We start from the raw sequence: 55,165 nt of genomic DNA, 5'->3' as shown, positions 1-55,165 counted from the left end.
GCGCGGAGAACCGGCCTCTTCGTCGTCGCTACCTTCTTGCTCGTTCCTCGCTTCGGCGGTGGCTCCTCCTGCAGAGACCGGTGCGCCCCTCGCGCCTTCTGCGGCCTCACGGGTCGGCCGGTGCCCCGCGACGGAGCACCGGCCCCACCACCGCTAGTCCGCGGGCGGGAACACCGTGTCCACGAGGGCGCGCTGCTCCGCCTCGTGCCGCTTGGCCGAACCGGCGGCCGGTGCCGAGGACGCCGGACGCGAGATCCGGGTGAACGGACGGTCGAGCTGCTCGGAGAAGACCAGCGCCACGAACGGCCACGGGCCCATGTTCGCGGGCTCCTCCTGGACCCACAGGACCTCGCCCGCCTTCGGGTAGGCCTTGAGCTGCTCGCGGATCTCCTCGATCGGCAGCGGGTAGAGCCGCTCCGTGCGGATGATCGCGGTGTGCTTGTCCCCGCTCTTGCGGCGTGCCGCGTCCAGGTCGTAGTAGATCTTGCCCGAGCACAGCACCACCCGGCGGACCTTCTCCGGAGCGATGGAATCGTCGGTGATCAGCGGACGGAAGTGGCCCGTGGTGAAGTCCTCGGCCGCCGAGACCGCGGCCTTCAGCCGCAGCAGCGACTTGGGTGTGAACACCACCAGGGGGCGCTCTAGCGGCGACTTCGCCTGCCAGCGCAGCAGGTGGAAGTAGCTCGCCGGGGTGGTCGGCATCGCCACGGTCATGTTCTCCTGCGCGCACAGTTGAAGGAACCGCTCGATACGGGCCGAGGAGTGGTCCGGCCCCTGGCCCTCGTAGCCGTGCGGCAGCAGCATGGTCACGCTGGAGCGCTGGCCCCACTTCTGCTCGCCCGCGCTGATGTACTCGTCGATGACGCTCTGGGCGCCGTTGACGAAGTCGCCGAACTGGGCCTCCCACATGACCAGCGCCTCGGGTCGGGTCAGCGAGTACCCGTACTCGAAGCCCAGGGCCGCGTACTCGCTCAGCAGGGAGTCGTGCACGTGGAACCGGGTGGTGCCCGAGTCGAACCGCTTGAGCGGCGTGTACGACGCGCCGGTCTCGCGGTCCATCAGCGTGGCGTGGCGCTGCCCGAAAGTGCCGCGCCGGCTGTCCTGGCCGACCAGGCGGACCGGGTGGTCGTCCAGCAGCAGCGACCCGAAGGCCAGCAGCTCACCGGTCGCCCAGTCGACCGTGTCGCTCTCCACGGCCTGGGCGCGCCGCTGGAGCTGCGGTGCCAGCCTGGGGTGCGCGGTGAAGTCCTCGGGCAGGTTGACCTGCGTGTCGATGACCCGCTTCACCGTCTCGGCGCTGATCGCGGTCTCGACCGCGGAGTGGTCCAAGCGGCCCTCGGTGAACACCTCGGGCTTGACCACGGCACCGGGTTCGACCGGCCGCTTCTCGACCTCGCGGGTCTCGCTGAAGGCGCGCTCCAGTTCGCTCTGGAAGTCGCGCAGTGCCGACTCGGCCTCCTCCACCGTGATGTCGCCGCGGCCGATCAGGGCCTCGGTGTACAGCTTGCGGGTGGAGCGCTTGGAGTCGATGACGTCGTACATCAGCGGCTGCGTGAACGCGGGGTTGTCACCCTCGTTGTGGCCGCGGCGCCGGTAGCAGACCAGGTCGATGACGACGTCCTTGTTGAACGCCTGCCGGTAGGCGAAGGCCAGGTGCGCGACCCGGACCACGGCCTCGGGGTCGTCCCCGTTGACGTGGAAGATCGGTGCCTGCACCATGCGCGCCACGTCCGTGGCGTACACGCTGGAGCGGCTGTCGGACGGCGAGGTGGTGAAGCCCACCTGGTTGTTCACGATGACGTGCACCGTGCCGCCGGTGCGGTAGCCGCGCAACTGCGACAGGTTCAGGGTCTCGGCGACCACGCCCTGTCCGGCGAACGCCGCGTCGCCGTGGATGAGGATGGGCAGCACCGTGAAGCCGTGCGGACCCTTGTTCAGCAGGTCCTGCTTGGCGCGGACGATGCCCTCGGCGACCGGGTCGACCGTCTCCAGGTGGGAGGGGTTGGCGGCCAGGGAGATGGCGATGCGCTCGCCGTCCTTGGTCTCGAAGACGCCCTCGGTGCCCAGGTGGTACTTCACGTCGCCGGAGCCGTGCGCGCTGCGCGGGTCGAGGTTGCCCTCGAACTCGCCGAAGATCTGCCCGTAGGACTTGCCGCAGATGTTGGCGAGCACGTTGAGGCGGCCGCGGTGGGCCATGCCGATGACGGCCTCGTCCAGCTCGGCGCGGGCCGCACGGGCGATCACCCCGTCCAGCAGGGGGATCAGCGACTCCCCACCTTCGAGGGAGAAGCGCTTCTGGCCCACGTACTTGGTCTGGAGGAAGGTCTCGAACGCCTCGGCGCTGTTGAGCCGGTGCAGGATGTGCAGTTGCTCGTCGCGGTCGAGCTTCTCGTGCTCGCGCTCGACGTGCGACTGGATCCACTCCCGCTCCTCCGGGCTCTGGATGTGCATGTACTCGATACCCACCGTGCGGCAGTAGGTGTCGCGCAGCACGCCCAGCATGTCGCGGAGCTTCATGACCTGCTTGCCGCCGAAGCCCCCGGTGGGGAAGGAGCGGTCCAGGTCCCACAGGGTGAGCCCGTGCTGGAGGACGTCCAGGTCGGGGTGGCGCCGCTGCTCGTGGTCGAGCGGGTTGGTGTCGGCCATGAGGTGGCCGCGCACGCGGTAGGCGTGGATCAGCTCCTGGACCCGGGTGGCCTTGTCGAGCTGGGTGGCCGTGTTGACGTGGATGTCCTGCACCCAGCGGACCGGCTCGTAGGGGATGTGCAGGGAGCGGAAGATCTCGTCGTAGAAACCCTCCTCGCCCAGCAGGAGCTGGTGGATCCGGCGCAGGAACTCGCCGGACTGCGCGCCCTGGATGATCCGGTGGTCGTAGGTGGACGTCAGCGTCATGACCTTGCTGATGCCCAGCTCGCTCAGGGTGTCCTGGGAGGCGCCCTGGAACTCGGCGGGGTACTCCATCGCGCCCACGCCGAGGATGGTGCCCTGCCCGGGCATCAGGCGCGGCACCGAGTGCACGGTGCCGATGCCGCCCGGGTTGGTGAGGCTGATGGTGGTGCCCTGGAAGTCGGGCACGCCCAGCTTGTTGTTGCGGGCCTTGCGGACCAGGTCCTCGTAGCCGCTCCAGAACTCCGCGAAGTCCATCTCGTCGGCGCCCTTGATGGAGGGGACGACGAGCTGGCGGGAGCCGTCGGACTTCTGGAGGTCGATGGCCAGGCCGAAGTTGACGTGGTCGGGCTTGGCCACACCGGGCTTGCCGTCGACCTCGACGTAGGAGTGGTTCATCTCCGGCATCGACTCCAGCGCCCTGACCATGGCGAAGCCGATGAGGTGCGTGAAGGAGACCTTCCCGCCGCGTGCGCGCCGGAGATGGTTGTTGATGACGATGCGGTTGTCGAACAGGAGCTTGACCGGGACCGCGCGCACACTGGTGGCGGTCGGCAGTGCCAGGCTCGACTCCATGTTGGTCGCGGTCCGAGCGGGAGCACCGCGCAGCCGCTCCCGCTTGACTTCGTCGCTCTCGGGTTCGGTGGTCTTGGCGGTCTTCTTCGGTGCCGGAGCCGCGGGGGCCTTGCTCTTCTTCGCCTTCGCGGCCTTGGCTGCCCCTCCGCCCTGCGCACCGGTATCCGCGGGCTTGTAGTCCGCGAAGAAGTTCCACCAGGCCTTGTCAACGGAGTCGGGGTCGGTCAGGTACTTCTGATAAAGCTCCTCGACCAACCACTCGTTGGGGCCGAAATCTGTCAGGGGTTGAGACGCCTCAGACGACACGGCGGAGATCGCCCACTTCCGCAGCTCGCTAGTGAATGTGTACGGACGGGTGGCTGCTGGTGGACCCGGCTCAATGAAGACATGGAACGTTCCCCGCCGTAGCGGGAGGACCTGGGTCCGGCCAGCACTCGTCCTCGTACCAGGCTACTTGTACCCGCTTCCCGGCGGCGACCTTGAGTGGTGTTGAAACCAGGAGGTAGGTAACAATCTTTCACATGTTCATTGCCTCTTCGTAGCGGAGTCTGTACTCAGGGTCCTTGAATTGTCGTAAATGTACATTTTTGTGGTGTTTTTGGAGTGTGAACGGGCAAGCCACTGCCAACCGTCGGGAATGTGGTGTGTCACACCCGCGCCCCCTCTGGACAGGGTCCGGTGACGGGGATCGGAACCGGGGCTCCGAGTGCCCCTTTTCCAGCCGGAGACGGCGGTGCGCGACCGTGAAACGCCGGTCTTCCGCTTCCTGGTGTGCGTATCCGCGTGCTTTCCGGCGTTCCGCCCCACGAACACCTCCAGTCCCTCTACGATCTCCGTACGGAAATCGGGGACGTGAGAAGCCGTACGGCAGGGAGGCGGGCGCGGTGAGGGGGCTCGGAGAACTCGAAGCGGCCATCATGGACGCGCTGTGGCGGTCCGAGGAGCCTCTGTCGGTGCGCCGCGTCCGCGAGAGCATGGTCTACGACCGCGAGGTCGCCTACACCACCGTCATGACGGTCGCCAACATCCTCTTCCACAAGGGCCTGCTCGACCGCGAGAAGTCCGGGCGCGCCTGGGTCTACTGGCCGCGTGAGACGCACGCCGAGTACACCGCCCGGGTCATGGACGAGGTCCTCAACGCCGGCCCCGACCCCGGGGCCACCCTGGTCAGCTTCGTTGAGCGCTTCAGCGACGAGGACATGGCCCGTTTCCACCATCTGCTTGCCCAGGCCCGCGACCGGCGGGGCATCGCCAGCTAGCCCAGGACCCAGCCCCGACCCTCCGCGGAGAGCTTCTCCACCAGGGCCGCGCTGTCGTGCTCCTTGGCGAACAGGTGCTCCGGGCGGGTGATCGGTACGATCCACAGCCACCGCACCGGGTCGCCCTGGAAGGTCAGGCCCGACAGGTCGGGCGGGGCCTGCCCGGTCCCCGCGGCGGCCAGCGGCACGGGATCCTCCAACAGGAGCACCGCGCCCGCCTCGCCGCGCATCGCCCGGTCCTCGGGGTTGTCCAGCCACTTCACGGTGTGGCCGGTCCCGAACCAGGTCACCGCGCGCCAGGGAAACGCACCGATCCACCGGAAGATCCGCGCCGCCCGGTGCGCGGGCATCGTGGTGGCCAGGGCCAGCTCCACCCGCGCATGCCGCGAGGTGTCGGCCATGTACCGGTCCAGCGTGGGCATCCGCTGCCCGCACATCCCCACCGTGGACAGCACCGTGAACGGCCGCTCCGCAGTCGGCGGCCGTTCCGACAGCCGCAGCAGGGGCGGGTGCCCGTCGGAGACGTCCCAGTAGTGGCCGGGCTCGCCCACACGGCGGTTCAGGTGGCCCAGCACCGTGCGCTGGACACCGCGCCAGGCTCCCGCGGCCCGGCGCCAGTCCCAGTACGCCTCGGCGTGCACCACACGCGGCCACAGGTGCCCCCGGACCGAGTCCAGTTCCCAGGCGTAGGCGCTGCGCCCGACCGCCTCGCGCGCGTAGCCGGGCAGTCCGCTGTCGGCCTCCGCCCACCCCGGGATGACCGCCAGCAGCCCTTGCTCGTCTACCAGGGCCACGCCGTCGCCCTCCTCGAACCAGACGGCGCGCAGCGCCGAGGGGTCGAAGCGGGGCAGGCCCTGCGGGTGCTTGGTGTAGGCCTCCGGCATCAGCGGTGCCCGGCCCTCGAACGACCCGCCCTCCTCGTCTGAGGCGGGGGCGGGCTCGTGGTTGGCCAGCCAGACCGGCACCCGGATGCGCCCGCGCGCGTCCAGGAGGTAGGCGGCCGTGGTGCGGGAATCGCACTCGACGACGACACGGCGGCTCTGATAGGGGCTGATCTCGTCGAGAAGGACGTTGATCCCTGACACCGGCCCTCCCACGTGCCGATCCGTGTTGTCGTCCGCGTCGCGGGCGAACCCGCCCGGCCCGTGCCGGACAGTGCGTAGAATCGACCGTAGTGCCCTCGCAGGCGGAGCCGCACCGCAGCCGCGTATAGGTCGTATAACGACCCGGCCGCGCCGCCGGGCCCAGACCACCGACACCGTCTCTTACGGATACCTATGCCCGCCGAGCTCACCTTCGTCGCCCCCCGCCGCGCCCAGCCGCCGCGGCACCTCGCCGACCTCACCCCGGACGAACGGGCCGAGGTCGTCACGGGGCTGGGGGAGAAGCCCTTCCGCGCCAAGCAGTTGGCCCAGCACTACTTCGGCCACCTGGAGTCGGACACCTCGGCGATGACCGACCTGCCCGAGTCCTCCAGGGAGCGCCTGGGCGAGGCCCTGCTGCCGACCCTGCTCACACCCGTCCGCCACATCACCTGCGACAACGGGATGACCCGCAAGACCCTGTGGAAGGCCTTCGACGGGGTGCTGTTCGAGTCGGTGCTCATGCGCTATCCCGATCGCGTCACCCTGTGCATCTCCTCCCAGGCCGGGTGCGGCATGAACTGCCCCTTCTGCGCCACCGGCCAGGCCGGGCTGACCCGCAACCTCTCCACCGGCGAGATCGTCGACCAGGTCGTGGCCAGCGCCCGCGACCTGGCGCGCGGAGAGGTCGCCGGAGGGCCCGGGCGGATCAGCAACATCGTGTTCATGGGCATGGGCGAACCCATGGCCAACTACAAGCGGGTGCTCCAGACAGTGCGCCACATCACCGACCCCGTACCCCGCGGCCTGGGCATCTCCCAACGCGGTGTGACCGTGTCCACGGTCGGCCTGGTCCCCGCCATCGACAAGCTCATCGCCGAGCGGATGCAGGTGCGCCTGGCGATCTCCCTGCACGCCCCCGACGACGAGCTGCGCGACGAGCTGGTGCCGATCAACACGCGCTGGAAGGTCCAGGAGGTGCTGGACGCCGCCTGGCGCTACGCCGGCACGACCGGACGCCGCGTCTCCATCGAGTACGCGCTCATCAAGGACATCAACGACCAGGCCTGGCGGGCCGACCTGCTCGGTAGGCTTCTCAAGGGCCACCTGGTCCACGTCAACCTCATCCCGCTCAACCCCACCCCGGGGTCCAAGTGGACGGCGTCGCGGCCCGAGGACGAACGCGAGTTCGTCCGGCGCCTGGAGTCGCACGGCGTCTCGGTCACCGTCCGCGACACCCGCGGCCAGGAGATCGACGGCGCGTGCGGCCAGCTCGCGGCGGCGGAGAACTGACCGGCTGAGCGACGGAGGCCGAGACCATGGTCGAGACCGCGCTGGCCTTCGCCGTCGCCCTCCTCTCCGGGCTGGTCCCGGTGCTCAACATCGAGGTCTACCTCGTGGGCGCGGCCGTCGCCGTGGACAGCGGCCCCCTGCTCGGCACCGCCATGGCGGTCGCGGCGGGGGCGGGCCAGACCCTGGGCAAACTGCCCTACTACTACGCGGGCCGGGGCACGCTCTCCCTGCGGTGGATGCACCGCAGGAAGAACGACCCCGGCCGCTGGTCGGAGCGGGTGGCCCGCTGGCGCCGGTCGGCGGAGGCGCGGCCGCTGTGGGGCGCCGGGCTGGTCGCGCTCAGCTCGTTCGCCAGCGTGCCGCCCTTCATGGCGGTCTGCGTGCTGGCGGGGACGGTGCGGATGAACGTCGTGGTGTTCTCGGCGATCACCATGGTCACCCGCACCGCCCGCTTCCTCCTCCTGGTGCTGGCCCCCGGCTGGGCGATGGACCTCCTGCCGGGCTGAGCGGCCCCCTCAGACGGAGGGGATCAGCCTTGGAACAACTCCTTGACCCGAGAAGGCCCTTCGAACTCCTCGGGAAGCGCGTCCATCAGCACCTCGTTGACCCGCTGGCCGAGCCACACGTTCGAATTGCGCCGAATGCCCTGCCGTTTGAAACCCGCCTTCTCGTAAGCCCGGATCGCTCCGGTGTTGGGTTCGAGCACGGTCAGCCAGACGCACGCCATGTTCGCGACGTGGAAGGCGTAGTCCAGCACGAGCTTCGTCGCCTCGGTGCCTACGCCCTTGCCCCGGGATTCCCCCATGGCGGCGATGTACTCGCCGTTGCCGCGCGGCTGATCGGTCATCACCTGGGCGATGCCGACGGGCACGGGTTCTGAGCCTGCCAGGTCGTAGACCGTGAACCGGATCTCTCGGTCCGAGGCCCGGTCATAGCCTTCGATGAGGATCAGTCGGGTGGTCTCGATGGGCTGAGGGGTGCGCCGGTTGTAGCCGACGATGGTGGGGATGGTCTGTTCCCACCGCCAGTACTCCTCGACGAGGTCTGCGCGGAGCGGGCCGATACCGGCTTTCTCACCGCGTAGCCAGATCAGGGGATCGCTCACGTGTTCTCCTTCGCGGGTAGTGCCAGCAGTACGGCACACTTGCGGGTACTGTCCGGCTCGGCGACGGCGTCCCCGTCCACCTCGATCCATGCGTGCAACAGGATGGGGTCGGCCATGACGCCGTGGCACCAGCGCACGCTGTGGCCGGTCAGCGCGAGGGCGATGGTGCCGGCAACGGATTCTTCCAGGCAGGAGTGCCAGGGGAGCGGGCCGCGCGTCAGTGTGTCCGGTCCAGGACGGCGGTACGTGCGGCCCAGGCCAGGGCGCTTTGTGCTCGCGGCCTGAGCCCGAGCCGGTTCCAGTGGAAGATCACGTGGTAGGCGAGTACCTGGCGCAGTCCCCGTTGGAGGCTTCCGTCCCGAGCGGCCTTGCCGAGGACGCGGCCGGTGGTGTGGAAGGCTTCGGCCCACGACGCGGCCACCGCAGCCGCTCCGCCTGCTGCGAACAGGGGACCGCCGCTACTGACATCGGCCTGCAGGAGTGCGTGTACATCCCCGGCCATGGCCCGGATGCGTTCCTCGGCGATGTCCTCGGGCAGGGGCCGCTCCTGGGCCACGCGGTGCCACACCTCGCCCTGCTCGTACCACTCCAGCCCCGCGCCGCGGATCAGTGCCGAGCACAGCAGCACGGACAGCTCACGGCGTCCCAGCCCTGGATGGTCCTGTTCCTGCACGGTGAGCACAGCGCGGCTGTCGGCGTGGAAGAGCTCGTGCGCGGCCTCCATGCCCTCGGGTCCGCCGAAGACGATGCTCTCCGGTTCGTAGACCCCCGTCCACCACCGTCGCAGGTGCCCGGCCCGGACAAGAGTGTTCAGCACGGTCTCGATCCGCACCCTCATCCGTTCCTCTCGGTCGGGGGTGCGCAACCGGAGCCGCCAACAGGGGTGCTTGCGGATGTACCACCACGACAGGCCCGCCTCGGACTCCAGCAACCGCAGGGTCGGCACCAGGCGCTCGGCCGCGACCCCGTCGGCCCGGTGCCAGTCGGCGAACTCCAGGTAGAGCTGCCACCACGGATCGCGCGCCTCCAACGCCTGGTGCCCGGCCCGGCAGAACAGCGCGACGTCGGCCGCCACCGCGACCGGGTCGGCACCGGACGCGGCGGCGGCCTCCGCCACGGGCGTTCCCCGCAGCACCGCCAGAACGGCCTCACCGCTACGGGACACCTTCCCTGCCGGGGCTGTCAGTCGATCAGCAGACACGAGTCCCACCCCGATTCCGGATCCGTACCGCGCTCCGCGGTCATCAGCGCCAGCGCGGCCCCCGCGTCCCCTTCCAGGAAGTCGTCCGTACCCGGGCGCCGGTCGACGTGCTCGACCAGACGGTCGGCCAAGCCCGCCAGGTGACGGTCCAGACCGGGGGTGGCGGCGTCGCGGGCGGTCCGCCACACGGTCTGGTACACCCCCGCCCACCCGTGGCACAGGCCGGCGTCGGTGACACGGCTCATCTGCTCCGGGTCGGACAGGCACAGGTCCAAGGCGTTCTCGAAGAACGCCTGCCGGTCCCGATCGCCGAGGGCCGCAGCCGCGAGCTGTCCGGCGCGGGCGATCCCGGGGGTGCCGTAGCACCAGGAGGGCCGCGCCGGACCCGGCTGCCGTGGAACGCCTTCCCCCAGGTCGTGGACGGTCAGGTGCTCGGGCCACCAGGGGCCCCGTTCCCCGGGCTGGCACCACCGCTCCAGGTGGCCGCAGACGGTCTCGATGGCCTCGGCCTGCCCGTCGACGGTGACGCCGCGCCGTTGGGCCTGGCTGAGCAGCAGCAGCGGTCCGGTGATGCCGTGGGCGACCCCGAGATTGCCGTGCCCCTGCGCGAAATGGGCCGAGGAGCCCCGGTGCGGGTCGTGGGAGACCCACCAGCCCGGCCGCCCCTCAAACTCGCCGGGCATGGGACGGGTGAGCGCGACCAGGTAGCGCAGCACACTCTCCAGAGCGTTTCCCTCCGGGGCGCTGCGCAGCAGGTACGCCCCGATGCCGGTGAGCCCGTAGAACACGTCGTATTCACCGAACGTGGACAGTTCGCCCCGGCCGATGCGCGCCATCGCGGCCCGGGAGCGGCGGTGCGCCAGTTCGGCCACGTGCTCGTCGAGAGCGGCTAGGGCCTCGGCGTAGCGGTCGGAACCGGAGGCCGCGCGCAGCACGAACGCGACGGCCGGTGCTCCCAGGAACAGCCCGGTGGTGTCGGCGGCACTGATCTGTGTGGCGGCGACGGCGGTGACCCACCGGTGGGCGTGCTGCCACGTGCCCCGTCCGGTGTGGGCGCGTTCGATGTGCAGCAGGGCCGTTCCCGCCGCGCCTTGGGCTAGGGACTGGTCCATCCACGGATCCGTCGCAGGGCGCGGCACGTCCAGACGCGCGGCGATACGTTCGGCGGCCTCGGCCGCGGGAGCGGCCGGACTCGGTACGGGCACCTTCATGGGGACCTCCACTCGGTGTGGAACAGGGCGATCGCCCGCGCTGTGCGGATCGTGGCCGCTTCGCTGTCGGGACCGATCTCCAGTGCGCGCACGTGGTGCAGGTGCACCAGGGAACGCAGGACGCTGTGGGGGTCGCGCTCGGCGGCCAGGCGTTTGCGGTAGCCGGACAGTGCTGAGGCCCGCTCGGCCCAGGCCTCCGCCACCCCGTCGAGCCGCAGCAGCGACTCCCCGGCAGGGGAGGCCAGGTCCAGGGCTCGGCTGCGGACGGCGCGGTCGACCGGGCCGGGGGTATGGGCCAGGTCCTGGGTCAGCCACACCAGTCCCGTCTCGGGGGTGTCGGTGAAGCCGGTGGCGAGATCGACGATGCTGGCCGCGGTCAGGGCCAGCGGATCGACCCCCTGCCCTTGGGCGGCGCGGATCTGGGCCAGGGCCGCGGCAGAGTCGGCCGCGAACACGGCCTCGGCCGCCTCCATCGCCTCCCCGTGGCCGAAACGCCCGGTCTGCGGTTCGTAGGCGGCCAGTTCCAGGTGCGCCAGCAGGCGCTGGTGCCGCAGGTCCCGTGCCCAGGCGTGCACCTGCTCGACGGCGGATCCCCCGGAGTGTTCTGGACCGAGGCGCAGGTACAGCTCCAGGTACCGGTCGGCGTCCGGCCGGGACAGGTCGCGGTGTCGCCGGAACCACCACAGCGCCGAATCCGGAAGGAGCGAGGTCAACGCGGGCAGGTGGCCGGTGAGGATCTCGTCGAAGCGGTCGGGGTGGGCGTACAGGTGGGCCCTGGTGACGGAACTTCCGGGCAGGTGCGCCGCGTCGACGCAGACCGGGCGCACCGGACCGGTGCGGTGCACAGAGCCGGACCCGCTGGCACGCAGCGGGAAGAGGAGTTCGTGGGAGCGGCCCAGCCATGCCACCTGCTCACGGGTGGCGGTCTCGCGCAGTTCCACCTGGCCGTGGGCGGCCAGCCGTTGGCGGAGCAGGTGGCGGTGCACTGGGTGGGACAGGTCCAGGGGAAGGTGCCGGTCGTGTTCGACCAGTGCCGCCCGGTCCGGGACGTGCCACCGCGCGCGCCAGCGGTCGAACCCCTCGTCCCACACGGGCCGGTGCTGATCGAATCGGGGGAGGTCGCGTGCGTCCAGCCGCCACCGGGCCGGGGAGAGCACGATGTTCCCGTACCGCACGCGCGGCAGGAACGGCATCTGCGCGGCGGCGCCGAAGTCGAAGCCCCCGTAGACCGCGTGGCGCGCGTTGGCGACCTCGGCCAGGAAGCGGGCCAGCGGCGGGGTGTGGGTGCCCGCCTCCAGGGCGTGGGGCACACGGAGTTCGAGACGCTGCCCGGTGGACAGGCGCAGCAGGTGGAACCGGTGGGCGTCGGCGCTCACCGCGATGTCGTCGACCCCGATCACGTCCGGGCCGGGCGGGTGGTGCTCGGCCAAGGGGACGATGTGCGGGAGGAGCCGAGAGGTGCGGGTGATGTTCTCGTTGCGCCGTTTGCGCGGAGGGAACGTCAACTGCGCCGTGACCGTCCCGGCTTCGGGAGACCGGAAACCGTGGGCGAGCGCCTCGTGGTCCTCCTCCGGGAGCAGGTGGGCGAAACGGCCGGCCATGCTGCTTGCCGGGCGCGGCGCCCCGGTCACGGCCACCGTGTACGCCCCCTTCTCGATCGCCCGTGGTGTGGGGGCGTGGATCTGGACGCACACCTCCACCCGTGGCGGGGGAAGGACCTCCTCTCCCGAACCGGGCCCCAGGGCGGTGACCGTGGAATCGGTCAGGACGATCTCCCCCTCTTCGGCGGCCTGGGCCTGCTGCACCAGACGCAGGACGGTGTGGTCGCGTTCGGACAGCATGCGGGGAGGGCGGCCACGGGAGGCCCCCAGGTATCCGGCGGGCCACCCCAGCCCGCTGTCGGCCACCAGTTCCAGCACGGGCACCACCGCTCCCGCGCCGTAGCGTGCGCGGAAACGCGCGTGGTAGTCGCGCCACTGGGCCGACCCGAACGGCTCGGGGGTGAGGCGGGTCAGGACGTCGGCCGCCTCCTCCACGGTGCGCACCACCCGTTCGGGCAGAGCGAGGCGGCAGTCGAGCACGGTGTCCGCGATGACGGGGACCGGTGCCACGTCGGAGAGTTCCCGCATCCGCTCCAGGACCGGAACCCGTTCAGACCAGGCCGTGTGCCGCACCGGGTGGGCGAGGCGGCTCCGGACGGTGTGGAGGTCGGCCACCAGGTCGGCGATCTCGTCGATGTTCTCGGCCCGTACGGCGGCGAGTGTGTCGCACAGATGGGCGAGCGCGTCAGTGCAGGACATGGGCGCCCACAGGTCGGTCAGCAGCAGGTGCTGGTCGATGAGGCCCTCCAGCAGCGCGGTGATCTGCTCCCCGGCCACGTGGGGGAAGCCGAGGGTGAGGTGTTCGCGCACACGTTCGTAGCGCACCGGGGTGCGGGCGATCTCCAGCGCCAGTGCCACGGGTGGGCTGTGGCGTACCGACACTTCGACCGGGGCCGCGCGCAGGGAGTGTCCGTCGGCCGATTGGCCGGGAACGACGTACCGTGCTCCGCGCACCTGCCCGGTGTTGTTGGCGGCCACGTGCAGCCGCTCCACCAGGGCGGGGCACCGGTGCAGACGGGCGATGATGTCGGACAGCCATTCGGAGTCGGCCCGCAGGGCGACCCGGTGGCCGTCGCCCCAGACCGTGTGGGCCGCTGCACCGATGGAGACCGGCGCGGTTCCCGCGAACAGGCCGAACGGGGTCGGACGCTCCCAGCGCGCCAGGTACGACACCACCGACAGCAGTGTCTTGCGCACCCTCCGGTCGTCGAGGCGGCGGCCGGACAGGGCGCCGGTGATCTGGGAGCACAGCCCCGGGTTGGCCGCGGACAGCGCATCGCGCACCTCCCGGCGCTCCCACAGTCGCGCCAGCCACTCCAGCCCGCGCGCGGGTGAGTGTTCCGACACCAGGTCCTCGGGGACGTCCAGGTCTTCGGGGCTCGTACTGGCACGCAGCAGCGCCCCGCCCGACCACTCGTAGGCACGGGGGGATCGTTTGGCCATGGTGCAACCTCGCGTCCTCGGCACGGGCAAAAGGGGGAGAGGGCGGCGGGCAGTCGGCGAAGAGGGCGTCGACCGCCCGCCGCGCTGGGTCGGTCAGACCGGGTCGGAGACGTAGGAATTGCAGGCCGACGCCGTCCCCTGGCACGTGTTGCCGCAACCGTCGCCGGTGTTGCACATCAGCTTGCCGACGGGGTGGGTGGCCACGACCACGCGCACGTCCAGCGCGAAGTCGTCCTCGGACACGGCGGGCCGTTCGGCCAGGGCCGCCGAGCCGCCGGCGGTGGAACCGATCATGCGGGTCACTCTCCTTGTGTTGAGGTCGGAGGGAACACCTGGCCCCGGCCCTGGTCGGACGCCGGAGGCCAGGAGAACGTGATGCGGCAGTGCCGCTTGGTGATGACCGCCTCGCCGGTCAGCCGCTCGGCGGGCGTCGAGGCAGGGAAGACTTCGATACGCGGCCCCGGCCCTCCGCGCTGGTCGCGGTGCCATGCGCGCACGTGCTCGGCCACGGTCTCGGCGAACGCCTCGCTGCCGGGGCCGAAGGCGTGCACCCCGTATTCGACCGAGGTGTCGTCCGGTGTGCGGCGGGTGGCGAGGTAGGCGAAGTCGCCGCCCGCGACAGCTGCCATGGAGGAACGGCGGTTGCTCGGGGCGACCAGCCCGGTGTCCAGTTCCGGGTCCACAGCCATGGTGCAAAAGCCCGGCAGGTGGGTGGCCAGATACAACTGCAGGACACCGATCGGTTCCTGCAGCAGGGCCGTCGCCCCGGTCCACGTCTCGGCGCGCGGTGTGCGCACCGCGTTGTCGAGCCTTTGTGGGTCGGCAGGCGTCTCGTCGTCGAAACGCAGCCCGATCTCCTCGGTTCCGTTGACCAGCAGCAGGGTCTCCCTGTGCTCCCCGGCCCCCTGCATGGGAACGAAACCGCACACGTGGGCGGAGTCGCCGACCAGGCGGTCCTCGGCCTTGGCGAAGCCGATCGAGCGCGTGAGGTTGCGCATGCGCAGTGGAACGACGAGGCGTCCCTCCTCGGCCAGGTTCTCCACCCAGCCCGGAGGGATGTCCCACGTTCCGACGGTGACGATGATCCGGTCGTAGGGGCCGTGTTCGGGAATCCCGCTCTCGGCGTCGGCGGTGATCACCCGGACCCGGTCGTAGCCGTTCTCCGGCAGCAGGGACCGGGTCCGATCGGTGACCTCGGGGTCGATGTCGACCGTGGTGACCTCACCGGAGGGGCCGACGATCTCCGCGATGAGGGCCGCGTTGTAGCCGCCCGAGCCGATCTCCAGGACACGGTGTCCCGGCCGGAGCCGGGCCTGTTCCAGCATCATCGCCTGGATCTGGGGCGCTGACACCGAACTCAACTGGACACCGCTGCCGTCCGTCTTGGTGATGACCGCGTTGTAGGGGTGGTAGACCTCCTCCAGTGGTGTCCCGGGGGCGAACCGTTCCCGAGGTACCGCGAGCATCGCCTCCTCGACGCCGGGGGAGACGATCGTTTTGTCGTCGACGAGCCGGGCGACGAGTTCTTCGCGCAGATGCGCGGCCTGGGCGGAATCGACGGTCGCGGCGTCTTTCATGGAATGGCTCCCGGGTCGTTGTCGGTACGGTCCTGCGGCCGGTACAAAAGCCGGAGGAGCGGGCGTCTCACGTCTGACGCACCGCAGGTCCTCACACGGTGTCGTGGGAAGTATCGTCGACCACGGAAGAGGGCACCATGCGATGACGCATATGCGCCTTCACGGGTATCCGATGTGTTCGATTCACCGCACTTCAACAGCGAGGACGCGACCGTGATCCTGGCACCCCTCAAAGATCACGAAAACGACAAAACTGGCAAATAGCTCTCTTTTGCGAAAGGCCGCCATGATCTGCGGGAACTGCGGAAAAGAACGCCGCACCCGGCACCGCCCGTGCACCTGCATCCCCGAACACCTCTGGCGGCTTCCGGAGATGGTGCAGGCCGTCGACGCCCGCGACGCCCGACAGGTCCTACGCCTGCTCAGCCGCCACGCACCCGACCTCACCCACGAGGCACTGGCCAACATGTGCCAGGTGTCCCAGAGCACCATCACCCGCGCCATCAGCGGCCAGGGACTCACCCGCGCCAGCACGGTCCACACCGTCCTCACCAGCCTGGGCGCCCCCATACCCCGACCCCCTGCAGCGCCGAGGAACCCCACCCGAACGGAGCGGGGCGCACCCCGCTCAGAGGAGGGCGAACTCGACCGCACACTCGCCCGGGACGCGCACCGAACCCTGCGCCAGACCCGGGCCGTCCTCGCCAAAGCCATGCACGAGCCCGCCCTGGACCTGCTCGAAGCCGACATCGGCCGCCTCGCCCGCCACTACGTCTCCCACCCCCTGGCCGACCTGTACACCGAGATCAAAAGCCTGCGCGACGACACCTTCGCGCTGGTGGAGACCACCTCCCACCCCGACCAGATCCGGCGGCTGCACATCGCGGCCGCACGCCTGGCGGGCCTGCAGGCCCACGTCTGCCTGGACCTGGGCCAGTACGCCCACGCCGACACCAACGCCGACGCCGCGTGGGCCCTCGCCACCAGCGTCCACGAACCCGGCCTCCGCGCCTGGGTGCGCTCCCTGCACAGCCTCATCGCCTACTGGGACGGCCGCTACCGCGACGCCCGACACGCGGCCGAAGACGGCCTCACCCACCGCGTGACCGACAGCAACCTGGCCCGCCTCCACGCCCTGCGCGCCCGCGCCTGCGCGGCCCAGGGCGACCACCGGCAGGCCCTCGCGGCGATCGGCGCCGCCCACGAGCACAGCCGCCAGCACCTCCTCCCCGGGGTGTTCGGCTTCCCCGAGGCCAAGGTCCACGCCTACGCCAGCAGCAGCCTGCTCATGTTCGCCACCCCCCGCGACCGCCACCGCAGCGTCGAACACGCCCACCGGGCGATCCGGCTCTACACCGAGGCATCAGCACTCGACCGCTCCTTCGGAGACCTGCTGGCCGCCCGCCTGGACCTGGCCAGCGCCCACATCCACGCACGCGAGCCCGACGCCGCCCTGGAACAGGTCCAGGTCATCACCGCCGCCCCGCCCCAGCACCGCACCGCCAGCATCACCCAGCGCGCCCAGCGTCTGGCCCGTCTCGTCACCGCCACCACCGACGCCGAAGCGGCCCGCCGGATCCACGCGCACGTGACCGAGTTCTGCCGCCACCCGGGACCGCTGGCCGCACGCGCACCCGTTGCGGCACGATGACCCCTATGGAGTCCGCTCACCCCTCCGCCCGGGCCACCACCGACCACCGCGTCCTGGCCGACAGCGCCTACCGCGACGACCGTGACCTGGGCGCCCGCCAGCGCCTGTACGACTACCAGCGCCCCGTCTTCGACCTGCCCGGCCTGGCCCTGGACCGCCTCGCGGACCGGGGCGGAGTGTGGGCGGACGTGGGCTGCGGCAACGGCCGCTACCTGCACCGCGTCCGCACCGACAGGCCCGACGTCCGGGCCGTGGGCCTGGACGTGTCCGCCTCCCTGCTGGGCGCGCTCCAGGCCCCGGTGGTGTGCGCGGACGCCGCCCGTCTGCCCCTGGGCGAGCGGAGCGTGGACGCGGTGCTGGCGATGCACATGCTCTACCACCTGCCCGACCCCGCCCGAGGGATCGCCGAGTTCGCGCGCGTGCTCGGGCCCGGCGGCCGGGTGGTGGCCTCCACCAACTCCCGGGCGGACAAGCACGAGATCGACCGACTGTGGTCTGCGGCGGCGGGCACCGTGCTGGGCACCGGGCGGGGGCCGCGCCGGATCAAGCTGTCCGAGCACTTCCCGCTGGAGGACGCAGGGGAGGCGTTCGGTGCCCACTTTGCGCGGGTGCGGGTGGAGGAGCTGTCGGGGGTGATCGAGGTGGACACCCCCGAGCCGGTGCTGGCGCACCTGGGGTCCTACCGGGCGTGGGCCGACCAGGCCGGGGTCCCCTTCGAGGCGGCGTTGGAGCAGGCCGCAAGGGATCTGGAGGAACGGCTCCGGCGGGGACCCTTCACGGTCACCACCCGCCAGGGGCTGGTCATCGCGGACCGGTGAGGGGCCGCGCCCGGCCGGATCCGCCCGCCCCCTCCACTCGCCCTCGTGAGTGCGTTCTGAGCACGCTCTGAGCATCCGTTGAGAACGCGGGGGCGCCGGGTGCCCCGTCACATCGAGACCCCCGTGATGAAGCCCGTCCACGCGTCGGCGGGGAAGAACAGGGCGCCGTGGTCGGGGTGCTGGCTGTCGCGGACGCCGGTCACCGGGCCTTGGGCGACCTCGACGCAGGTGCCGGCCTCGTTGCTGTGGCTCGACACGTGCCAACCGTGCGGAGCGGGGGAGTAGCCGTTGCCGGGGGTGGTGTTCATCGCGAGGCCTCGCATCAGGGGTTGAGTTCGGTGATCCTTCGGCGGATCAGCTCGCGGGAGTGGTCCAAGGGTAGGGCGGCCGCCTGCAGGTGGTGGAACCTGAGCACGTGGTGCTCGATGTCGTCGGGGGCGTCGAACAGCAGACCCTGGGGCGGGACGTCGACGTGCCCGACGCGGTCGTCGCCCAGGCGGAGCAGGCAGAACCCGTAGTTGAGGCTCATGCCCTGTGACTGGGGCAGCACCTGGAGGTCGATGCGGGGGTGCTCGCTCAGCTCCAGGACGTGCTCCAACTGCGTGCGCATCACGTCCGGGCCGCCGACCTGGCAGGTCAGGACCGGCTCGTCGATGATCCACCACATCTGGGGCGGGTTCGGGCGGTCCAGGATGTTGCGGGTGCGCTCCAGACGGACCTGCACGCGGCGTTCGCGCTCGCTCTCGTCGGGGACCACGCCGCGGGCCATGAGCGCGCGGATGTAGTCGGGGTGCTGGGCGAGCCCGCCGAACAGGCCGATGGTGTACTCCAGGATCTGGTCGGCCTCGTACTCCAGGGGGTAGTAGGCGCCGCCCGGGACGTCCTCGTAGGCGTTCCACCAGGCGGCACGGCTGCGGCTGGCGGCTTTGGCGATACGGGTGAGTTCCTCGCGCAGGTCGTCGGGGGCTTGGTAGAAGCGGCACAGGGCGTCGATCTCCGGGCCGCTCAGGCGCTTCCACTTGCCGTTCTCCATGCGCGAGACCTTGGACTTGTGCCAGCCCATCTCCTCGGCGGCCTCCTCCTGCGACAGGCCTGTCCGGGTGCGTAGCCGTTTGAGCTGGCTGATCAGGTAGTGCCGTCGGGCCGGGGAGCCGTGCACCGGAGTGCCCTCGGGCATCTCCACCTCCTGGGATCGCTGCTGTGCCGCTGCCATCTTCCCATTCCCACCGTATTCACATCGCTACATAATATTCGCCTATCGGAATGCGTCGCTTGTAATTTGCGTCGTTGCAAATCATGATGGACGCACGATCGCCGCACGGGCCATGGCCCTGTGGAACGCGGCGGTTCAACGCTGATGGCACAGAACGGGTGAGGTGGATGTGACGTGAGGGAAGTCGTGTGTTCGTGGAAGGAACCGGGGCCGGTCGCCGTAGGGCTGGCCAGGGCGATAACCGACCAGGCGCTGCCGGGGTTGGGGTGCGCGGGTGCGGTGGGTGCTCGGGGCGGTGCTGGCCGCGGTGTTGTGCAGCCCGGTGGGCCGCCCGGCCGTGCCGGTGCGGCCGGGGGAGGTGCCTCGGCCCCGTCCGCGTCTGGGGCAGGGGCGGGAGGTGTGGGCGGGTCTGGAGGCCGCTCCCGCCCCGGAGCCTCCGGTGGGTGTGGGTGCGCGTGCCTGTGTCGAGAGCGGCGTGTTCGAGGGAGTGGTTGAGGTGCGGCGTGTGCGGAACCCGTATCTGGGGCGGCTCGGGTGGTGTGTGGACGATGACGGGGTGCGCGGGGTGCGTCCTTATCTGGTGCGTGCGGAGGAGCGCTTCCGCTACCCCGGAACCGGAGCCGGGGGTACGAGGCCGGGGCGTTTGGGGCCTGCGGGGCTTGGCGGCGGTGATCTCCTTGCCGCCGCCGACGCTTCTGTGCCCGCTCGGGTGTCTTCTCCGACCCCTGGTGGCGGGGGTGAGTTCGCTGAGTTGGCCCATCTGGTGCGCCAGTGGCAGGCGATGAGGGCCTGACCGGAGAGCAGGCGCGCTCTTGGGGTGGTACCGGCACGGGCCGGTACCACCCCCGGTTTGTTGTGCGCGGTGCGGTGTCGAGTCCAGCGGAGGGAGGGACTTGTGGGGGGTGCCGAGTGAGCACGATGTGCGTCAGGGCCAACGGGTGGGCCCACACGGGGGCCAGCGGGTAGGTGTGCCCTGCGGCCACCCCTCCGCGCCTATCAGTGCAGTTCAGGGTCTATTCAGGTGGGCCATCGCGTGTCCGGGCTGGTAACGGTTGGGTGGTCCTCTGCGCGTAGAGGGCGGGCGACGCCCGGCGAGACGCTGCTGATCGCGATGAACGGAGCGATGAAGGTCGGCTGACCCGGCCTTTAGGACCGCCGTTCCAGGGGCAGACCTGTGTCCGTAGCAGCCGTTCCCACCTCATGTCATGGTGAGTGATTCGGGAACCTCTTCGTGACGAAGGTGCCGACTCCAGTTCTGCGTGCTGGCGGGGACGGTGCGGATGAACGTCGTGGTGTTCTCGGCGATCACCATGGTCACCCGCACCGCCCGCTTCCTCCTCCTGGTGCTGGCCCCCGGCTGGGCGATGGACCTCCTGCCGGGCTGAGCGGCCCCCTCAGGCGGTGACCAGGTCTCGGCGGCGGAACCCGGCCAGGCCCACCGCGGCGGCGGCCCCCGCCCCCGCGAGGACGGCGAGGTAGGGCACCGGCGCGAACTCCTCGGTGGGCAGCAGCGCCACGATCTCGAACGGGCCGACGTGCACCATCCAGTCGGGCAAGTCCATCAGCAGGCCGAAGATCGTGACGAACAGCCCGTAGGCGAACCACGCCCACACCAGGCCCACCAGGCGCGGAGCCGCACCCAAGAACAGGGTGGTGAGCCCGGCGAACATCAGCACCACCGGGATCTGGGCGGCCCCGGCCTCAGCCACCACCCGGATCCACGCGGTGTCCCCGGTGGCCGAGGCCGCGCCGACCCCCATCGCCAGCCCGCCCAGGAACATCATGACCATCCCGGACAGGGCGCTGACCAGCACGGTCGATCCCATCCACCGGAGGCGGCCCACCGCCGACGACAGCACCAGTTCCGCACGCCCGGAGTCCTCCTCGGCGCGGGCTCGCAGGACGGACAGGACGGCGAAGGCCGCGGTCGGCATCACGATGTAGAGCGTCAGCACGCCGAGGAACGCCTCGATCATGCCCTCGCCGGTCAGGCCCATCCGCGCCATGATCTCCGGGTTCTGCTCGGCCATCCCGTCGATCTCCGTGACCAGGGTGCCGAACGCGAACGCGAACAGCGCCACGGCGACGGTCCAGGCGATGATCGACGCGCGCTGTTGGCGCAGGTGCAGCGCCAGCACCCCGTTCAGCAGGGGACCCGCCCCGGCGGGACCCGGGCGCGCGGCCACCAGGCCCGCCCCCAGGTCGCGCCGGTCGGCCAGGACGTAGGCGACGGCGAACAGTATCGCGATGACCAGCACATACAGCGCCAGGGGCCACCAGCGCAGGTCGTCGAAGGCCCGGGTCTGCTGCACCCACGCGAAGGGCGAGAACCACGATGGCGCGCTGCCGCCGCGTTCGGCGATGTCGCCCACCACGCGGAGCATGAACAGGACGCCGATGACGAGGAAGGCCAGGCCGCTGGCGCCGCGCGCGTACCCCGACACCTGGGCGCACACCGCCGCGACCGCTCCGAACACGACACCGGCCAGGGCCAGCCCCGCGCCGTAGGCGGCGGAGTCCGCCAGGGGCAGGCCGTTCACCACCATACTGACCGTGATCAGGGCACCGATGGCCCCGCTGACCAGGGCGTTGGTGACCAGCGCGGCTGTGATCTGGGCGCTGGAGCCGAGCACGTTCGCGCGTAGCAGTTCGGCGCGTCCGCTCTCCTCCTCAGCCCTGGTGTGGCGGACCACGTGCAGGATTCCCATGACGGCCAGTGCCACCAGCAGGCTCTGCGTCATCTCGTTGGCGACCATCGCGCCGAGCCCGTACTCCTCCAGCCCGTAGCCGGGGCCGCCGAAGACGATGCCGGTCGGGGTCTCCATGATCGTGGCGCGGGCCATCCGCTGCTCGGGTGTGGCGAACATGTCCGCGAGCGTGGGGATGACCATGAACATCGAGCCGACCAGGGAGAGTGTCCAGACGGTCATCCGGATGCGGTCGCGGAGCAGGATGAACAGGATCAGCCGTCCCGTACCAGTGAAGGTGCTCACTTCGCGGCCCCCTCGCCGTTCAGCGCGGCGAGCTCGTCGCCGTAGTGGCGCATGAAGAGCTCCTCCAGGGAGGGCGGGTTGCTGACCAGGGACCGCAGCCCGAGGTCGGCCAGTGCGCGGAAGGCCTGGTCCATGTGATCGTTGTCGACGTCGAAGGTGACATCGGCGCCCTCGACGTTGAGGCCGTGCACACCGGTCAGGCCGGCGAGCGCGCTCGGGTCGCCCTCGGTGGTGGCGCGGACGGTGGAGCGGGTCAGGTGGCGCAGGTCGTTCAGGGTGCCCGACTCCACGGTCCGGCCCTTGCGGATGATGGTGACCGTGTCGCACAGCTTCTCGACCTCGGCCAGGATGTGGCTGGACAGCAGCACGGAGCGGCCCTGGCGCTTGGCCTCGTGCACGCAGTCGGTGAACACCGACTCCATGAGCGGGTCGAGCCCGGAGGTGGGCTCGTCGAGGATGAGCAGTTCGGCGTCGGAGGCCAGAGCGGCCACCAGGGCGACCTTCTGGCGGTTGCCCTTGGAATAGGTGCGCGCCTTCTTGGTGGGGTCGAGCTCGAACCGCTCCAGCAGCGCCTTCCGGCGCGTGCGGTCGGCCCTGCCGTGGAGCCGCCCGAGGAGGTCGACGGCCTGGCCGCCGGTGAGGTTCGGCCACAGGGACACGTCGCCGGGCACGTAGGCCAGGCGGCGGTGCAGCGTGACGGCGTCCTTCCACGGATCACCGCCGAGCAGGCGGGCGGTGCCGCCGTCGGACCTGAGCAGGCCCAGCAGGACGCGGATGGTGGTGGACTTGCCCGAGCCGTTGGGGCCCAGGAACCCGGCGACCTGGCCGGGCTCCACGGTGAGGTCGAGGCCGTCGAGGGCCTTGAACTGGCCGAAGTACTTGTCGAGGCCGCTGACCTCGATGGCGGGTGCGGACATGTCTCTCTCCTGGGGGTGATCGTGTACGCGGGCGAGGGAGGATCAGGACTCCTCCTCGGGGGGGTCCCCCACGTACAGCAGGTAGGCGTCGAGCATCGCGCGGTTGGTGAACAGGCCCTCGGAGTAGATCTCCAGCGTGGGCAGGGTGATCCGCTCCGACCAGGCCCGCATGACCTCTCTGAAGTCGATGTCGGGGCCGGGGAAGTGCATGGTGAGGAACATCTGGAGCGAGCCGATGTGGCCCATGGCGAGGAAGCGGGCGCGCGCGGCCGGGTCCCGGCTGGGGCGGACCGTGCCCGCCTCCTCGCCCGCGGCCAGGTAGTTCTCGATGTCCTCCACCATGTGCTCGAAGAGCGCGTGGGCGATGTCCCCGCCGGCCTGGAACGACCGGACGAAGTAGGCGACGTAGGGGGCGTACTCGTCCATGCCGGCGAACCGGTCCAGGAACGTCCGCTGGTCGGCGGTGGTGACCGAGTCCTTCTTGATCTCGTAGACCAAGTTCCGGACGTGCTCGTCGCAGGCCCGGCGCAGCCCGGCCTTGGAACCGAAGTGGTGCATGACCAGGGCGGGGGAGACGCCCGCGCGCTCGGCGATCGTGCGCACCGGGACGCCGAATCCCTTCTGCCCGAAGCATGCGATGGCGGCGCCGCGGATGCGGGCCCGCGCGGTGAGGTCCTCCTCCGGCTCCGGAGGCCTCCTGGGAGCTGAACACATGTTCAGCATGCTAAATGCTTGTTCAGTGCCTTGGCAAGGGGTAGGGCGGGTCCTGTCGGACGAACGCCGGGCGGGGGGTACGCGCGGGCCCGTACACTCGGTGGACGCACGCCGCGGGGCACCCCGGCCCCCGGCGGCTACGAGGGAGGACAGCCCATGGTGCGGGTCGCGGTCGCTCAGTTCGCCCCCGGGCAGGACAAGGCGGAGAACGCGCGCTCGGTGGCCGAACTCGCCGCCAGGGGCGCGGCCCAGGGAGCCGACGTGGTTCTGCTCCCCGAGTACGCGATGTTCACCGCAGGGCGCACCGACCACCGCTACGTCGAGGCGGCCGAGCCGCTCAACGGCCCCTTCCTGTCGGCCGCCGCCGACGCCGCCCGCGCCGAGGGCGTGCACCTGGTGCTGGGCGCCAACGAGGCGGAGGAGGGTGAGGGGGCGAGCCGCTTCACCAACACGCTGGCCGCGTTCTCGCCCAAGGGCAAGCGGATCGCGCTCTACCGCAAGATCCACCTCTACGACGCCTTCGGGGTCAGGGAGTCGGACGTGGTCCGCCCCGGGCCGATCGAGGAACCGGAGACCTTCGCGGTCGACGGCGTCGTCTTCGGGTTGCAGACCTGTTATGACCTGCGCTTCCCCGAGGTGACGCGGAGAATCGCCGGCGCGGGGGCGCACGTGGTGCTGCTGGCCGCGCAGTGGGTGCCGGGCCCGCTGAAGGAGGAGCACTGGCGGACGCTGGTCCGGGCGCGTGCGCTGGAGAACACCGTCTACGTCGCCGCGGCCGGGCAGGCCGCTCCCAGCGGCGCGGGCAACAGCATGGTCGTCGATCCGATGGGTACTCCGGTGGCCGCGCTGGGGGAGCAGGCGTTCGCGGTCGCCTCCGCTGAGGTTTCGGTCACGCGGATTGAGGAGGTGCGCGTGACGAACCCGTCGCTCTCCCTGCGCCGATTCGAGGTCGTACCACGCCCGGAGTACTGATACCCCGTATCGCTGCGAGAGCATAGGCACCGGGCATATCGCTGTAATGCCTACGAATGGACGAGGGTCTTCCCAGAGTTAGTTACTTAGGGTTATGATCAACGTGCGCCGAGTGATTTGATTCGGTCCGAGTGCTTCTGGGTATCGAGAGCCTCTAATTCGGTAAAGAGCCGGTAAAAATCGGCCCGCCAGACTGTCCTAAACCACGGGGGGAGCAAGGACATTGCGCGGAATGAGCACGGTGTGTGCGGCGGGTGCGCGGCCCGACGGCGCGTCGGAGATCCACGTCTACGATCCTGAGACGCTGACCACGGAGCAGCGCGCGGGAGACGCCTGCGCGGTATGCCACGTGAAGTGGCCCCGCCCCCGGCGCGTCATCGGCGTACTCCCGGACGGCGGGCGCGTACGCGGCTGCCGGGACTGCGCCGACCTCGTCAGCGCCGGCACGGCTGCGAGACAGCCCGCCTTCGCGGCACACTAGCCGCCCGGCCGCGCCCGGGACCGGATTCGGGGGAAGCCGGTCCCGGGCTGTGTTTTCGCGTCCTCGCGGGCTCGGACGGTGCTCGGGCGCCCAGGAGGCCGGCGTGTTCGCCCTGTTCCAGCCGTCGCCTGGAGCCAGGCGAGCGGGCCCACCCGTCGCCCGCCACCGCCCTCAACGGACGCCTGCGGCGCGGTCTTTTGCTGTGTGTCGCCCTCCACCGCCCTCAGCCGCACGTCGGCCGGACGGGTGTGCTCAGGCGGCGACGGCGTGCACGGCCTCCAGCAGGAGGTCGCGGCCCTCGGCGGCGTCCTCGGTCGACAGCGTCAGCGGCGGCGCCATGCGCAGGACGTTGCCGTGCACACCGCCCTTGCCCACGAGCAGCCCGCGTCCACGGGCCTCCTCCAGGACCCGTCCGGCCAGGGCGGCCGAGGGCGCTCCGGTCACCGGGTCGGCCATCTCCACCGCGAACATCAGGCCACGGCCGCGCACGTCCTTCACGCTCGGCAGCGCGGTCAGCGCGCGCAGGCCGCTCATGATCAGCGAACCCTGGCGCAGCGCGTTGCCCTGGAGGTCGTGCTCCAGCACGTAGTCCAGGACCGCACCGGCCGCCGCCATCGCCACCGGGTTGCCGCCGAAGGTGGCCACACCCAGCGCGGGCAGGCGGTCCATGAGGTCGCCGCGCGCCACCACGCCCCCCACCGCGAAACCGTTGCCCAGGCCCTTGGCGAAGGTCATGGCGTCCGGCGTGACCCCGTGGGCGCCGATCCCGAAGAAACTCGACCCCGTGCGGCCCCACCCGGTCTGGACCTCGTCGGAGACGAACAGGATCCCGTGCTCGTCCAGGACCTCCTTGTAGGCGGCGTACAGGCCGTCCGGGGGCATCTGGAAGCCGCCCACCCCCTGCACCGGCTCGGCGATCAGGCACGCCACGTTGGGGGCCGCCGTGTCCAGGACGTCGCGCAGGTCGGCCACACAGGCCCCGATGTACTCCTGGTCCGTCATACCGCGGAACGCCCGCGCCGCGTGGTCGGTGCCGTGCAGGTAGTGCACGTTCAGCGGCGACAGGGAGGAGTTCTTCCAGACCCGGTTCCCGGTCACCGCGACCGTGCCGAACGAGCGGCCGTGGTAGCTGCCGCGCAGGGCCAGGACCTCATCGCTGCCGCGCGCGTGGGTGGCCAGCAGCAGGGCGGTCTCGTTGGCCTCGGTCCCGGAGTTGGTGAAGAACACCTTGGCCTCCGGTATGCCCGACAGCCGGGCGATCCGCTCGGCCAGCTCGACCTGGCCGCGGATGAGATAGAGGGTGGAGGTGTGCACCACGCCCCTGGCGATCTGGCGCTCAACGGCCTCGCGGACCTCGGCCACGTCGTAGCCGAGCATGTTGGTGGCGATGCCGGTGAAGAAGTCCAGGTACGTGCGGCCCTCGGCGTCGGTGACACGGGAGCCCGACCCGCTGACGATCTCCAGCGGGGACTCGTAGTACAGCGGCATCCATGAGGGCATGACCGCGCGGTGGCGTGTGAGAAGTTCCGACATGTCCTCAGTGTCCCCGGGCTCCGGCGGGAGGGCCAACACCGGCAGGGCAGTACTGGGACGATCGGGTTCGGACCGTATACGGGATGTAACGCACGGCACCCACCGGCGTCACACCCCGTCCTAGAATGAGGGGATGCTTCCGACCCTCGCCGAGGTCCTCCGGCTGCCGCCCCTCCAACGCGCCCGGCCCAGGGTCGTCGCGGGGGCCGACCGCCTGGACGTGCCCGTCCGGTGGGTCCACATCGCCGACGTCACCGACCTCGCCCACCTGCTGTACGGTCGTGAACTGGTGCTCAGCACCGGCATCGCGATGCCCGACGACCCCGACGCCCTGCGCCGCTACATGGACGACCTCGCCGAGGCCGGGGTGAGTGGAGTCGCCGTCGAACTCGGGCGCAAGTACCACACCGAACTCCCGCCCGCCTTCCTCGACGCCGCCCGCGCCGCCGGGGTGCCCCTCGTCCAGCTCGACCACGGTGCCCGGTTCGTCGAGATCACCGAGGCCGTGCACGTCCGGGTGGTCAACGAGCAGCTGGAGGAGCTGCGCGACTCCGAACAGATGCACTCGGTGTTCACCCGCCTGTCAGTGGAGGGCGCCGACACCGCCCAGGTCCTGCGCGAGGTCGCCCGCATGTCCGGCCGCCCCGCCGTGCTGGAGAACCTCACCCACCAGGTCCTGGCCTGCGACCTCAACGGCGCGGACCCCGCGGCGGTCCTCGCCTCGTGGGAGAACCGCTCGCGCGCGGTCCGCTCCGGTAGCCGCACCGTGTACGACCCCGACACCGGATGGCTGGTCACCGGTGTCGGCGCGCCCGGCCAGGACTGGGGCCGCCTGGTCCTCGTCGCGGGCGCGTCCCCCGCCCCCCGCCAGCGGATGCTCGTCGAACGCGCCGCCACCACGCTGGCCCTGGGACGGCTGATCGAGCACCAGCAGGAGAGCCTGGAGCGCCAGACGCACCGGACGATCATCTCCGGGATCATCGACCGCTCCTACACCGATCCCGAGGAGGCACTGGTCCGGGCGCGGGCTGTCGGGGTCCCCCTCCAGGGCCGCCAGCTCCTGGGCCTGGTGCTGCGCCTGAGAGAGAGCGGCGGCGGACTGGCCGGGCAGGCCCTGCTCTCCGACACCGCCGAGGCCGCCGCGCGGGCCTGCCGCGAGCTGCGCCTTCCCGCGCTCGTGGGATCGCTGGACGACCTCAGGGTGGGCATCCTGCTCCCCGTGCCGGAGCAGCGGAGCGCGGACCCGGTGCTGCGCGGGCTCGCCGACCGGGTCGCCGCCATGGTCGGGGACGCCGCGGTCCTGGCCGTGGGATCGTCGGCCGACGGTGTCCGAGAGGTGCGCCGTTCGTTCCTGGAAGCCCGCCAGGTGGGGGACGCGGCCGTCCGCCAGAGCGAGCGCCGGCCGTTCTACCGGCTGACCGACCTGCACCTGCGCGGGCTGCTGCACCTGCTGCGCGACGACGAGCGGGTGCAGACCTACGTGGAGCGCGAACTGGGCGCCCTGCTCGACCACGACGCGCGCCACGGCGGCGACCTCACCGAGATGCTCCGCCACTACCTGGAGGCCGGGCGCAACAAGGCCCTGGCGGCCGGCCGTGCGCACCTGTCCCGCCCGGCCTTCTACGATCGGCTGCGCCGGATCGCGCGCATCCTCGACACCGACCTCGACTCGGTGGAGGCCTGCCTGTCGCTGCACGTGGCCCTGCTCTCCCTCGACTCGGTGCGCGACGACCGCTGACCGACGCTCACCGGCGGCCGCGGTGGAGCGCCTCCACCTCGGCCCCCACCCGCTCGAAGGAGCGTAGGACCCGCCGCACGGCCAGCCGCTCGGCCCGGTCGGGCCGCAGGGCGGCGGAGACGTGCCGCGTGGACGCAGTGCCAGTGAGCTCGCGCAGCACCAGCCCCGCACCGGTCGGTGTGGTGAAGCGCGGCAGGACGGCGATCCGGCCGCTGGAGGCCACCAGCGACTCCACCAGCCGGTTGTCCCTGAGCCGCTGGGCGACCGCCAACGGCCGTCCCACCGCCTGCTGGACCGACCTCAGCACCGTGTCGAAGGGGTAGCCCTCCGGTACGCCGATCCACTCCTGGCCCTCCAGATCGGCGGGGGACACCCGGGGCAGCGCGGCCAGCGGATGGTCGGCGGCCATCGCGATGTCCAGCGGCTCACGCGCCAGCGGGACGACGGTCAGCCCCTCGGTTCCGGCAGGACGGGCGCCGGTGAGGCTGTGGGCGATGACCACGTCGTTGTCCGTGGCCAGGTGCGCGAACTCCGCCTCGGCGAGATCGAAGTCGCCGCACCGCAGCGTGATCGCGGTGCCGGAGATCTCGCGCAGTACCCCGGGGAACAGGAACGCCGCCGCGCTCGGCAGCGCGGCGACGGAGACCGTGCCCGTCGGCTCGCCGTGGAAGGCGTCCCAGCGCGCCCGTACCCGCTCGACGGCGGTCGCCACGGACGTGCCGCCCTCGGCGAGCAGGCGGCCCGCCTCGGTCAGGCGCAGGCCACGCCCCGACGGCTCCACCAGTGCCGTGCCGAACTCCCGCTGCGCCGTCTTGAGCTGCTGCGACACCGCCGAAGGGGTCCGGTACGTCGCCTGCGCGACCGCGGTGACACTGCCGTGCTCGGCGAGTTCGCGCAGGAGTTCCAGGTGCCGGACGTTCATGCAGGCAGTCTAAAGAGTCGGTGTAGCAATTATTGATTGTGCTTAACTGAGAATTCTGTTGGCCTGGGACGTATGCCGCTCGGACACCGCCTGCTCGCCCTCTCCGTCGCCCTCATATGGGGGCTCAACTTCATCGCCATCGACGCCTCCCTCACGCACTTCCCGCCGTTCTTCCTGGTGGCCCTGCGCTTCACGCTCATCGCCCTGCCGACGGTGCTGCTCGTCCCCCGGCCGAAGGTGCCGGTACGCTGGCTCGTCGGCTACGGGATCGGCTTCGGAACCCTTCAGTTCCTCTTCCTGTACTGGGCCATGGCCGCCGGGATGCCCGCGGGCCTGGCCTCGCTGGTCCTCCAGGCCTCCGCGCCGTTCACCGTCCTGCTCGGCGCGGTGCTCCTGCGCGAACGCCTCAGCGCACGTCAGGCCGTCGGCATTGCGGTGGCCGTGTGCGGGATGGCGCTGGTGGGCTGGCAGCGCGCCGAACACGCTGCCGTCCTGCCGTTCCTGCTCACCCTGGCGGGCGCGTTCGGATGGGCGATCGGCAATACCTGCAACCGGTTGGCCAGGCCCGCGAACCCGCTGCACCTGGCCCTGTGGATGTCCGTGGTCCCGCCGCTGCCGATACTCGCCCTGGCGTTCGCGGTCGAGGGACCCGGGCCCATCGCGGCCTCCCTGGCCTCCGTCGGCACCGCCGCCGCGCTCCCCGCCGTGGCCGGACTCGCCTACACCGTGGTGATCGGCACCGTGCTCGGATCCGGCGTGTGGACCTGGCTCATGGCACGCCACCCGGCGGGCGTCGTCGCTCCGTTCTCCATGCTGGTCCCCGTGGTGGGGATGGCGGCCGCCTGGATGGTCCTGCGCGAGAGCGCGACCCCCGGCGAGCTGGTCGGCAGCGCCCTGGTCGTCGGCGGGGTCCTGCTGGGCTCGTCCCAAACCCGCCGCCCGCCACGTGCCGAGGAGCCGCCCCCGGAGCCGCTGCCAAGGGACCCCGGCCTGGAGGAGGCCCCGGCCGCACGGTGACCGGCCTCGGGAATCGCGACGGTTTCCCGCGTTCGGGGGGTCCGCTCCCGGTTCATCCACCACAATGGGCGTCGATGGCTTTGGGTAGCCGGTCGGTAACACTACGGGGGGCGGGGTGGCATGAGGTCACTGCAGGAGGAGGAGCAGGAGGCCGCGGGACCGGTCGGCCCCGTGACGGTGGCGGGCCCGCCCCCTACCGCGGCGGACCCGTCGGCGCAGGCCCCACCGCGCCGTGAACCCGCCGCCGACCGCGACGGCACCCGCTCCCTCCTGGCCTACCTGCGCGCCTGCCTGAGCCGGGAGGCCGTGCACACCCACGCCGTGCCCGCCGCGCGGGTCGGCACCGACACCTGCGCCTGTCTGCCGAGCGGCCCCGAGATCCTGCTCAGCGGGGCTGGGGACACCCTACGGCTGGACCCCGGAGCCGCCCGGGTCATGCGTGTGTCCCGCCTCGGCGGCCAGGCCCTGCGCTACGGGTATCCGATGGTCGTCCTCGGCGAGGGCGACGACCGCGCCGTCCTCCCCCTGCTGACCGCCGACGTCCGCGCCGCCGACGAGACCGACGCCCTCACCGTGGGCCCCGGATTCCCGGCCGTCCGCGCCGTCGGACCGCCCGACGTCAACCCGGCCCTCCTCACCCGGCTCGGCGTCACCGACGCCGACGACCTCTTCGAACTCCGCGCTCGCCTGCGCGCCGGCACCCCCGCCGAGGCCCACCGCCCGGCGGCCGTCGCCGACCTCGCGGCCAAGGCGCGTGCCCTGCTCAGCCGACTGGAGATCGAACGCGTCGACGCCATCGACCCGCGCGCCACCCGCGGCCGTCCGGCCGCGTTCACCGCCGGAGCCCACAACACCGCCGTGCTCTTCCGGGCCGGGCCCGAGGACCGCCCGGACACCGACGGCCCCGCCCCCGGCACCATTGCCGCCGTCCTCGCCGACCTCGACCCCTCCGGCCGGGACGGACTGGACCCCGACCGCGTCGTCGGCACCGCCCTGGAACCCCTCCTGGACCGTTCCGCCACGGGCCCCCGTACCGCCACCCTCCGGGGCCCGGTCCGCCCGCGGAAACCGACACGGGTGCCGCCACCGACCGCCGTCCCCGTCTCCGCCACGGCACTCGACCAGTCCCAGTACGCCGTCCTCGACTCCGCCATGCGCGAGCGGCTCACCGTGGCCGCCACCCCTCCCGGAACCGGTGCGTTCGACCTCGTCGACGCCCTCGTCCGCACCGCCGCCGCCCACGGACAGCGCACCCTCGTCTGCGCCCACGGCGAGGAGGACCTCGCCGAGATCACCCGTCGCGCGGGAACCGCACCCGAACACCATCCCGTGCGCGTCGGCGGCCCCGAACACCGCGAAACGGAGATGCGTCGACTCGACACCCTGCTCACCGAGCACACCGCCGAGGAGACCCGACCGGCGGAGAACGACCCCGACACGCACTGGGCCGACCTGGCGCGGGAGTGGGAACGCGTCCGCGAGGTCTGGCGGGCCATGGACACCATGGCCTCCGGCGGAGCCGCCCTCGCCTACCTGGCCGCCGAACGCGCCCGCAGCATCGCTCACGGCTGGGACCCCGACGCCCTCTTCACTCCGGAGCGGGGCGGGCCCGAATACTGGCTGCGCCGGGCTGAGGCCGCTGGTGGCAGCGGCCTTTCCGGGCTCCGCCACCGCGGTGCCGTCCGCCGCGAACTGGGCGTGAGCACCGACCCGGAGAACCTGGCGCGGCTGTGCGCCGTGGCCGCGATGGAACGCGACTGGCGCCGCGCCGTCGACCAGCGCACCCGCTGTGCCCCGCTCGACGAACTGGTCCGCGACCTGGCCGACGCACTCGCCCGCCACCGCCGCTCCGGCGCCGCCTGCCTCACCGCGGCCACCGAACCCCGCCTGCGACGGGGACGGGCGGCCATCGCCCACCGGCTAGAGGCCCTCAACTGGCACGACGGCCCCGGCTGGCCCGGGATGTCCGACCTGCTCGCCACCCTTCCCACCTGGATGTGCCGCACCGGCCAGGTCCGGGCCCTGCCCCCGCAGCCCGGGTTCTTCGACCTGGTGGTCGTGGTGGGTGCCGAACACACCCGGGCCGCCGAACTGCTGCCCGCCCTCTACCGCGCGACCAGGGCCGTCGTGCTCGGCGACCCCGCCCACTCGGGGCCCGCGAGCGTACTCGAACCCTCCGAGGAACGCCGCGCCGTCGTCGCCGCCGGGGTGAGCGCCGACCGGCTCGACGAACAGGGGCTGCGGTACGGTTCGGGTTCGGCGCTGTGGGCCGCACGCCGGGCCGCACCCGAACTGCTCTGGCTGGACGAGCACACCGGCGGCGCCCCGCGGCTCGCGGGGGCCGCCGCGCGGCACTGCTACGGCGGGCGCGTCTTGGTCCGCACCGTCCCCGACCCCGACGGCGGACCGGTCCTGCGGTGGTACGACGTCGCCGGAGCCTGCGAGGCGGCCCCCGGAGCCTCCTACGTCAACAGGGACGAGGCCTACCGCGCCGCTATCGCCGCCGTCGAGGCCGACGCCGAGGCCGAGGAGGGCGCGGTCATCGCGGTCGTGGCGCCCACCCAGCCCCAGATCGCGCTGATCCGCAGGCAGTTGCGCACCCGGCACCTCGACCATGAGGTGCGGGTCGGCGGCCCCGAGGTGCTCTCCTCGGACACGCGCACGGCCGACGTCACCGTGCTGTCCCCGATGCTCGGGGCCGGGGCTCCCGCCATCGCCGAACGCAGGATCCGGCGCATGGACCACCTGTGGTCGGCCGTGCTCACCCGGACCCGCCGCAGACTCGTCGTGGTGGGCGACCGCGGGTACTGGTCCGGCGGGGACGGGCCGCTGGCCGACCTGGACACCACTGCGCGGGGCCGTGTCCCCGCGGAGGCGGCCGACCCGCTCCGGGACGCCCTGGCCGACCGGTTGCGCGAGACCGGTGCACTGGTCGAGGCCGGTCGGACCGTGCGCGGTTGGACCGCCGACCTGATCGTGGGCCGCGCGGACCGGCACCTGGTCGTCCTCCTCGACCGGGGCCCCGACGGCCGCGCCCTGCGCCACCTGGTGCGCCGTGGCGAGGCCCTCGGCCGGGCCACCGGGGACCCCGTGGTCCTGGTCCCCGCCTGGCGCTGCCTGGCCGACACCCGGGCCCTGGTCCGGGAGATCCTCGCGTTCTGACGGTCCCTCGCGGGCCCGCCCGCGCCGCCCACCACCCTCGGAGGACGCCTGGCGGCGCTGTTTTCCTTCCGGTGCCCGGGCGCCAAGAAGGCCGGTGCGTTCATGCCGCCTCGCGGGCCCGGCAGGTGCTCGGGCCCCACGGAGGCCGGCGTCTTCGTCGTCGCCCACCCGCCAGCCCGCCGCCGTCGAGGCCGCAGCTCCACTGTGCTCGTTCCTCGCCGCAGTGGAGACTCCTCCCGCGGACACCGGCGGCGCCCGTGCACTGCTCCCGTCTGCGGCCTGGAGCAAGACGGGTGGGTTTTGGGCTGTTCGGAGGCCACTACGCTGAGTCCAGCACGAGGTCCGGGGCGCGGTGGTCCGTCCGCGCTCCCGGACGGACCGGGGAGAGGGGGCGCACGTGCCCGAGGGCCACACGCTGCACCGGCTGGCGGCGTACTTCGCCACGGCCTTCGGCGGGGCCGCGGTGCGCGCCTCCAGCCCGCAGGGCCGCTTCGCCGAGGGCGCGGCCCGGGTGGACGGACACGTGCTCACCGAGAGCGAGGCGCATGGAAAGCACCTGTTCCTGGGCTTCGACTCGGGGGAGTGGCTGCGTGTGCACCTGGGGCTCTACGGAGCGTGGACCTTCGGCGGGGCCGACGGAGAGCGGCACCTGGGGGCGCCCAGAGTGGAGGGCGCGCGGCGTCTGGACCTGGAGCGCGACGGCGCGGGCTTCGTGGTGCCGCCCGCACCGGCGGGTGCCGTCCGCGTGCGTCTGGTCACCGCCTCCGGCTGGGCGGACCTGCGCGGTGCCTCGGCGTGCGAACTGGTCACCGGGGAGGGCAAGCGGTCCGTCCAGGAACGTCTGGGCCCTGACCCGCTGCGCCCCGACGCCGACCCCGACGCCGCCTGGCGCAAGGTCTCCCTGACCCGTACCAGCGTGGCGGTGCTGCTCATGCGCCAGGACGTCATCGCTGGTGTGGGCAACATCTACCGCGCCGAGTCGCTGTTCCGGGCCGGGATCGACCCCCTGACGCCCGGGCGCGACCTCACCCGCGGCCGGTGGGAGGCGCTCTGGACCGACCTGGGCGGTCTGCTCCGCGACGGTGTGCGTGACGGCTCCATCGTCACCACCCGCCCCGGGCACCGCCCCGACCCCGGGGCGCGCCCGGTGCCCCGCGAGGACGCGCTCTACGTCTGCTACCGGGCGGGTGAGCCCTGCCGCGTGTGCGGCGTCCCCGTCGCCTCGCGGGAGCTGGCCGGGCGCACCCTCTACTGGTGCCCCGGCTGTCAGGGTTAGGCTCCCCTGAGCACTCCGCGACCGATCGAGTACAATCCCATCCCACTTGCTTAACCGGTTCAGCACCATCGACTCTGGAGAGACGCATTGGGAGCACTGATGCGGCGACCGACCATCGTGGACATCGCCAAGGCGGCAGGCGTATCCAAGGGTTCGGTCTCCTACGCGCTCAACGGACGTCCAGGGGTCTCGGAGGAGACCCGAAGGCGCATCCTGGCCATCGCCCACGACCTGGGGTGGGCTCCCAGCAGCCCGGCCCGGGCCCTGTCCTCGGGGGGGAGGGTGGGCGCGATCGGCCTGGTGATAGACCGTCCGGCGCACGTCCTGGGCGTGGAGCCCTTCTTCATGCAGTTCGTGTCCGGTATCGAGGCGGAGCTGACCGGCTCGGGGGTCGACCTGCTGCTTCAGGTCACCGAAGAGCATCAAGCCGAGGTCGCCGCCTACCGCCGGTGGGCGGCCGAGCAGCGTGTGGACGGGGTGATCATCGTCGACGTGCGCACCGAGGACCCCAGGTTCGAGGCGGTGCAGAAGACGTTCCTGCCCACCGTCGTCCTGGGTGGGCCGGAGGGGATCGGGTCCCTGCCCTGCCTGTACACCGACGAGAGCGCCCCGATGCGCGAGGTGGTGCACTACCTGGGGGCGCTGGGTCATCAGAGGATCGCCCGGATCGCCGGCCCCGAGTACTTCGTGCACACCGGAAAACGCACACGGGCGTTCCTGGAGGCTGCCGAGGAGGCAGGGGTCGCTGAAGTGTACACCGAACACGCCGACTACACGGGCGAGGCGGGGACGCGCATCACGCGCAGGTTACTGACCCGCACGGACCGGCCCACCGCCCTGGTCTACGACAACGACCTCATGGCGGTGGCCGGCCTGGGGGTGGCCCGGGAACTGGGGGTGGACGTGCCCTCGCAGCTGTCCATCGTCGCGTGGGACGACTCCACGCTGTGCGGCCTGGTGCGCCCGGCGCTCACCGCGGTGGTGCGCGACGTTGTCTCCTACGGCCGCGAGGCCGCTCGCATGCTGGTCAAGGTGGTGTCGGGTGAACGGGTCCAGAGCAAGGAGATCTCCCCGGGGGAGCTCCAGCCGCGTGCGAGTACGGGCCTCCTGCTGTCCTAGTCAGGCGTCTGTGAGCTGTCTGACCTGTTACAAGCGGATAACGGGGTCATGTCGGGGATTGACGCACTTCCCGTGGACGTGTTGTTGTTGGGATCACTTACCCGGTTCAGCAACGGCCTTCTGCGCTCCTGATTGGGAGCGCTCCCACCTTCTAGCATCACGGATTCACGGAAGGCACCCCCATACGAAGGCCGACCGGGACAGAGGAGGAGTCGAGATGAGAGCTCTGCGGATTCCAGCCGCTCTCGCAGCGGTGGCCCTGGCGGCCACGGCCTGCTCGAGCGGTGGCGAAGGCGGCGACGGCGGTGGCGGCGGCGCCTACCCCCGTAACGAAACCCTGTACACCTCCGGAACGGCGTGGGGGCCGCCCGTCAGCTGGAACCCGTTCATGCGGGGCCAGTACGCGGTCGGCACGATCGGTCTCGTCTACGAGCCGCTCTTCCTGTTCGACTACGCCGAGAACGAGTACGTGCACTGGCTCGCCGAGAGCGACGAGTGGACCGCCGACGACGTCCACGAGATCACCCTCCGCGAGGGCATCCCGTGGACCGACGGCGAGACCCTGGACGCCCAGGACGTCGTCACCACCCTGGAGCTGGGCCAGAACGAGGTGGTCTCCTACAGCAACGTGTGGGACTACGTGGAGAGCGTCGAGGCCACCGACGACCTCACCGTGACGGTCACCTTCTCCGAGTCCCGTCCCCAGGAGTGGATGAACTGGCTCTACACCAACCCGATCGTCCCGGACCACCTCTGGGCCGACGCCTCTGAGAACGACCTGGTCGACAACCCCAACGAGGACCCGGTCGGCACCGGTCCCTACGCCTACGAGGACCACGCCGACGACCGGATGATCTGGGAGCGCAACGACGACTGGTGGGCCGTCGAGCAGCTCGACCTCGACATGGACGCCAGGTACATCGTCGACATCGTCAACGCCTCCAACGAGGTGACGATGGGCATGCTCTCCCAGAACGAGCTGGACCTGTCGAACAACTTCCTGCCGGGCATCGACCAGACGCTGAACAGCGACGAGACGCTCACCAGCTTCTACGACGGTCCGCCCTACATGCAGAGCGCCAACACCGCGTGGCTGGTGCTCAACCACGACCGCGCGCCGATGAACGACGTGGCCTTCCGTCAGGCGCTGGCCCGGGCCATCAACACGACCCAGATCGTCGAGGGCCCCTACGCCAACCTGGTCGAGGCGGCCAACCCGACCGGCCTGCTCCCGGCCTGGGAGGACTACGTCGACCACCAGATGGTCAGCGAGGCCAACGTCACCTACAGCCAGGAAGAGGCCATCGCCTACCTGGAGGACGCCGACTACCAGGACCAGGACGGCGACGGCTTCGTCGAGACGCCCGACGGCGACCCGATCGAGCTCACCCTCATGGTCCCCTCCGGCTGGACCGACTGGATGGAGGCCGCGCGCCTCATCGCCGAGGACGCCAAGGCGATCGGCATCAACGTCACCGCCGAGTTCCCCGAGTTCGACCTGCTGGTCGACCAGCGCAACTCCGGTGAGTACGACCTGCTCATCAACAACGAGCGCCAGCAGAGCAACACCCCCTGGACCTACTACGACTACCTCTTCCAGCTGCCCGTCCAGGAGCAGCAGACCACCGTGAACTTCGGTCGGTACGAGAACGAGGAAGCGTGGGAGCTGGTCGAGGAGCTCGCCTCCGTGCCCGCCGACGACATCGGGGGCGCCGCCGAGGTCACCTCGCAGATCCAGGAGATCCAGCTCGCGGAGATGCCCGCCATCCCGCTCTGGTACAACGGCCTCTGGGCGCAGCACAGCACCCAGCACTGGACCAACTGGCCGAGCGAGGCCGGGGACACCCCGAACACCCCGGCATCCCTGTGGAACGGTTGGCTTGAGCTGGGCGGCGTGCGGACGCTGGCCGAGATCGAGCCGGTCGAGTAGACCGAACACCTAGAGGGCGCGGGAGGCGCCACCACGCCTCCCGCGCCCTTTCCACACCCTCACCCGGTCGGCTCGGATGAACCCGGGCCGACCGGACCTACGTCCGACGCCGACACCCGGAGGAAAGTGTGTGGCGCTACATCGGCCGCAAGTCCGTCATCTACATGCTGACGTTCGTCATCGCGGTCACCATCAACTGGATGATCCCCCGCTTCATGCCGGGGGACCCCGTCCGCAGCATGCTCTCCAGAGCCTCGGTCAGCGACCCCGCCGCCCTGGAGCGGATGAACAACTACTACAACGAGATCTTCGGCCTCGACACCCCGCTGTACGAGCAGTACCTCAGCTTCTGGGCCGGCCTGTTCCGGGGTGACCTGGGCGTCAGCATCATGCTGTACCCCAAGCCCGTCACCGACGTCATCATGGGGGCGATCCCCTACACCCTCGCCCTGCTGCTTCCCGCCATCCTGCTGAGCTGGATCGTGGGCAACCGCTTCGGCGCCTTCGCCGCGCGCAGCAAGATCCTGGACAACAGCATCCTGCCGGTGGGCTACATCCTCACCGCCACCCCGTACATGTGGCTGGCCCTGCTGCTGGCCTGGTCGGTCGGGATCGTCGCTGGCCTCCTGCCCGCCTCCGGCGGCTACAGCTTCTCGCTGCGCCCCGACTTCTCCTGGGTGTTCATCTCCGACCTGATCCTCCACTGGATCCTGCCGTTCCTGTCCATGTTCCTGGTGGCCCTGGGCGGTTGGGCGATCGGCATGCGCAACATGATCATCTACGAGCTGGAGGCGGACTACTCCAACTACCTCCAGGCCCTCGGCGCACCGCGCAGGCTCATCCGCCGCTACGCCTTCCGCAACGCGATGCTCCCGCAGATCACCGGCCTGGCGGTCCAGCTCGGCACGATCATCGCGGGCTCCCTGCTCACCGAGATCGTGTTCAACTACCCCGGCCTGGGCAGCCTCATCCTGGACTCCATCAACAACAACGACTTCTTCCTCCTGCAGGGCATCTTCCTGTTCGTGGTCGTCGGGGTCCTCATCGCCAACTTCATCATCGACATCGTCTACGTCCTGATCGACCCGCGCACCCGGGTCCAGATGACGGGAGGTGCGGCATGACCAACGTCGCTGGAGCCCCGGGCGCCGACAAGGCGGAGCCCACGGTGGGCGGTGAACGCAGGTTCGCCGAGACCCTGCACTTCGCCCGCCGCAACCCCAAGCTGCTCATCGGCCTCGGCATCGTCCTGGGCTTCTTCCTGCTCGGCCTCATCGGCCCGCTCTTCGTCGACCACGACCCCAACGAGTACGTCGGCCCGCAGAGCCAGCCGCCCAACGGCGAGTTCTGGTTGGGCACCACGAGCTTCGGCCAGGACATCTGGGCACAGTTCGTCTACGGCGTGCGCTCGACCTTCCTCATCGGTTTCTTCGGCGGCGGCGTCGCCTTCCTCGTCGGCACCGCAGTCGGCTTCGTCGCCGGTTACAAGGGCGGATGGGTCGACGACGTCCTCAACATGCTCACGAACGTGGTGCTGGTCCTGCCCGCCATGGTCGTCCTCATCGTCGCCATCGCCTACCTGGACGCCCGGGGCGTGCTCATCCAGGGCATCTTCATCGGCCTCACCACCTGGCCCTGGGCGGCGCGCGCGGTGCGCTCCCAGACCCTGTCCCTGGCCACCCGCGACTACGTGGACCTGGCCCGGCTCAGCGGACGGCGCACCTGGCGGATCATCACCTCCGAACTGGCGCCCAACATGAGCTCCTACCTGGTGATGACGTCCATCCTGCTCTTCGGGGGCGCCGTACTCACCGCCGCCGGCCTGGACTTCATCGGCCTCGGTCCGACCAACGGCGTCTCCCTCGGCCTGATGCTGGAGAACGCGGTCCAGTGGAGCGCCCTCCAACTGGGGCTGTGGTGGTGGTTCATCCCGCCCGGTCTCGGAATCACCGTGATCGTCAGTTCGCTGTACATCCTCAACGTCGGGTTGGACGAAGTGTTCAACCCCAAGCTGCGGGAGCTGTGATGACTCTTCGCGTCAAGGACCTCAAGGTCTACTACCAGACCCTGCGCGGGGACGTCCACGCCCTCGACGGGGTGACGTTCGACCTCGAAGACGGGGAGATCATGGGCCTGGCCGGCGAGTCCGGCTGCGGCAAGAGCACCCTGGGCAAGAGCCTCATCAGGCTCGACTCGCGGATGCGCCACGTCGGCGGCTCGATCGAGCTGGACGGCAAGGACGTGCCCATCGCCGACGACGACGCGATGGTCCCCCTGCGCTACCACGAGATCTCGCTCATCCCGCAGTACGCGATGAGCGCGCTCAACCCCACCCGCAAGATCGGGCGGCTGGTCACCGAACTGCTGCGCGCACGCGGTGTCCGCCCCGGAGACATCGAGGACGAGCTCAAGCGCCGCCTGGAACTGGTGGGCCTCTCCACCGACGTGCTCAACCGGTTCCCCATCGAGCTGTCGGGCGGCATGAAGCAGCGCGTGGTCATGGTGATCTCCACGCTGCTCAACCCGTCCCTGCTCATCGCCGACGAGGTCACCTCGGCGCTGGACGTGTCCACCCAGCGCTCGGTCGCCGAGTCGCTCGTGGAGTTCCGCGACCGCGAGTACGTGCGCAGCATGGTGTTCGTGACCCACGACATCTCGCTCGTCTACCAGATGGCCGACACCATCATGGTGATGTACGCGGGCCGTATCGCCGAGAAGGCGCCGGTCAAGACCATCATCGACGCCCCGAGGCACCCCTACACGCAGATGCTCATCTCGGCCCTGCCGGAGGTGGGCTCCACCTCCACGGAGGAACGCCTGGAGGGCATTCCCGGCAAGCCGCCCGGCCTGCTCAACCCCCCCACGGGGTGCCGTTTCAAGGACCGCTGCCCGATGGCGTTCGACAAGTGCGCCGAGCAGCCTCCCCTGCTGGAGATCGAACCCGGCCACTGGGCCGCGTGCTGGAAGACGGGTGAGTGACGGTGAGTGAGACCCTGCTCGAACTCGACCACGTGCACAAGGTGTACCGGACCGGAGCATTCGGCGGTGGACGCAAGCGCGCGGTGCGCGACGTCAACCTGACCGTACGCGCGGGCGAGGTCGTGTCCCTGATCGGGGAGAGCGGCAGCGGCAAGAGCACCATCGGCAAGATGGTGCTCGGGCTGACGTCGGTCTCCGAGGGGCAGATCCGCTACGAGGGCACCGATGTCTCGACCATCAAGGGCTTCAAGGCACGCAAGGAGTACTACCGCCACGTGCAGGGGGTCTTCCAGGACCCCTTCAGTTGCTTCAACCCCATCTTCAAGGCCGACCGCGTCTTCGAGATGGTGCGCCAGTCCTACGCGCCCGACACCTCCCAGGAGGAGTGGCGCGAGAAGGTCCTGTCGTCGCTGGACACGGTCCGCCTCGACCCGGGCAACGTGCTGAACAAGTACCCCCACCAGCTCAGCGGCGGGCAGTTGCAGCGCATGCTCATCGCCCGCGCGCTGCTGCTGGACATCAAGGTGCTGGTGGCCGACGAGATCATCAGCATGCTCGACGCCTCCACCCGGATCGACGTGCTCAACCTGCTCGTCGACCTCAAGGAGCGCGGCCTGGGCATCCTGTTCGTCACGCACGACCTGTCCTTGGGCAACTACGTCAGCGACACCTCGGTGATCCTGCACAAGGGCGCCGTCGCGGAGATGGGTCCCACCCAGCGGGTGTTCGAGAACCCGCTGCACCCCTACAGCCGCCACCTGCTCTCCTGCGTGCCGCAGTTGCACCAGACCTGGGCCGAGGTCGACGCCGAACTGGCGGCCAACCCGCCCGAGGACGTCACGCTGCCGACGGTGCCCGAGGGTGAGTACACGGCGCCGCTGCTGGAGGCCGAGGCCGGACACTTCGTCGGCATCGACCAGACATGAGCTAAGGAAGACCACGTGAACACCCTGATCGATCTGACAAGCGGCTGGGCCCTGGAGCCTCGCGGGGACCGTCTCCAGGGCCCGGCCGCCGGGGTCGGGACGGTACCGGCCCAGGTGCCGGGCTGTGTCCACACGGACCTGCTCCGGCACGGGCTGATCGACGAGCCCTACACCGACGACAACGAGACGCGTCTGGGGTGGATCGGCCGCACCGACTGGCGCTACTCCCGTTCCCTGGCGGCGGAGGCGGCCGCGCTGCCGTCCCACGACCGGGTGGACCTGGTGTGCGAGGGGCTGGACACGGTTGCCTCTATCCGGGTGGCCGGGCGTGAGGTGGGCCGGTCGGAGAACATGCACCGCACTCACCGGTTCGACGTCACCGAGGCCCTGGCCTCAGCCGGCGGCGCCCCGGAGCTCATCGTGGACTTCGCTTCCCCCTACGGGTACGCCGAGGCCCACCGGGAGCAAATGGGAGCGCTCCCGGCAGCCTACGACGAGCCCTACCAGTACATTCGCAAGATGGCGTGCAACTTCGGCTGGGACTGGGGGCCGACCCTGGTCACCTCCGGCATCTGGCGCCCCATACGCCTGCACGCCTGGTCCACCGCGCGCATCGCCGCCGTCCGGCCCCTGGTCTCCGTCGAGGGCACCACCGGCCGGGTCGCGGTCCACGTCGGCCTGGAGCGCACCGACGCGGGCAGTCAGCGGGAACTGACCCTCACCGCGACCGTCGGCGGTGTCGAGGCCAAGGCCACCGTCGCCCCCGGCGAGGAGCGCGCCGTCCTGGAGTTGGAGGTGCCCCAGGCCGAACTGTGGTGGCCGCGCGGCCACGGCGGCCAGCCTCTGTACGCCCTGGAGGTGGAGCTGGCCGTCGACGGTGCCGCCCTGGAGGGGTGGTCCCGGCGGATCGGCTTCCGCGAGGTGGGCATCGCCAGCGAGCCCGACGCCAGGGGAGCCGCCTTCGCGGTCACCGTGAACGGGCGCCGCATCCTGGTCAAGGGCGCCAACTGGATCCCCGACGACACCTTCCCCACCCGTGTGGGGGAGGACCGCTACCGTGAGCGCGTCACGCAGGCCTGCGAGGCCGGCATGAACCTGCTGCGCGTGTGGGGCGGCGGGATCTACGAGTCCGACGACTTCTACGATGTCTGCTCCGAACTGGGCGTGCTCGTGTGGCAGGACTTCCTGTTCGCGTGCGCCGCCTACCCCGAGGACGACCCGATCGCCGCCGAGGTGGAGGCCGAGGCGCGGGAGGCGGTCGTCCGGCTGTCCCCGCACGCCTCGCTCGCGGTGTGGTGCGGCAACAACGAGAACATCTGGGGCCACGAGGACTGGGGGTGGAAGGAGGAGCTCGACGGTCGCCCCTGGGGTGCCGGGTACTACCTCGACCTGCTGCCCCGCGTGGTCGCCGAACTCGACCCCACCCGGCCCTACTGGCCGGGCAGCCCCTACTCCGAGGGCGAGGGGGTGCACCCCAACGACGCCGCCCACGGCACCATGCACGTGTGGGACGTGTGGAACGACCTGGAGTACACGCACTACCGGGACCACCGGCCCCGGTTCGCGGCGGAGTTCGGATACCAGGCGCCGCCCAACCACGCGACCCTGCGCTCCGCGGTGTCCGATGACCCGCTGACCCCGTCCTCGCCCGGCGTGGCCCACCACCAGAAGGCCGAGGACGGCGACGCCAAACTCGCCCGCGGCCTGAGGGAGCACTTCGGCGACCGCGAGTGGGGCTACGACGCCTGGCACTACCTGACCCAGGTGGCACAGGCGCGGGCGCTCGACGTGGGGATCGGCTACTACCGCTCCCTGTGGCCGTACTGCACGGGCACGGTGGTGTGGCAGATCAACGACTGCTGGCCGGTGACCTCGTGGGCGCTGGTGGACGGCGCGGCGCGGCTCAAGCCCGCGTGGTACGCGGTGCGCTCGGTCTACGCCGACCGCGTCGCCACGGTGCAGCCCGCCGACGACGGCCGCCTGTGCGTCGTCCTGGGCAACGACACCGACCAGGAGTGGACCACCGAGCTCACCCTGGCCCGCCGCAGCGCCGGGGGAGACGTACTGGCCTCCTCCGTCCACCCGGTCCGGGTGGCGCCGCGCGGTGCGCTGCGGGTCTCCGTGGCCGCCGAGCTGGCCCGTCCGGAGCGTGCCGAGAGCGAGGTGCTCACCGTCGACGGAGCGGGGGAGCGGGCGTGGTGGTTCTTCGCGCGTGACCGCGATTTCGCCTACGGGGCCCCGGAATTCGACACGGAGACCCGCGTCGAGGGCGCTGATCTGCTCGTGAGCGTGCGGGCACGGGTGCTGTTGCGGGACCTGGTACTCAACGCCGACCGGCTCGACCCGCAGGCGTCCGCGGACAGCGCCCTGGTGACGCTGCTCCCGGGAGAGGAGCACACGTTCCGGGTGAGGGGCGGCGCCGGGCTCGATCCGGAGGCCGTCGTGGCGGCACCGGTCTTGACCTGCGTGAACGAAGTTCTGGCAAAGTGAGGGTGATCGCTTGGTAACGCTGGGGCGTCGGGTGTCCGGTGTGTGGGGGATTGTCGCTGCCAGCAGCGAATATTCCCTCGCTGACGGTGCGTGTCACCACACCGGAACCCTCCCCCGGGCGCTCCGGCTGTGATAAGTTCGTAGTGATTGTTAGTCGTTGAATTTCGCAGTTGGTGTTTTGCCCGCGGAGTTTGTGACCGGCGGGCGGTTTCTCAAAGATCGGCTCGCGGCAATTTGCGGATGTGAGTCTGCATCCGTGTACACCGAGCTGAAGGAGAGAAACATGGCTCAGGGAACTGTGAAGTGGTTCAACGGCGAGAAGGGCTTCGGCTTCATCTCCCCCGACGACGGCGGCCCGGACGCCTTCGTTCACTACAGCGCGATCCAGGGTTCCGGTTTCCGTAACCTGGAGGAGAACCAGCGCGTGGAGTTCGAGATCACGCAGGGCAACCGCGGCCCGCAGGCCGACAACGTCAAGGCCCTCTAAGGTCCTGATCGTTTGAGCCGCGGCCCCGGCGAGGCACCGCCTCTCCGGGGCCGTCGGCGTTTCCGGGCGGCTCAGTCCTCGTCCTCGACCCAGTCGAGGGTGCGGTGCACGGCCTTGCGCCAGTTGCGGTACTCGCGTTCGCGTGCCTGCGGTGACATCTTCGGCGTCCACGCGGTGTCCTCGCGCCAGTTGGCGCGCAGCGTCTCCAGGTCCGGCCAGTAGCCCACCGCCAGCCCCGCCGCGTAGGCCGCGCCCAGGCACGTGGTCTCGGAGACCTCCGGCCGCACCACGTCGGTGTCGAGCACGTCCGCGAGGATCTGCATGAGCAGGTCGTCCCCGGTCATGCCGCCGTCCACCTTCAGGGTGGTGAGCGTGTTGCCGGCGTCGGCGTTCATCGCGTCCACCACCTCGCGGGTCTGCCAGGCCGAGGCCTCCAGGGCGGCCCGCGCGATGTGGCCCCGGTTCACGTAGCCGGTCAGTCCGGCGATGACCCCGCGCGCGTCGCCGCGCCAGTGCGGGGCGAAGAGGCCGGAGAAGGCGGGGACGATGTAGCACCCGCCGTTGTCGTCCACGGTCCGGGCGAGCTCCTCGACCTCCGGCGCGGTGGAGATGAGCCCCAGGTTGTCGCGCAGCCACTGCACGAGGGAGCCGGTGACGGCGATCGACCCCTCCAGGGCGTACACCGCCCGCTCCTCGCCCAGCTTGTAGCCGAGTGTGGTGAGCAGGCCGTTCTCCGAGGTGACGGGTTCGGTTCCGGTGTTCATCACCAGGAAGGCCCCGGTTCCGTAGGTGCCCTTGACGTCGCCGGGGTCGAAGCAGGTCTGCCCGAAGAGCGCGGCGTGCTGGTCGCCGAGCGAGGCCGCCACCGGCACCCCTTCCAGGGGGCCGCGCGCGGTGCCGTAGACCTCGGAGGAAGAGCGGATCTCGGGGAGCAGGGCGGCGGGGACGCCCATCGCGTCCAGGACCTCCCGGTCCCACTCCAGGGTGTGGATGTTCATCAGCATGGTGCGGCTGGCGTTGGTCACGTCCGTGATGTGGCGTCCGGTCAGTTTCCAGATCAGCCAGGTGTCCATGGTGCCGAACAGGAGTTCGCCGCGCTCGGCGCGCTCGCGCAGCCCGTCCACGTGGTCGAGCAGCCATCGGATCTTGGGACCGGAGAAGTAGGTGGCCAGTGGCAGCCCGCACCGGTCGCGGAAGCGGTCCTGGCCGGTGTCGCCGCCGAGTGTGCGGACCAGGGAGTCGGTGCGGGTGTCCTGCCAGACGATCGCGTGGTGCACGGGTTGGCCGGTCGCGCGGTCCCACAGCAGGGTGGTCTCGCGCTGGTTGGTGATGCCCACGGCGGCCACCTGTCCGGGGGCGGCACCGGCCTCGTCGAGGGCCTGTGCGACGACCGCCTCCACGTTGGTCCAGATCTCGGCCGCGTCGTGCTCCACCCAGCCGGGCCGGGGGAAGATCTGCCGGTGCTCGCGCTGTCCGGTGGCGGCGGCGCGGCCGTCCCGGTCGAAGAGGATGCAGCGGCTGGACGTGGTGCCCTGGTCGATCGCGGCGACGTACTGCTGGCTCAACGGTGCCTCCTGCTTGTGGCCAAGACTGGGTGAGCCAATTGTGTCGCACGGGTCACATCCCCGTCGGGGCGGTGTCCCGGTCCGGTGGGGCCTCAGGTGCCGTCGATACGGTCGAGGGCCTGTGCGAGCAGGCGTAACGACGCCACGGCGCGTTCGGTCTCCTCCTCGCCCAGGGCGTCGACGAGTCTGCGGGCGAGCCGGGCGTGGGCGGGGTCGATGCTGTACAGGGTGTCCCGGCCCCGCCCGGTGGGGGTGAGGAGTTTGGCGCGCCGGTGTGCGGGGTTGGGCCGGTACTCGGCCAGTCCCCGGTTCACCAGCAGGTCGGCGATGCGCTGTACGCTCTGGCGGCTGGTGCCCAAGCGCCGGGCGATCTCCGAGACCGTGCGAGGCTGGTCGGCGACGTCGCCGAGCACCTGCCAGCGGGCGGCGGTGAGCCCCGCGGGCCGGGCGAGTTCCTCGGCGGCGGCCAGGAGTTGTGCGTTGAGCCGGAACACCGTCGTCGCGGTCGCTGAGAGCAGCGCGGCGGGGTGTCGCGGTCTCACGGGCGGGACGCCTCCGCCAGCACGGCGTAGGCGTCGCGGTCGTGTCGGCCGAAGAGCCGGTACCAGGCATCGAGCACGCGCGGGGAGTAGACGTCGAGGAGGCGGAAGATCTCGCGGGCGAACTCCACGGGGGCGATGGGGTTGGCGGTGATGAGGTCGCCGTCGGTGACGGCGAGGTCGTCCCTGTAGTGGCGGAATCCGGCGTAGCCGGTGGCCAGCAGGTACTCCGGGGCGGCGCTGGTGTGGGCGCGGTCGTCGAGCAGGCCCTCGCGGGCGAGTCCGGCGGTGGCCCCGCAGATCGCGGCGACCGGTACGCCGGTGTCGAGGAAGATCCCGGCGGCGGAGGAGAAGGGGGCCATGGCCTCGGGGGCGCAGTCCCAGGTGTCGGCTCCGGGGAGAATGAGCATCGAGCTCTCGGAGGGCTTGAGCCGGGGGAGCGCGATGTCGGGCAGGATGGTGAGACCGCCCATGGTGGTCACGGGTGCGTTGCCCATGCCGACCGTGGCGACGCGGACGCCGCCGGGGCGGCGCTGGGCCTCTCCGCTGCGCAGGTGGGCGAGGACGTGTCCGATCTCCCAGTCCGCCATGTGGTCGTAGACGGCGACGTGGACGGTGCGTGTGGGCGATGAGCTCATGACAGAATCCTGTCATTTTGACAACATGTTGTCAACGATTGGGAGGTGCCCCGAGCCTGGTCAAGGCGGGGGGCGTACGTTGCGGACTGCGCGTGGCGCGTTCGGGAATAGTAACGGTCCACCGCCCGACGGCGGGGGCTTTTCGGGAGAAGAGATCATGCACGTCGTCTTCATGGGTGTGTCCGGCAGCGGCAAGAGCACGGTGGCCGAACGCGTGGCCGAGCGCCTGGACCTGCCCTTCGCTGAGGCCGATGCCTTCCACCCCGAGTCCTCCGTCGCCAAGATGGCGGCGGGCGTCCCGCTGACCGACGGGGACCGGTGGCCCTGGCTGGAGGACCTCGCCGGGTGGATCTCCGAGCACGAGGCCCGCGGGGAGTCCACCGTCATGGCCTGCTCCGCGCTGCGGCGCGCCTACCGCGACGTCCTGCGCGGGGGTGCCCCGAACGTCGCCTTCCTGCACCTGCACGGGTCCGCCGAGCTGCTCCAAGAGCGCCTCCGGTCGCGTCGGGGCCACTTCATGCCCGCCGGGCTGCTGGAGTCGCAGTTGTGGACCCTGGAGGAACTCGACTCACGTGAACCGGGACACGTCCTTGACGTGGGAGAAGGCGTGGACGCGCTGGTCGTACAGGCTTTGGCCTACGTCGACCTCTTGGTCCGTTCAGAGAGCTCTTGATCCAAAAACAGCGTTTTGTTGCGCTGTGACCTCTCTACAGGCGACCCTGTGTGGTATGCATAAAACCCTTTCCTCCCCCACACCCCCTGCCCAGCGGCCCGAGGACGCCGAGGCGTCCTCGCCTCCCGAACCCTCGTCGGCCCCCCGCTCCTCCCCGGTCGCCAAGGCCCTCCAGAGCGTTGACTGGGCCGGTATCGCCGAGCCCCTCAAGAAGGGTTCCGCACGGACGGGCGGCCTGTTCAAGGTCCTCGGCGCCCGGACGGGCGCGTTCCTGGCGGAGGTCGGCACCCGGACCGGTACCCTGCTCAAGAAGAGCACGCGCCGGACGGGCGAGCTCCTCAGGAGCCACCGGCCCGGCGAGCACCCGCCGCGAGACGTGCGCCACGCCTTCGCGCTGATGCTCGCCGCGGTCCCCGCGTTCGGCCTCCTCGCCTACACCGTCTACGGACAGCTGGACACCGGACTGCCCGGTCCCCTCCACACCGCGATGTGGGTCCTCACCATCGAGGTCGGAGTGGTCGGTGCGGCCCTGGGCGCCCTGGCCGTTCCGGTGCGCCGTGCCGTGCCCCTGCTGCACCGGGCCGCCCAGGTCTGCGCGCTTGCGGGGATGGGTGTGGCCCTCTCGGGACTGCACCGGGCCGCCCAGCTCGCCGACACACCACTCCTGGTGGCCGCCGCCGTGGCGGCGCTCTTCGCCGTTGTCGCCAACGTCGCCCTGTGGACCACGTCGGTCCGCGCCTGGTGCCGCGCCGCGCCGCGAGACTGAGCGGCCCGTTATCGCAGGTAGGATCCCTGCCCCGGGCCCTTGGCCGTGTCACGTCGAACCGCCGCCGCGCTTTGGTGACTACGGGGCGGTGTCCGAGAACAGCCCCCTAGTCCTCCCCGGCTGCCTCCCTGAGCCGATCCAGATACTCACCCTCGTCGTCTCCGTGCTGTGTCAGGTAGTCGGCGAGCGCCTCGGCGGCGATGCGCGCCGCCTCGTCCTCGAAGCCGTACTCGACGAGGTCGTCGAGCAGGTCGATCGCCCTGTGCAGTTCCTCGCCCTCGGCGGGGTCCTCGTCGACCAGTGAGGGCACGTGGTCGGCGACCAGGTCCAGGAGCGCGGTGCGGGCCTCGTCCGCGGCGGACTCGGCTCCGGCCGCGGCGCAGAGCCGGATCCGGGTGAGGGGGTCGTCGTCGGCAGCCATGATGAGCTGTTCGGCGAGCCAGGAGGTCTCCTGGCCCTCAAGGAACGCGGTCAGCGCCGCGTCGTCCAGGGAAGTGGTCATCGCACGATCATAGGACGCCCCGCCTGTGAACGGCAGGGCCGCACCAGGTACCGCTGCCCGGTTTGCGATGGTCTCTCTTCGGTATCCGTGACGGGTGTGACAGTTGGTTCAAAAGGTAAGAAAGGTACATTTGTCGGGTCCTGTTCTCCATCTCCTGGGCGTGCGCCCTCGGAACGGACACGATGAGGAGCTCCCTATGACCCCCGAACCCCGTCCGGGCGTGCTCGGAGCGCGTGTGCTCGCCGCTGCCGTGCTCGCCGCTGCCACCGTCTTCAGCGGAGGCGTCGCCGCCGCCGCTCCCCCCGGCGACAACGGCACCGTGAAGATCCACGACCCCGAGACGCCCGCCGAAGACCCCAAGAACGAGCCCAAGGTATGCACGTTCTACATCAAGGGTGACAACTTCGACTCCGTCCAAGAGGTCTCCTGGGAGATCGTCTACCAGAGCGGCCCCGACAAGGACGACCTGGTGCTCGCCGGTGAACTGGTCCTGGACCAGGACGGACACGGCACCAGTCAGCTGATCGGGCTCGACGAGGGCCACTACAAGCTCACCTGGACCTTCGAGGGCGAGAACGGGGCGGGCAAGCACAAGGTCTTCAAGGTCGAGTGCGAGGACGAGTCCACCGAAGAGCCCTCGGACGGCCCGAGCGAGGACCCGTCGGACGAGCCGAGTGACGACCCGTCCGGTGACCCGTCGGACGAGCCGAGTGACGACCCTTCCGACGACCCCAGCACGGACCCGTCCGGCGACCCCGGTGACGACCCGAGCACGGACCCGTTCACCGGCCCCTCGGACGACCCGAGCGAGCCGGCGGACGAGGGCAGTCTGCCCGTGACCGGTTCCGCGCTGGCCGGCCTGGTAGCCGCCGGTGCCGTCGCCGTTGCCGGTGGTGGTGCGGCCCTCTACCTCGGACGCCGCAAGGGCACCGGGAACACGCAGGGCTAGATCTCACGCGAGTGAGGGTCGGCGTCCCTGACGCCTGACCGGGAGGGGCGGTGCCGACAGGCACCGCCCTTCCTTCCTTACGCCCCGCGCAGCGCCGCGCACACCGTCAGCAGCCGCCCGCGCAGCACCGCCCCCCGCTCGGCGAACCCCTCCTGCGCGGCCATGTACTCCGCCTTGCCCTCGGCGGTCTCGATCCGCACCGGCGCGTACCCCCACGCCGCCAGGTCGTAGGGCGAGGCACGCATGTCCAGGACGCGGATGTCGCGGGATAGCTCGAAGCAGTCCGCCACCAGCTCGGACGGCACCGCCGGGGCCAGTTTGTAGGCCCACTTGTACAGGTCCATGTTGGCGTGCAGGCAGCCCGGCTGGTCCAGGTCCACCTGGCTCTCCCGGGTGGGCTGGAGCGTGTTGAGCGGCCGGGCCGGTTCGGTGAAGAACCGGAAGGCGTCGAAGTGCGAACAGCGGACGCGGTGCGAGCGCACCACCCGGTCGGTGCCCTCGGCCCCCAGCCGCAGCGGCACCTGTTCGTGGCGCACACGGTCGGCGCGGTACACCATCGCCCACTCGTGCAGTCCGAAACAGCCCAGGTGGGCGGGGCGGGAGGCGACCGCCGACAGCAGCCGCTCGACGAAGCCCGTCACCGGCCGCGCCTTCAGGAACGCGCGCGTGTCCAGGCCCACGCCCTCCCCGACCTCGGTGTGGAACCGCTCCGCCAGGTGCTCCCGCGCGCCCTCGCCCAGCAGCACCGTCCCCGCCCCCGGGTGCCAGCGGCGCAGCCGCGACGGCTTGAGGCTGTAGTAGGTGAACAGGAAGTCCTCCACCGGGTGGCGCTCGCCCCGCTCGCGCCGCCGCAGGTGGTCGGCGGTCAGCGCGTCCACGCGCGCCTCGTGCGCACGGGCGCGCCCGCGCCACTGGGCTTCGGTGAGGGCGGTCACCGCCCCGGTCGCTGTCGCTTCCACGCGCCCCAGGGTAGGCGGTGGCGGGCCGCGCTCAGTTCGACTGCTGCACCGGCAGGTGCCGCCCCAGGTAGCCGACGTAGACCCGGTTGGTGGTGCCCGGCCCCAGATGGGGGTAGAAATACAGCCGCGGACAGATCCCGTACTCGGTGTCGAGCTTGATGTGCGCGTACATCGGGACCCGGCCGTCCGGGCTCACCTCCTCGGGCACCCGGAACATGCGCTTCTCGTTGAGCTTGCCGCGGTTGCGCACGTAGTCCGACTCCTGTGAGGCGAGCCGCTTGACCGGGATGACCTGGTAGCCGTCCGGGGTCTCCCGCAGGTAGGAGTGGAAACCCAGGCCGCTGCCGGGGTTGTCGAACTGGTAGCGCGCGTAGTCGTTGAGGGCGAGCAGCGCCTCCCAGGCACGGGTCACCCACAGGCCCTCCTTGCGGCTGTCGGAGAGCTCGTACACCGAGTCGTGGTCCTCGATGGTGAAGAACAGGTGCGGCAGCGCCGAACCGTCGGTGATCTGCTCCAGCAACCCGCCCACGCGGGTGGGCGGTGGCAGTTGTGTGTCGCGCGGGGCGGGTGCGGCGGCCAGGCGGAACAGCCCCGCGTCGTGGGCCTTGGACCGCAGCCACCGCGCCTCGTGCCGGGAGGCGCGCAGTTGTTCGCGGGCGCTCGCCAGCTCCTCGGAGAGGTCGGTGCTCTCGGCGAGCAGTTCCTGGCGCTCCTCGCTGAGCTCGGTGACCCGCGCGCCCAGCCGGGTGACCTCCTCGCGCAGCCGCTGGTTCTGCTGTTCCAGCTCCTCCCGCGCCTGGGCGGCGGCCGGATCGTGGTACGGCTGCCCGATCCGGAGGGAGGGCAGCAGACGGGGCGCAGACAGGGGACGGGCACGGCGGGAGCGCACCTCTCGCACCTCCTCATCCAGGAAGGCGTCGATGGCGCGCAGCGGTTCGGGAAGCGCCGTCTCCAGCGCGTTCTCGCGGATCTCCCGGGACAGCGTCGCCCCCACCCAGGAGCGGATGCGCTCGCGCTCCCGGGCGGTGTCGAGCGTGGCCGGGCTCATGCGGGGGTGCCGTGAGGCGTCGGCCGTGTCGTCGGTGCGCACCCCTGGTAAGAACGTGCGCACCCCGCCCGCCGGGATATCGAGCCCCTCCGGGAGCTTTCCGCCCACCCGGCCGAGCGCGGTCCGGTCCAGCACGTATCCCGCACACATGCCGGTGCACCGGGACAGGGCCGAGGCCATGGCGGTGCGCCAGTCGGCCACGGTGACGTCCTCGGGGGGCCCGGTGGCCAGCAGCGCCATCCTGCGTTCGGGGTCGTTGATCGCCGACACCAGCCCCTCGACCAGGGCCGCGTCGCGTCCGCGCACGATCCGCGGCTCGGCGGGCATCGGGTGCCCCCCGTCGTGGGCGTCGACCGCCTCCAGGAGCATCCGGGCGGCCTCGGGCGGCATGACGTCCAGTTTCGGCGGGTGGGCGGTCTCCTCCCCGGGGCTGCGGGGGTCGGCGCGCATGTCGATCCACACGTGGTGGCGGGGCGAGAACTCGGGGTCGACGACCACCGTGGCCACGGTGCGCCACACGGCGTCCGGTTTATCGGACTCGGTGATCAGACGGAGGAAGACCAGGCCCTCCTCGGGGTTGTCGTGGCGCACCACCAGCGCCCGCGACCGGTTGCTCAGCTCATAGCGGCCCGAGACCGAGAAGTCCACCCGGCCGCCCGAGGTCCCCCGCTTGCTCAGCCACTCGGAGAGCACCCCCGACGCGGCGGCGACGAGGTCGCCGCCGCCCCGGGGGACCGAGACGAGAGTGCGGTAGACGAGTGGCAATGAGCGCTCCCGGGCTTCTTCCGTCGGCGGCGGACGGTCCGCTCTGGTCGGTGGGCTGCCCCTCCCACCACTGTGGACGAAGCGTCGTGTCGGCGCTAGTCGGTTGACCGAAGATGCCAGCCGGGGTAATAGTGTGTGAACTCAGGGTATTTCACGGTATGTCGTTCCCTTTTTCGGGTGTCGCCCGGGTGGGGGTCAGAGCCGCTGAGCACTGTCGAAGAGCCGTCGTGCCTCGTCGCCGAAGCGCGGGCCGTACTGGGTCCGGGTGTCGTCGGCGTACTTGAAGCTCACCACCGACGCGATCGTGCCGCGCCCGGTCGCCGGGTCGAAGCCGGTGAACCACGGTCCGCCGCTGGAGCCCTGCGTCATCACGCACCGCATGCCGTGGGCGGTGGTGCCCCCGTCGTCGGGGGTGGTCCGGCCCGAACAGTAGTGCAGGTATCGGCCCCGGTACGGCGAGGTCGCCGGGTAGCCGAACGCGTAGACCTGAGGGCCGCGCGCGGTGCGCCCCTGCGGCCAGCGGTCGAAGGCGATGCGCTGGGCACCCACCCGGTTCTGCACGGGCGTGCCGCCGTCGGTGTTGAGGACCACCATCGCGAAGTCGTGGCTGTCGTCGGCGTTGCGCGCCCACCGGGGCGGGGCGAGCATCTCGCGGGCGGTGTAGCGGCCGTAGGGGGCCGACCCCCGGTCGTAGCCGGGGACGAACGTCCAGTTGCGCGCCCAGGAGCCCCTGCCGTCCTTGGTGCAGTGCCCGGCCGTGACCACGGTGCTGCGGTTGGCCGAGTCCACGACCGAGGCCGAGCATGTGAAGTCGCGCCCGTTCATCGTCAGGTACACCTTGCCGGTGGTGCGCGTGACCGCTCCGCCCCCGGTCCAGACCTCGCCGGTGCTGTTGTCGTGTGGGGCGGCCTGCCGCTCGGTGGGCGCTTCGGGTGCGGCCGCCTCCAGCGCGTCCCCGACCAGGCCGGTGATGGGCAGGGCCGCGGCCATGCGCTCGCTGGTCCAGTAGTCCAGGACGGCCTGGCGCTGGACGGGGGTCACCGCGCCGCTCTGGTGGGCCACCCCCTCCATGCGGGCGAGGGGGGCGGAGGCGGGGGCCGCATGGGAGGTGTGGACCGCCTGGGTGAGGGCCGAGGCGGTCCCGTCCGGGACGCCGAGGAGGGCGAGTCCCCCGAGCGCGACCGCGACCGCGGCGGCGGGGGCGAGGATCTTGTGCGCGATGGGCGAGGTCATGCACCGATCCTTGCACACTTTGAGTAATTAAGTAGCTACCTTGCGTTTGTGTCCCGTGGTTCGTGGGAAAAGGGCCGCGTTCGGTGGGTGGGTCGGGGGTCGGCGTCTTGAAGGTGCTGGTTTCTCTGCTATCGGGCGTGGTGTCGGTTACCGTCGTTGCCGTGGCGTGAGCGGACGGGCGTCTGCCCGCCGTCCACGGAGTACGCCTTCCGGTGCCCGGCGGCACCGGCCGACGCGAAGGCCCCCCGACGAACCGACAACGCAGCCGTACCAGGAAGAAGACCGCCCGCCCTCCGTGAGCCCCCCGACCGCGCCCACGCCGCTGCGGCAAGCGCTGGTTTACGGACAAGGTCAGTGCCGAACTGGCTCTCTCCGAGATCCGCAGCCGTGGCGACGACCGCTCGGACAAGATGCCCCGCCGTGCCTACCGCTGCCCGGACTGTAAGGGCTGGCACCTGACCTCCAAGAAGGAGCGTCCCCGCTCCGCCCGGTCGGCCCCGGACCCCGGCGCGGGGCGCGTACCCCGGCTGTATCGGTCGCAGCCCCGGAAAGCGGAGGGTGAGTGGACCCTGTCCACCGAACAGGGGTTGCGCGCCCGCCGGGCCGTCCACGGCACGGAGCCGTGGGTGGCGGCCTACGCGGGTGAGCACGCCGAGAGGTACGGGCGCGGCCCGACCTGGCGCGAGCTGGAGACGGCGTTCGGCTGGGGTCGGTGGGAGGGCGCTCTCACCATCCGGTACCTGGTGGACGAGGGGTGGTTGCGGGAGGAGGCAGGGAGTCCGCACCTGCTGCCCGGCGAGAATGCCCGGGAGGGGTGAGGCGCCCTGAACCGCCGTGATCTTGCTACCAGCGCAGGAGCAGGGCCATTTTCCTGCGCTGGTAGCAAGATCATCCCGAGTGGGAGCGGGGTTCGGGGCGGCTACCGGGAGAGGGCGGCGGAGAGGAAGCCGGCCCAC

47 protein-coding genes (1 of these 47 cut by a window edge) are annotated in these 55,165 nt (G+C 71.0%); 23 read left to right on the top strand and 24 right to left on the bottom strand.

Annotation, left to right across the window (positions count from 1 at the left end; all coding sequences use genetic code 11):
• Positions 1-153: 153 nt before the first annotated feature.
• Complete coding sequence (locus B042_RS0111505) at positions 154-3,768, bottom strand: multifunctional oxoglutarate decarboxylase/oxoglutarate dehydrogenase thiamine pyrophosphate-binding subunit/dihydrolipoyllysine-residue succinyltransferase subunit (RefSeq protein ID WP_036554725.1); 3,615 nt, start codon at positions 3,766-3,768, stop codon at positions 154-156.
• Between the two features lie 578 nt (positions 3,769-4,346).
• Here B042_RS0111505 and B042_RS0111500 point away from each other — a divergent pair.
• Positions 4,347-4,721: a BlaI/MecI/CopY family transcriptional regulator gene (locus B042_RS0111500; protein WP_028648416.1), complete on the top strand. Its 375-nt coding sequence runs from the start codon at positions 4,347-4,349 to the stop codon at positions 4,719-4,721.
• Here B042_RS0111500 and B042_RS0111495 read toward each other — a convergent pair.
• Positions 4,718-5,806, bottom strand: a complete 1,089-nt coding sequence (locus tag B042_RS0111495) for a suppressor of fused domain protein (RefSeq protein WP_028648415.1) — start codon at positions 5,804-5,806, stop codon at positions 4,718-4,720. The genes B042_RS0111500 and B042_RS0111495 overlap by 4 nt on opposite strands.
• A gap of 192 nt (positions 5,807-5,998) precedes the next feature.
• Here B042_RS0111495 and rlmN point away from each other — a divergent pair, with 192 nt between their 5' ends.
• A complete protein-coding gene (rlmN, locus tag B042_RS0111490; protein ID WP_028648414.1) occupies positions 5,999-7,096 on the top strand; it encodes a 23S rRNA (adenine(2503)-C(2))-methyltransferase RlmN in 1,098 nt (365 codons plus the stop codon).
• A 26-nt stretch (positions 7,097-7,122) separates the two neighbouring features.
• Complete coding sequence (locus B042_RS0111485) at positions 7,123-7,602, top strand: membrane protein (protein ID WP_028648413.1); 480 nt, start codon at positions 7,123-7,125, stop codon at positions 7,600-7,602.
• A 23-nt stretch (positions 7,603-7,625) separates the two neighbouring features.
• Here the strand turns inward: B042_RS0111485 and B042_RS0111480 are convergent, their stop codons facing one another.
• From B042_RS0111480 to fxlM, 7 genes are all read right to left on the bottom strand, one after another.
• A complete protein-coding gene (locus tag B042_RS0111480; protein ID WP_028648412.1) occupies positions 7,626-8,201 on the bottom strand; it encodes a GNAT family N-acetyltransferase in 576 nt (191 codons plus the stop codon).
• Complete coding sequence (locus B042_RS26515) at positions 8,198-8,422, bottom strand: lasso peptide biosynthesis B2 protein (RefSeq protein ID WP_255342339.1); 225 nt, start codon at positions 8,420-8,422, stop codon at positions 8,198-8,200. The genes B042_RS0111480 and B042_RS26515 overlap by 4 nt, the downstream gene beginning before the upstream one ends.
• Positions 8,419-9,366 (bottom strand): thiopeptide-type bacteriocin biosynthesis protein, encoded by a 948-nt coding sequence (locus tag B042_RS0111470; RefSeq protein WP_231493939.1) that lies wholly within the window; start codon positions 9,364-9,366, stop codon positions 8,419-8,421. Before B042_RS0111470 ends, B042_RS26515 begins: the two co-directional genes overlap by 4 nt.
• Positions 9,367-9,383: 17 nt before the next feature.
• Positions 9,384-10,613 (bottom strand): lanthionine synthetase C family protein, encoded by a 1,230-nt coding sequence (locus B042_RS0111465; protein WP_036554723.1) that lies wholly within the window; start codon positions 10,611-10,613, stop codon positions 9,384-9,386.
• A complete protein-coding gene (locus tag B042_RS0111460) occupies positions 10,610-13,657 on the bottom strand; it encodes a lantibiotic dehydratase (protein ID WP_028648409.1) in 3,048 nt (1,015 codons plus the stop codon). Before B042_RS0111460 ends, B042_RS0111465 begins: the two co-directional genes overlap by 4 nt.
• Before the next feature lie 93 nt (positions 13,658-13,750).
• The gene (locus B042_RS0111455) at positions 13,751-13,951 is read right to left on the bottom strand and encodes an FxLD family lanthipeptide (RefSeq protein WP_028648408.1); all 201 of its coding nucleotides are present in this window, start codon (positions 13,949-13,951) and stop codon (positions 13,751-13,753) included.
• Positions 13,952-13,956: 5 nt separating this feature from the next.
• On the bottom strand, positions 13,957-15,234 hold the full coding sequence (gene fxlM, locus B042_RS22910) for a methyltransferase, FxLD system (protein ID WP_051415639.1): 1,278 nt from the start codon (positions 15,232-15,234) through the stop codon (positions 13,957-13,959).
• 373 nt (positions 15,235-15,607) lie between these two features.
• Between fxlM and B042_RS22905 the strand changes: the two genes are divergently transcribed.
• Positions 15,608-16,885: an XRE family transcriptional regulator gene (locus tag B042_RS22905; RefSeq protein WP_155989032.1), complete on the top strand. Its 1,278-nt coding sequence runs from the start codon at positions 15,608-15,610 to the stop codon at positions 16,883-16,885.
• Positions 16,886-16,890: 5 nt separating this feature from the next.
• The gene (locus tag B042_RS0111440) at positions 16,891-17,703 is read left to right on the top strand and encodes a class I SAM-dependent methyltransferase (protein WP_197024268.1); all 813 of its coding nucleotides are present in this window, start codon (positions 16,891-16,893) and stop codon (positions 17,701-17,703) included.
• A 107-nt stretch (positions 17,704-17,810) separates the two neighbouring features.
• Here B042_RS0111440 and B042_RS22900 read toward each other — a convergent pair whose 3' ends face one another.
• The 5 genes from B042_RS22900 to B042_RS0111410 all read right to left on the bottom strand — a co-directional run bounded on the left by B042_RS22900 (position 17,811) and on the right by B042_RS0111410 (position 23,540).
• Positions 17,811-18,011 (bottom strand): DUF397 domain-containing protein, encoded by a 201-nt coding sequence (locus tag B042_RS22900; protein ID WP_036554721.1) that lies wholly within the window; start codon positions 18,009-18,011, stop codon positions 17,811-17,813.
• 14 nt (positions 18,012-18,025) lie between these two features.
• On the bottom strand, positions 18,026-18,916 hold the full coding sequence (locus tag B042_RS0111430) for a helix-turn-helix transcriptional regulator (RefSeq protein ID WP_051415637.1): 891 nt from the start codon (positions 18,914-18,916) through the stop codon (positions 18,026-18,028).
• A gap of 1,394 nt (positions 18,917-20,310) precedes the next feature.
• The gene (locus B042_RS0111420; RefSeq protein ID WP_028648405.1) at positions 20,311-21,909 is read right to left on the bottom strand and encodes an ABC transporter permease; all 1,599 of its coding nucleotides are present in this window, start codon (positions 21,907-21,909) and stop codon (positions 20,311-20,313) included.
• Entirely contained in the window at positions 21,906-22,826 is a 921-nt protein-coding gene (locus B042_RS0111415) for an ABC transporter ATP-binding protein (protein WP_028648404.1), read from the bottom strand. The genes B042_RS0111420 and B042_RS0111415 overlap by 4 nt, the downstream gene beginning before the upstream one ends.
• A gap of 42 nt (positions 22,827-22,868) precedes the next feature.
• A complete protein-coding gene (locus tag B042_RS0111410) occupies positions 22,869-23,540 on the bottom strand; it encodes a TetR family transcriptional regulator (protein WP_028648403.1) in 672 nt (223 codons plus the stop codon).
• Positions 23,541-23,696: 156 nt separating this feature from the next.
• Here B042_RS0111410 and B042_RS0111405 point away from each other — a divergent pair, with 156 nt between their 5' ends.
• Positions 23,697-24,512 (top strand): carbon-nitrogen hydrolase family protein, encoded by an 816-nt coding sequence (locus B042_RS0111405; RefSeq protein ID WP_028648402.1) that lies wholly within the window; start codon positions 23,697-23,699, stop codon positions 24,510-24,512.
• A gap of 232 nt (positions 24,513-24,744) precedes the next feature.
• A complete protein-coding gene (locus B042_RS0111400; RefSeq protein ID WP_036554716.1) occupies positions 24,745-24,993 on the top strand; it encodes a hypothetical protein in 249 nt (82 codons plus the stop codon).
• Positions 24,994-25,245: 252 nt separating this feature from the next.
• On the opposite strand, the gene B042_RS0111395 is transcribed toward B042_RS0111400, so the two are convergent.
• On the bottom strand, positions 25,246-26,526 hold the full coding sequence (locus tag B042_RS0111395; protein ID WP_028648400.1) for an aspartate aminotransferase family protein: 1,281 nt from the start codon (positions 26,524-26,526) through the stop codon (positions 25,246-25,248).
• A gap of 133 nt (positions 26,527-26,659) precedes the next feature.
• On the opposite strand from B042_RS0111395, the gene B042_RS0111390 reads away from it, so the two are divergent.
• Positions 26,660-28,264 carry a PucR family transcriptional regulator ligand-binding domain-containing protein gene (locus tag B042_RS0111390; RefSeq protein WP_028648399.1) on the top strand — a complete coding sequence of 535 codons (1,605 nt, stop codon included), beginning with the start codon at positions 26,660-26,662 and terminating at the stop codon, positions 28,262-28,264.
• 7 nt (positions 28,265-28,271) lie between these two features.
• Here B042_RS0111390 and B042_RS0111385 read toward each other — a convergent pair whose 3' ends face one another.
• On the bottom strand, positions 28,272-29,186 hold the full coding sequence (locus tag B042_RS0111385; protein WP_028648398.1) for a LysR family transcriptional regulator: 915 nt from the start codon (positions 29,184-29,186) through the stop codon (positions 28,272-28,274).
• A gap of 72 nt (positions 29,187-29,258) precedes the next feature.
• Here B042_RS0111385 and B042_RS0111380 point away from each other — a divergent pair, with 72 nt between their 5' ends.
• The 11 genes from B042_RS0111380 to B042_RS0111330 all read left to right on the top strand — a co-directional run bounded on the left by B042_RS0111380 (position 29,259) and on the right by B042_RS0111330 (position 44,572).
• A complete protein-coding gene (locus B042_RS0111380; protein ID WP_028648397.1) occupies positions 29,259-30,203 on the top strand; it encodes an EamA family transporter in 945 nt (314 codons plus the stop codon).
• Positions 30,204-30,323: 120 nt separating this feature from the next.
• The gene (locus tag B042_RS0111375) at positions 30,324-33,365 is read left to right on the top strand and encodes a DNA helicase (protein ID WP_028648396.1); all 3,042 of its coding nucleotides are present in this window, start codon (positions 30,324-30,326) and stop codon (positions 33,363-33,365) included.
• A 397-nt stretch (positions 33,366-33,762) separates the two neighbouring features.
• Positions 33,763-34,641 carry an Fpg/Nei family DNA glycosylase gene (locus tag B042_RS0111370; RefSeq protein WP_028648395.1) on the top strand — a complete coding sequence of 293 codons (879 nt, stop codon included), beginning with the start codon at positions 33,763-33,765 and terminating at the stop codon, positions 34,639-34,641.
• A gap of 99 nt (positions 34,642-34,740) precedes the next feature.
• Positions 34,741-35,760, top strand: a complete 1,020-nt coding sequence (locus B042_RS0111365; RefSeq protein WP_028648394.1) for a LacI family DNA-binding transcriptional regulator — start codon at positions 34,741-34,743, stop codon at positions 35,758-35,760.
• A gap of 217 nt (positions 35,761-35,977) precedes the next feature.
• A complete protein-coding gene (locus B042_RS0111360; RefSeq protein WP_028648393.1) occupies positions 35,978-37,690 on the top strand; it encodes an ABC transporter substrate-binding protein in 1,713 nt (570 codons plus the stop codon).
• 128 nt (positions 37,691-37,818) lie between these two features.
• Positions 37,819-38,814, top strand: a complete 996-nt coding sequence (locus tag B042_RS0111355; protein WP_028648392.1) for an ABC transporter permease — start codon at positions 37,819-37,821, stop codon at positions 38,812-38,814.
• Positions 38,811-39,716, top strand: coding sequence for an ABC transporter permease (locus B042_RS0111350; RefSeq protein WP_028648391.1), 906 nt, complete (start codon positions 38,811-38,813; stop codon positions 39,714-39,716). Before B042_RS0111355 ends, B042_RS0111350 begins: the two co-directional genes overlap by 4 nt.
• On the top strand, positions 39,716-40,669 hold the full coding sequence (locus B042_RS0111345) for an ABC transporter ATP-binding protein (RefSeq protein ID WP_028648390.1): 954 nt from the start codon (positions 39,716-39,718) through the stop codon (positions 40,667-40,669). The genes B042_RS0111350 and B042_RS0111345 overlap by 1 nt, the downstream gene beginning before the upstream one ends.
• Positions 40,670-40,683: 14 nt before the next feature.
• On the top strand, positions 40,684-41,595 hold the full coding sequence (locus B042_RS0111340) for an ABC transporter ATP-binding protein (protein WP_028648389.1): 912 nt from the start codon (positions 40,684-40,686) through the stop codon (positions 41,593-41,595).
• Between the two features lie 15 nt (positions 41,596-41,610).
• On the top strand, positions 41,611-44,085 hold the full coding sequence (locus B042_RS0111335) for a beta-mannosidase (protein WP_028648388.1): 2,475 nt from the start codon (positions 41,611-41,613) through the stop codon (positions 44,083-44,085).
• A gap of 283 nt (positions 44,086-44,368) precedes the next feature.
• A complete protein-coding gene (locus B042_RS0111330) occupies positions 44,369-44,572 on the top strand; it encodes a cold-shock protein (protein ID WP_028648387.1) in 204 nt (67 codons plus the stop codon).
• A gap of 71 nt (positions 44,573-44,643) precedes the next feature.
• Here B042_RS0111330 and glpK read toward each other — a convergent pair whose 3' ends face one another.
• From glpK to B042_RS0111315, 3 genes are all read right to left on the bottom strand, one after another.
• A complete protein-coding gene (gene glpK, locus B042_RS0111325) occupies positions 44,644-46,137 on the bottom strand; it encodes a glycerol kinase GlpK (protein ID WP_028648386.1) in 1,494 nt (497 codons plus the stop codon).
• Between the two features lie 92 nt (positions 46,138-46,229).
• Positions 46,230-46,679, bottom strand: coding sequence for a MarR family winged helix-turn-helix transcriptional regulator (locus B042_RS0111320; RefSeq protein ID WP_028648385.1), 450 nt, complete (start codon positions 46,677-46,679; stop codon positions 46,230-46,232).
• Positions 46,676-47,314 carry a DJ-1/PfpI family protein gene (locus tag B042_RS0111315; protein WP_028648384.1) on the bottom strand — a complete coding sequence of 213 codons (639 nt, stop codon included), beginning with the start codon at positions 47,312-47,314 and terminating at the stop codon, positions 46,676-46,678. The genes B042_RS0111320 and B042_RS0111315 overlap by 4 nt, the downstream gene beginning before the upstream one ends.
• 157 nt (positions 47,315-47,471) lie before the next feature.
• On the opposite strand from B042_RS0111315, the gene B042_RS0111310 reads away from it, so the two are divergent.
• Together B042_RS0111310 and B042_RS26510 are read left to right on the top strand one after the other, a co-directional pair.
• Entirely contained in the window at positions 47,472-47,987 is a 516-nt protein-coding gene (locus tag B042_RS0111310; protein ID WP_028648383.1) for a gluconokinase, read from the top strand.
• A gap of 55 nt (positions 47,988-48,042) precedes the next feature.
• Complete coding sequence (locus tag B042_RS26510) at positions 48,043-48,753, top strand: hypothetical protein (protein ID WP_028648382.1); 711 nt, start codon at positions 48,043-48,045, stop codon at positions 48,751-48,753.
• Between the two features lie 106 nt (positions 48,754-48,859).
• Here the strand turns inward: B042_RS26510 and B042_RS0111300 are convergent, their stop codons facing one another.
• Positions 48,860-49,255 carry a hypothetical protein gene (locus B042_RS0111300; protein ID WP_028648381.1) on the bottom strand — a complete coding sequence of 132 codons (396 nt, stop codon included), beginning with the start codon at positions 49,253-49,255 and terminating at the stop codon, positions 48,860-48,862.
• A gap of 196 nt (positions 49,256-49,451) precedes the next feature.
• Between B042_RS0111300 and B042_RS0111295 the strand changes: the two genes are divergently transcribed.
• Entirely contained in the window at positions 49,452-50,204 is a 753-nt protein-coding gene (locus tag B042_RS0111295) for a PT domain-containing protein (protein WP_028648380.1), read from the top strand.
• Positions 50,205-50,281: 77 nt separating this feature from the next.
• Here B042_RS0111295 and B042_RS0111290 read toward each other — a convergent pair whose 3' ends face one another.
• The 3 genes from B042_RS0111290 to B042_RS0111280 form a co-directional block, all read right to left on the bottom strand.
• A complete protein-coding gene (locus tag B042_RS0111290) occupies positions 50,282-51,163 on the bottom strand; it encodes a hypothetical protein (protein ID WP_036554713.1) in 882 nt (293 codons plus the stop codon).
• A gap of 31 nt (positions 51,164-51,194) precedes the next feature.
• Positions 51,195-52,976 carry a hypothetical protein gene (locus B042_RS0111285; RefSeq protein WP_028648378.1) on the bottom strand — a complete coding sequence of 594 codons (1,782 nt, stop codon included), beginning with the start codon at positions 52,974-52,976 and terminating at the stop codon, positions 51,195-51,197.
• A gap of 195 nt (positions 52,977-53,171) precedes the next feature.
• Positions 53,172-54,209 carry a serine protease gene (locus B042_RS0111280; protein WP_028648377.1) on the bottom strand — a complete coding sequence of 346 codons (1,038 nt, stop codon included), beginning with the start codon at positions 54,207-54,209 and terminating at the stop codon, positions 53,172-53,174.
• A gap of 410 nt (positions 54,210-54,619) precedes the next feature.
• On the opposite strand from B042_RS0111280, the gene B042_RS22890 reads away from it, so the two are divergent.
• Positions 54,620-55,027: a hypothetical protein gene (locus B042_RS22890; RefSeq protein WP_051415636.1), complete on the top strand. Its 408-nt coding sequence runs from the start codon at positions 54,620-54,622 to the stop codon at positions 55,025-55,027.
• A 101-nt stretch (positions 55,028-55,128) separates the two neighbouring features.
• On the opposite strand, the gene B042_RS0111270 is transcribed toward B042_RS22890, so the two are convergent.
• A protein-coding gene (locus tag B042_RS0111270) for a DUF397 domain-containing protein (protein ID WP_028648376.1) crosses the window boundary here: on the bottom strand, positions 55,129-55,165 show its 3' end. It continues 209 nt past the right edge of the window; 37 of the gene's 246 nt are visible here — the last part of the coding sequence; the start codon falls outside the window, past its right edge; the stop codon is at positions 55,129-55,131.

Source organism: Nocardiopsis sp. CNT312, from assembly GCF_000515115.1.
Taxonomy (GTDB): domain Bacteria; phylum Actinomycetota; class Actinomycetes; order Streptosporangiales; family Streptosporangiaceae; genus Nocardiopsis.
The sequence above is the reverse complement of the archived record's forward strand: the minus strand, read 5'-3'. Positions and strand labels throughout refer to the sequence as shown.

What these genes read in the sequence shown, in the direction of transcription:
- B042_RS0111375 (WP_028648396.1), top strand. Translation starts at nt 30,324, where the DNA reads ATGAGGTCACTGCAGGAGGAGGAGCAGGAGGCCGCGGGACCGGTCGGC.
- B042_RS0111405 (WP_028648402.1), top strand. Translation starts at nt 23,697, where the DNA reads ATGGTGCGGGTCGCGGTCGCTCAGTTCGCCCCCGGGCAGGACAAGGCG.
- B042_RS0111315 (WP_028648384.1), bottom strand. Translation starts at nt 47,314, where the DNA reads ATGAGCTCATCGCCCACACGCACCGTCCACGTCGCCGTCTACGACCAC.
- B042_RS0111385 (WP_028648398.1), bottom strand. Translation starts at nt 29,186, where the DNA reads ATGAACGTCCGGCACCTGGAACTCCTGCGCGAACTCGCCGAGCACGGC.
- B042_RS0111310 (WP_028648383.1), top strand. Translation starts at nt 47,472, where the DNA reads ATGCACGTCGTCTTCATGGGTGTGTCCGGCAGCGGCAAGAGCACGGTG.
- B042_RS0111280 (WP_028648377.1), bottom strand. Translation starts at nt 54,209, where the DNA reads ATGACCTCGCCCATCGCGCACAAGATCCTCGCCCCCGCCGCCGCGGTC.
- B042_RS0111330 (WP_028648387.1), top strand. Translation starts at nt 44,369, where the DNA reads ATGGCTCAGGGAACTGTGAAGTGGTTCAACGGCGAGAAGGGCTTCGGC.
- B042_RS0111395 (WP_028648400.1), bottom strand. Translation starts at nt 26,526, where the DNA reads ATGTCGGAACTTCTCACACGCCACCGCGCGGTCATGCCCTCATGGATG.
- B042_RS0111345 (WP_028648390.1), top strand. Translation starts at nt 39,716, where the DNA reads ATGACTCTTCGCGTCAAGGACCTCAAGGTCTACTACCAGACCCTGCGC.
- B042_RS0111295 (WP_028648380.1), top strand. Translation starts at nt 49,452, where the DNA reads ATGACCCCCGAACCCCGTCCGGGCGTGCTCGGAGCGCGTGTGCTCGCC.
- B042_RS22905 (WP_155989032.1), top strand. Translation starts at nt 15,608, where the DNA reads ATGGTGCAGGCCGTCGACGCCCGCGACGCCCGACAGGTCCTACGCCTG.
- rlmN (WP_028648414.1), top strand. Translation starts at nt 5,999, where the DNA reads ATGCCCGCCGAGCTCACCTTCGTCGCCCCCCGCCGCGCCCAGCCGCCG.
- B042_RS0111455 (WP_028648408.1), bottom strand. Translation starts at nt 13,951, where the DNA reads ATGATCGGTTCCACCGCCGGCGGCTCGGCGGCCCTGGCCGAACGGCCC.
- B042_RS0111440 (WP_197024268.1), top strand. Translation starts at nt 16,891, where the DNA reads ATGGAGTCCGCTCACCCCTCCGCCCGGGCCACCACCGACCACCGCGTC.
- B042_RS0111365 (WP_028648394.1), top strand. Translation starts at nt 34,741, where the DNA reads ATGCGGCGACCGACCATCGTGGACATCGCCAAGGCGGCAGGCGTATCC.
- B042_RS26510 (WP_028648382.1), top strand. Translation starts at nt 48,043, where the DNA reads ATGCATAAAACCCTTTCCTCCCCCACACCCCCTGCCCAGCGGCCCGAG.
- B042_RS0111485 (WP_028648413.1), top strand. Translation starts at nt 7,123, where the DNA reads ATGGTCGAGACCGCGCTGGCCTTCGCCGTCGCCCTCCTCTCCGGGCTG.
- B042_RS0111415 (WP_028648404.1), bottom strand. Translation starts at nt 22,826, where the DNA reads ATGTCCGCACCCGCCATCGAGGTCAGCGGCCTCGACAAGTACTTCGGC.
- B042_RS0111390 (WP_028648399.1), top strand. Translation starts at nt 26,660, where the DNA reads ATGCTTCCGACCCTCGCCGAGGTCCTCCGGCTGCCGCCCCTCCAACGC.
- B042_RS0111465 (WP_036554723.1), bottom strand. Translation starts at nt 10,613, where the DNA reads ATGAAGGTGCCCGTACCGAGTCCGGCCGCTCCCGCGGCCGAGGCCGCC.
- B042_RS0111350 (WP_028648391.1), top strand. Translation starts at nt 38,811, where the DNA reads ATGACCAACGTCGCTGGAGCCCCGGGCGCCGACAAGGCGGAGCCCACG.
- B042_RS0111360 (WP_028648393.1), top strand. Translation starts at nt 35,978, where the DNA reads ATGAGAGCTCTGCGGATTCCAGCCGCTCTCGCAGCGGTGGCCCTGGCG.
- B042_RS0111380 (WP_028648397.1), top strand. Translation starts at nt 29,259, where the DNA reads ATGCCGCTCGGACACCGCCTGCTCGCCCTCTCCGTCGCCCTCATATGG.
- B042_RS0111460 (WP_028648409.1), bottom strand. Translation starts at nt 13,657, where the DNA reads ATGGCCAAACGATCCCCCCGTGCCTACGAGTGGTCGGGCGGGGCGCTG.
- B042_RS0111430 (WP_051415637.1), bottom strand. Translation starts at nt 18,916, where the DNA reads ATGGCAGCGGCACAGCAGCGATCCCAGGAGGTGGAGATGCCCGAGGGC.
- fxlM (WP_051415639.1), bottom strand. Translation starts at nt 15,234, where the DNA reads ATGAAAGACGCCGCGACCGTCGATTCCGCCCAGGCCGCGCATCTGCGC.
- B042_RS0111300 (WP_028648381.1), bottom strand. Translation starts at nt 49,255, where the DNA reads ATGACCACTTCCCTGGACGACGCGGCGCTGACCGCGTTCCTTGAGGGC.
- B042_RS22890 (WP_051415636.1), top strand. Translation starts at nt 54,620, where the DNA reads ATGCCCCGCCGTGCCTACCGCTGCCCGGACTGTAAGGGCTGGCACCTG.
- B042_RS0111410 (WP_028648403.1), bottom strand. Translation starts at nt 23,540, where the DNA reads ATGTGTTCAGCTCCCAGGAGGCCTCCGGAGCCGGAGGAGGACCTCACC.
- B042_RS0111400 (WP_036554716.1), top strand. Translation starts at nt 24,745, where the DNA reads ATGAGCACGGTGTGTGCGGCGGGTGCGCGGCCCGACGGCGCGTCGGAG.
- B042_RS22900 (WP_036554721.1), bottom strand. Translation starts at nt 18,011, where the DNA reads ATGAACACCACCCCCGGCAACGGCTACTCCCCCGCTCCGCACGGTTGG.